The sequence below is a fragment of the Paenibacillus sp. 102 genome (assembly GCF_039549175.1).
Taxonomy (GTDB): domain Bacteria; phylum Bacillota; class Bacilli; order Bacillales; family Bacillaceae_G; genus Bacillus_A.
Genome location: NZ_JBCGHT010000015.1, coordinates 1 through 57,671, shown reverse-complemented (window position 1 = coordinate 57,671; position 57,671 = coordinate 1). Strand labels below are relative to the sequence as shown.

Annotated in this window: 54 protein-coding genes, 12 tRNA genes, 1 rRNA gene and 1 pseudogene; 55 read left to right on the top strand and 13 right to left on the bottom strand. The window is 36.5% G+C overall.

Translation table 11 applies throughout. The features are described from left to right. Nucleotides 1-185 precede the first annotated feature (185 nt). Nucleotides 186-791: a lysophospholipid acyltransferase family protein gene (locus tag AAIE21_RS23025; RefSeq protein ID WP_343268900.1), complete on the top strand. Its 606-nt coding sequence runs from the start codon at nucleotides 186-188 to the stop codon at nucleotides 789-791. Nucleotides 792-862: 71 nt separating this feature from the next. On the opposite strand, the gene AAIE21_RS23020 is transcribed toward AAIE21_RS23025, so the two are convergent. Next, on the bottom strand, nucleotides 863-958 hold the full coding sequence (locus AAIE21_RS23020) for a DUF3948 family protein (RefSeq protein ID WP_018767156.1): 96 nt from the start codon (nucleotides 956-958) through the stop codon (nucleotides 863-865). A gap of 306 nt (nucleotides 959-1,264) precedes the next feature. Here AAIE21_RS23020 and AAIE21_RS23015 point away from each other — a divergent pair, with 306 nt between their 5' ends. The 3 genes from AAIE21_RS23015 to AAIE21_RS23005 all read left to right on the top strand — a co-directional run bounded on the left by AAIE21_RS23015 (nucleotide 1,265) and on the right by AAIE21_RS23005 (nucleotide 3,691). Continuing rightward, nucleotides 1,265-2,242 (top strand): LacI family DNA-binding transcriptional regulator, encoded by a 978-nt coding sequence (locus tag AAIE21_RS23015; protein WP_174102604.1) that lies wholly within the window; start codon nucleotides 1,265-1,267, stop codon nucleotides 2,240-2,242. Between the two features lie 163 nt (nucleotides 2,243-2,405). Then, complete coding sequence (locus AAIE21_RS23010) at nucleotides 2,406-2,735, top strand: PH domain-containing protein (RefSeq protein ID WP_343268899.1); 330 nt, start codon at nucleotides 2,406-2,408, stop codon at nucleotides 2,733-2,735. 119 nt (nucleotides 2,736-2,854) lie between these two features. Then, entirely contained in the window at nucleotides 2,855-3,691 is an 837-nt protein-coding gene (locus AAIE21_RS23005) for a YitT family protein (protein WP_336453762.1), read from the top strand. 30 nt (nucleotides 3,692-3,721) lie between these two features. On the opposite strand, the gene AAIE21_RS23000 is transcribed toward AAIE21_RS23005, so the two are convergent. The 5 genes from AAIE21_RS23000 to nirB are packed head-to-tail and all read right to left on the bottom strand — an operon-like array spanning nucleotide 3,722 to nucleotide 9,090. Continuing rightward, nucleotides 3,722-4,171: a precorrin-2 dehydrogenase gene (locus AAIE21_RS23000; protein WP_343268898.1), complete on the bottom strand. Its 450-nt coding sequence runs from the start codon at nucleotides 4,169-4,171 to the stop codon at nucleotides 3,722-3,724. Beyond that, complete coding sequence (locus tag AAIE21_RS22995) at nucleotides 4,164-4,874, bottom strand: sirohydrochlorin chelatase (protein ID WP_343268897.1); 711 nt, start codon at nucleotides 4,872-4,874, stop codon at nucleotides 4,164-4,166. The genes AAIE21_RS23000 and AAIE21_RS22995 overlap by 8 nt, the downstream gene beginning before the upstream one ends. Further along, a complete protein-coding gene (locus AAIE21_RS22990; protein WP_343268896.1) occupies nucleotides 4,871-6,295 on the bottom strand; it encodes a uroporphyrin-III C-methyltransferase in 1,425 nt (474 codons plus the stop codon). Before AAIE21_RS22990 ends, AAIE21_RS22995 begins: the two co-directional genes overlap by 4 nt. A gap of 59 nt (nucleotides 6,296-6,354) precedes the next feature. Next, nucleotides 6,355-6,672, bottom strand: coding sequence for a nitrite reductase small subunit NirD (gene nirD / locus AAIE21_RS22985; RefSeq protein ID WP_343268895.1), 318 nt, complete (start codon nucleotides 6,670-6,672; stop codon nucleotides 6,355-6,357). A gap of 12 nt (nucleotides 6,673-6,684) precedes the next feature. Then, nucleotides 6,685-9,090 (bottom strand): nitrite reductase large subunit NirB, encoded by a 2,406-nt coding sequence (gene nirB, locus AAIE21_RS22980; RefSeq protein WP_343268894.1) that lies wholly within the window; start codon nucleotides 9,088-9,090, stop codon nucleotides 6,685-6,687. Between the two features lie 271 nt (nucleotides 9,091-9,361). On the opposite strand from nirB, the gene AAIE21_RS22975 reads away from it, so the two are divergent. The 3 genes from AAIE21_RS22975 (at nucleotide 9,362) to AAIE21_RS22965 (ending at nucleotide 13,203) form a co-directional block, all read left to right on the top strand. After that, nucleotides 9,362-9,718 carry a YxeA family protein gene (locus tag AAIE21_RS22975; protein ID WP_343268942.1) on the top strand — a complete coding sequence of 119 codons (357 nt, stop codon included), beginning with the start codon at nucleotides 9,362-9,364 and terminating at the stop codon, nucleotides 9,716-9,718. Nucleotides 9,719-10,723: 1,005 nt separating this feature from the next. Then, on the top strand, nucleotides 10,724-11,488 hold the full coding sequence (locus tag AAIE21_RS22970) for a TatD family hydrolase (RefSeq protein ID WP_343268893.1): 765 nt from the start codon (nucleotides 10,724-10,726) through the stop codon (nucleotides 11,486-11,488). A gap of 206 nt (nucleotides 11,489-11,694) precedes the next feature. Continuing rightward, complete coding sequence (locus AAIE21_RS22965) at nucleotides 11,695-13,203, top strand: DL-endopeptidase inhibitor IseA family protein (protein WP_343268892.1); 1,509 nt, start codon at nucleotides 11,695-11,697, stop codon at nucleotides 13,201-13,203. A gap of 111 nt (nucleotides 13,204-13,314) precedes the next feature. On the opposite strand, the gene AAIE21_RS22960 is transcribed toward AAIE21_RS22965, so the two are convergent. Beyond that, on the bottom strand, nucleotides 13,315-14,967 hold the full coding sequence (locus AAIE21_RS22960) for a DUF2334 domain-containing protein (RefSeq protein WP_343268891.1): 1,653 nt from the start codon (nucleotides 14,965-14,967) through the stop codon (nucleotides 13,315-13,317). 270 nt (nucleotides 14,968-15,237) lie between these two features. On the opposite strand from AAIE21_RS22960, the gene AAIE21_RS22955 reads away from it, so the two are divergent. Further along, nucleotides 15,238-15,771, top strand: coding sequence for a transglycosylase SLT domain-containing protein (locus AAIE21_RS22955; RefSeq protein WP_343268890.1), 534 nt, complete (start codon nucleotides 15,238-15,240; stop codon nucleotides 15,769-15,771). Nucleotides 15,772-15,798: 27 nt separating this feature from the next. On the opposite strand, the gene AAIE21_RS22950 is transcribed toward AAIE21_RS22955, so the two are convergent. Both AAIE21_RS22950 and AAIE21_RS22945 read right to left on the bottom strand, forming a co-directional pair. Next, nucleotides 15,799-16,572, bottom strand: coding sequence for a DUF4931 domain-containing protein (locus tag AAIE21_RS22950; RefSeq protein ID WP_343268889.1), 774 nt, complete (start codon nucleotides 16,570-16,572; stop codon nucleotides 15,799-15,801). Nucleotides 16,573-16,736: 164 nt separating this feature from the next. Further along, nucleotides 16,737-16,865 carry a spore coat protein B gene (locus AAIE21_RS22945; RefSeq protein ID WP_343268888.1) on the bottom strand — a complete coding sequence of 43 codons (129 nt, stop codon included), beginning with the start codon at nucleotides 16,863-16,865 and terminating at the stop codon, nucleotides 16,737-16,739. A gap of 418 nt (nucleotides 16,866-17,283) precedes the next feature. Between AAIE21_RS22945 and AAIE21_RS22940 the strand changes: the two genes are divergently transcribed. The 7 genes from AAIE21_RS22940 (at nucleotide 17,284) to AAIE21_RS22910 (ending at nucleotide 24,885) form a co-directional block, all read left to right on the top strand. Then, on the top strand, nucleotides 17,284-17,418 hold the full coding sequence (locus tag AAIE21_RS22940; RefSeq protein WP_343268887.1) for an RAxF-45 family protein: 135 nt from the start codon (nucleotides 17,284-17,286) through the stop codon (nucleotides 17,416-17,418). A gap of 124 nt (nucleotides 17,419-17,542) precedes the next feature. Then, nucleotides 17,543-19,423 (top strand): ribosomal protection-like ABC-F family protein, encoded by a 1,881-nt coding sequence (abc-f, locus tag AAIE21_RS22935; RefSeq protein WP_343268886.1) that lies wholly within the window; start codon nucleotides 17,543-17,545, stop codon nucleotides 19,421-19,423. A gap of 169 nt (nucleotides 19,424-19,592) precedes the next feature. Next, complete coding sequence (locus AAIE21_RS22930) at nucleotides 19,593-20,786, top strand: sensor histidine kinase (RefSeq protein ID WP_343268885.1); 1,194 nt, start codon at nucleotides 19,593-19,595, stop codon at nucleotides 20,784-20,786. Beyond that, nucleotides 20,783-21,445: a response regulator gene (locus tag AAIE21_RS22925; protein ID WP_343268884.1), complete on the top strand. Its 663-nt coding sequence runs from the start codon at nucleotides 20,783-20,785 to the stop codon at nucleotides 21,443-21,445. The genes AAIE21_RS22930 and AAIE21_RS22925 overlap by 4 nt, the downstream gene beginning before the upstream one ends. 138 nt (nucleotides 21,446-21,583) lie before the next feature. Beyond that, entirely contained in the window at nucleotides 21,584-22,516 is a 933-nt protein-coding gene (locus AAIE21_RS22920; protein ID WP_343268883.1) for an ABC transporter ATP-binding protein, read from the top strand. 15 nt (nucleotides 22,517-22,531) lie between these two features. Further along, on the top strand, nucleotides 22,532-23,728 hold the full coding sequence (locus AAIE21_RS22915; RefSeq protein WP_343268882.1) for an ABC transporter permease: 1,197 nt from the start codon (nucleotides 22,532-22,534) through the stop codon (nucleotides 23,726-23,728). Nucleotides 23,729-23,739: 11 nt separating this feature from the next. Beyond that, nucleotides 23,740-24,885 carry an ABC transporter permease gene (locus AAIE21_RS22910; protein ID WP_343268881.1) on the top strand — a complete coding sequence of 382 codons (1,146 nt, stop codon included), beginning with the start codon at nucleotides 23,740-23,742 and terminating at the stop codon, nucleotides 24,883-24,885. Nucleotides 24,886-24,902: 17 nt separating this feature from the next. Here the strand turns inward: AAIE21_RS22910 and AAIE21_RS22905 are convergent, their stop codons facing one another. Next, nucleotides 24,903-25,100, bottom strand: a complete 198-nt coding sequence (locus AAIE21_RS22905; protein WP_343268880.1) for a hypothetical protein — start codon at nucleotides 25,098-25,100, stop codon at nucleotides 24,903-24,905. 234 nt (nucleotides 25,101-25,334) lie between these two features. Between AAIE21_RS22905 and AAIE21_RS22900 the strand changes: the two genes are divergently transcribed. The 6 genes from AAIE21_RS22900 (at nucleotide 25,335) to AAIE21_RS22875 (ending at nucleotide 32,957) form a co-directional block, all read left to right on the top strand. Then, the gene (locus tag AAIE21_RS22900) at nucleotides 25,335-27,035 is read left to right on the top strand and encodes an ABC transporter substrate-binding protein (protein WP_343268879.1); all 1,701 of its coding nucleotides are present in this window, start codon (nucleotides 25,335-25,337) and stop codon (nucleotides 27,033-27,035) included. A 246-nt stretch (nucleotides 27,036-27,281) separates the two neighbouring features. Next, nucleotides 27,282-29,009 carry an ABC transporter substrate-binding protein gene (locus tag AAIE21_RS22895; protein ID WP_343268878.1) on the top strand — a complete coding sequence of 576 codons (1,728 nt, stop codon included), beginning with the start codon at nucleotides 27,282-27,284 and terminating at the stop codon, nucleotides 29,007-29,009. A 108-nt stretch (nucleotides 29,010-29,117) separates the two neighbouring features. Next, entirely contained in the window at nucleotides 29,118-30,074 is a 957-nt protein-coding gene (locus AAIE21_RS22890) for an ABC transporter permease (RefSeq protein ID WP_343268877.1), read from the top strand. Between the two features lie 12 nt (nucleotides 30,075-30,086). Beyond that, nucleotides 30,087-31,004, top strand: coding sequence for an oligopeptide ABC transporter permease (gene opp4C / locus AAIE21_RS22885; RefSeq protein ID WP_343268876.1), 918 nt, complete (start codon nucleotides 30,087-30,089; stop codon nucleotides 31,002-31,004). Nucleotides 31,005-31,014: 10 nt separating this feature from the next. Next, complete coding sequence (locus AAIE21_RS22880; RefSeq protein ID WP_343268875.1) at nucleotides 31,015-31,995, top strand: ABC transporter ATP-binding protein; 981 nt, start codon at nucleotides 31,015-31,017, stop codon at nucleotides 31,993-31,995. Next, nucleotides 31,992-32,957 carry an ABC transporter ATP-binding protein gene (locus AAIE21_RS22875; protein WP_343268874.1) on the top strand — a complete coding sequence of 322 codons (966 nt, stop codon included), beginning with the start codon at nucleotides 31,992-31,994 and terminating at the stop codon, nucleotides 32,955-32,957. Before AAIE21_RS22880 ends, AAIE21_RS22875 begins: the two co-directional genes overlap by 4 nt. 40 nt (nucleotides 32,958-32,997) lie before the next feature. Here the strand turns inward: AAIE21_RS22875 and AAIE21_RS22870 are convergent, their stop codons facing one another. Further along, nucleotides 32,998-33,870: a Cof-type HAD-IIB family hydrolase gene (locus AAIE21_RS22870; RefSeq protein ID WP_481858707.1), complete on the bottom strand. Its 873-nt coding sequence runs from the start codon at nucleotides 33,868-33,870 to the stop codon at nucleotides 32,998-33,000. Nucleotides 33,871-34,033: 163 nt separating this feature from the next. Between AAIE21_RS22870 and AAIE21_RS22865 the strand changes: the two are divergent. The 14 genes and pseudogenes from AAIE21_RS22865 to uvsE form a co-directional block, all read left to right on the top strand. Next, nucleotides 34,034-34,270: pseudogene (locus AAIE21_RS22865) on the top strand (carbohydrate ABC transporter permease); the annotation flags it as partial. Between the two features lie 386 nt (nucleotides 34,271-34,656). Beyond that, entirely contained in the window at nucleotides 34,657-34,767 is a 111-nt protein-coding gene (locus tag AAIE21_RS22860; RefSeq protein ID WP_343268872.1) for a DUF3948 family protein, read from the top strand. Between the two features lie 77 nt (nucleotides 34,768-34,844). Then, a complete protein-coding gene (locus AAIE21_RS22855; protein ID WP_343268871.1) occupies nucleotides 34,845-34,955 on the top strand; it encodes a DUF3948 family protein in 111 nt (36 codons plus the stop codon). Nucleotides 34,956-35,027: 72 nt separating this feature from the next. Continuing rightward, nucleotides 35,028-35,138, top strand: a complete 111-nt coding sequence (locus AAIE21_RS22850; RefSeq protein ID WP_033797748.1) for a DUF3948 family protein — start codon at nucleotides 35,028-35,030, stop codon at nucleotides 35,136-35,138. A gap of 60 nt (nucleotides 35,139-35,198) precedes the next feature. Then, complete coding sequence (locus AAIE21_RS22845) at nucleotides 35,199-35,312, top strand: DUF3948 family protein (RefSeq protein WP_026049362.1); 114 nt, start codon at nucleotides 35,199-35,201, stop codon at nucleotides 35,310-35,312. A gap of 562 nt (nucleotides 35,313-35,874) precedes the next feature. Next, the gene (hppD, locus tag AAIE21_RS22840; RefSeq protein WP_343268870.1) at nucleotides 35,875-36,993 is read left to right on the top strand and encodes a 4-hydroxyphenylpyruvate dioxygenase; all 1,119 of its coding nucleotides are present in this window, start codon (nucleotides 35,875-35,877) and stop codon (nucleotides 36,991-36,993) included. 82 nt (nucleotides 36,994-37,075) lie between these two features. Continuing rightward, nucleotides 37,076-38,032, top strand: a complete 957-nt coding sequence (locus AAIE21_RS22835; RefSeq protein WP_343268869.1) for a fumarylacetoacetate hydrolase family protein — start codon at nucleotides 37,076-37,078, stop codon at nucleotides 38,030-38,032. Then, a complete protein-coding gene (locus AAIE21_RS22830) occupies nucleotides 37,998-39,170 on the top strand; it encodes a homogentisate 1,2-dioxygenase (protein WP_343268868.1) in 1,173 nt (390 codons plus the stop codon). The genes AAIE21_RS22835 and AAIE21_RS22830 overlap by 35 nt, the downstream gene beginning before the upstream one ends. A 336-nt stretch (nucleotides 39,171-39,506) precedes the next feature. After that, nucleotides 39,507-40,922 carry a branched-chain amino acid transporter BcaP gene (gene bcaP, locus AAIE21_RS22825; RefSeq protein ID WP_343268866.1) on the top strand — a complete coding sequence of 472 codons (1,416 nt, stop codon included), beginning with the start codon at nucleotides 39,507-39,509 and terminating at the stop codon, nucleotides 40,920-40,922. Between the two features lie 108 nt (nucleotides 40,923-41,030). Continuing rightward, complete coding sequence (locus tag AAIE21_RS22820) at nucleotides 41,031-42,305, top strand: MDR family MFS transporter (protein WP_343268865.1); 1,275 nt, start codon at nucleotides 41,031-41,033, stop codon at nucleotides 42,303-42,305. Nucleotides 42,306-42,974: 669 nt separating this feature from the next. Then, on the top strand, nucleotides 42,975-44,063 hold the full coding sequence (locus AAIE21_RS22815) for a D-alanine--D-alanine ligase (RefSeq protein ID WP_343268864.1): 1,089 nt from the start codon (nucleotides 42,975-42,977) through the stop codon (nucleotides 44,061-44,063). Nucleotides 44,064-44,124: 61 nt separating this feature from the next. Next, entirely contained in the window at nucleotides 44,125-45,501 is a 1,377-nt protein-coding gene (locus AAIE21_RS22810) for a UDP-N-acetylmuramoyl-tripeptide--D-alanyl-D-alanine ligase (protein ID WP_343268863.1), read from the top strand. 305 nt (nucleotides 45,502-45,806) lie between these two features. Beyond that, entirely contained in the window at nucleotides 45,807-47,384 is a 1,578-nt protein-coding gene (cshA, locus tag AAIE21_RS22805; protein WP_343268862.1) for a degradosome RNA helicase CshA, read from the top strand. 87 nt (nucleotides 47,385-47,471) lie between these two features. Then, nucleotides 47,472-48,434, top strand: coding sequence for a UV DNA damage repair endonuclease UvsE (gene uvsE, locus AAIE21_RS22800; protein ID WP_343268861.1), 963 nt, complete (start codon nucleotides 47,472-47,474; stop codon nucleotides 48,432-48,434). Nucleotides 48,435-48,437: 3 nt separating this feature from the next. On the opposite strand, the gene AAIE21_RS22795 is transcribed toward uvsE, so the two are convergent. Then, nucleotides 48,438-48,998, bottom strand: coding sequence for a rhomboid family intramembrane serine protease (locus tag AAIE21_RS22795; protein ID WP_343268860.1), 561 nt, complete (start codon nucleotides 48,996-48,998; stop codon nucleotides 48,438-48,440). 92 nt (nucleotides 48,999-49,090) lie between these two features. On the opposite strand from AAIE21_RS22795, the gene acpS reads away from it, so the two are divergent. The 6 genes from acpS to AAIE21_RS22765 all read left to right on the top strand — a co-directional run bounded on the left by acpS (nucleotide 49,091) and on the right by AAIE21_RS22765 (nucleotide 55,048). Next, a complete protein-coding gene (acpS, locus tag AAIE21_RS22790) occupies nucleotides 49,091-49,450 on the top strand; it encodes a holo-ACP synthase (protein WP_343268859.1) in 360 nt (119 codons plus the stop codon). A gap of 156 nt (nucleotides 49,451-49,606) precedes the next feature. Then, nucleotides 49,607-50,557, top strand: a complete 951-nt coding sequence (locus AAIE21_RS22785) for a LolA family protein (RefSeq protein WP_343268941.1) — start codon at nucleotides 49,607-49,609, stop codon at nucleotides 50,555-50,557. Between the two features lie 193 nt (nucleotides 50,558-50,750). Continuing rightward, entirely contained in the window at nucleotides 50,751-51,920 is a 1,170-nt protein-coding gene (gene alr, locus AAIE21_RS22780; protein ID WP_343268858.1) for an alanine racemase, read from the top strand. A 251-nt stretch (nucleotides 51,921-52,171) separates the two neighbouring features. After that, the gene (locus AAIE21_RS22775) at nucleotides 52,172-52,459 is read left to right on the top strand and encodes an antitoxin EndoAI (protein WP_000004571.1); all 288 of its coding nucleotides are present in this window, start codon (nucleotides 52,172-52,174) and stop codon (nucleotides 52,457-52,459) included. Nucleotides 52,460-52,463: 4 nt separating this feature from the next. After that, complete coding sequence (gene ndoA / locus AAIE21_RS22770; RefSeq protein WP_000635965.1) at nucleotides 52,464-52,814, top strand: type II toxin-antitoxin system endoribonuclease NdoA; 351 nt, start codon at nucleotides 52,464-52,466, stop codon at nucleotides 52,812-52,814. Nucleotides 52,815-52,879: 65 nt separating this feature from the next. Beyond that, nucleotides 52,880-55,048 carry a Tex family protein gene (locus AAIE21_RS22765; protein ID WP_343268857.1) on the top strand — a complete coding sequence of 723 codons (2,169 nt, stop codon included), beginning with the start codon at nucleotides 52,880-52,882 and terminating at the stop codon, nucleotides 55,046-55,048. A 110-nt stretch (nucleotides 55,049-55,158) separates the two neighbouring features. Here the strand turns inward: AAIE21_RS22765 and cmpA are convergent, their stop codons facing one another. Beyond that, nucleotides 55,159-55,275 carry a cortex morphogenetic protein CmpA gene (gene cmpA / locus AAIE21_RS22760; protein ID WP_017154227.1) on the bottom strand — a complete coding sequence of 39 codons (117 nt, stop codon included), beginning with the start codon at nucleotides 55,273-55,275 and terminating at the stop codon, nucleotides 55,159-55,161. Between the two features lie 256 nt (nucleotides 55,276-55,531). Here cmpA and AAIE21_RS22755 point away from each other — a divergent pair, with 256 nt between their 5' ends. From AAIE21_RS22755 to AAIE21_RS22690, 14 genes are all read left to right on the top strand, one after another. Next, nucleotides 55,532-56,017: a SprT family protein gene (locus AAIE21_RS22755; protein ID WP_343268856.1), complete on the top strand. Its 486-nt coding sequence runs from the start codon at nucleotides 55,532-55,534 to the stop codon at nucleotides 56,015-56,017. A gap of 83 nt (nucleotides 56,018-56,100) precedes the next feature. Next, nucleotides 56,101-56,175, top strand: a tRNA-Asn gene (locus AAIE21_RS22750). Nucleotides 56,176-56,178: 3 nt separating this feature from the next. Beyond that, a tRNA-Ser gene (locus AAIE21_RS22745) sits at nucleotides 56,179-56,269 on the top strand. Nucleotides 56,270-56,277: 8 nt separating this feature from the next. Next, nucleotides 56,278-56,352, top strand: a tRNA-Glu gene (locus AAIE21_RS22740). 5 nt (nucleotides 56,353-56,357) lie between these two features. Next, nucleotides 56,358-56,433, top strand: a tRNA-Val gene (locus tag AAIE21_RS22735). Between the two features lie 24 nt (nucleotides 56,434-56,457). Then, nucleotides 56,458-56,534 (top strand) — tRNA-Met (locus AAIE21_RS22730). 2 nt (nucleotides 56,535-56,536) lie between these two features. Beyond that, nucleotides 56,537-56,612 (top strand) — tRNA-Asp (locus AAIE21_RS22725). An 84-nt stretch (nucleotides 56,613-56,696) separates the two neighbouring features. Beyond that, nucleotides 56,697-56,771, top strand: a tRNA-Gln gene (locus AAIE21_RS22720). Between the two features lie 5 nt (nucleotides 56,772-56,776). Continuing rightward, nucleotides 56,777-56,849, top strand: a tRNA-Lys gene (locus AAIE21_RS22715). An 18-nt stretch (nucleotides 56,850-56,867) separates the two neighbouring features. After that, nucleotides 56,868-56,953, top strand: a tRNA-Leu gene (locus tag AAIE21_RS22710). A 93-nt stretch (nucleotides 56,954-57,046) separates the two neighbouring features. Beyond that, nucleotides 57,047-57,123: transfer RNA gene (locus tag AAIE21_RS22705), tRNA-Arg, on the top strand. Nucleotides 57,124-57,126: 3 nt separating this feature from the next. Further along, nucleotides 57,127-57,203 (top strand) — tRNA-Pro (locus tag AAIE21_RS22700). A 1-nt stretch (nucleotide 57,204) separates the two neighbouring features. Beyond that, a tRNA-Gly gene (locus AAIE21_RS22695) sits at nucleotides 57,205-57,275 on the top strand. Between the two features lie 77 nt (nucleotides 57,276-57,352). Further along, a 16S ribosomal RNA gene (locus tag AAIE21_RS22690) occupies nucleotides 57,353-57,671 on the top strand; the annotation flags it as partial.

Below are 57,671 nucleotides of genomic sequence, written 5' to 3'. Positions count from 1 at the left end.
CTGACTTAATTGTACGAAATGTAGAGAGAAGTAACTATCGAATTAGCTTACAGTAAGATTACACTTTTGTAAGAATCAAATTTTAAAAATTAATACTTAATTTTATTACCAACTACTAAAAGTTAGTGTTATAATTGTTTTAAAGATATGATTAAACTTTGGATTTTTAGAAGGGAACGAAACGAATGTATAAACTAATTACATTTTTGTTGAAATATATATTTAAGATTTTTGGGAAAGTGGAAGTACAAGGGAAAGAAAATTTACCTGAAGGTGGACCATATGTTGTTGCTTGTACACATACGAGCTTTATGGATGTTTTAATGTTAGCGGCTGGGATGTACCCAACGGAAATTCATTATATGGCGAAAAAAGAACTGTTTGGAAGTAAGTTTACAAATTGGTTCTTTAAGAATGTGAATGCTTTTCCGGTAGATCGTGCAAATCCAGGACCAAGTACACTGAAAATCCCATCTCGTTTATTAAAAGATGGTAAGGTAGTAGGGATTTTTCCAAGTGGGACGAGATCGACAGAGGGTGCTTCTTTGAAAGCAGGAGCTGTTACGATTGCGATGCGTTCTAATGTTCCTTTAATACCAGCAGCTTATGTTGGACCATCGAGTGTAAAAGAATTAATTAAGGGAAAAAGAGCACAATTAATTTTTGGTAATCCGATTCAAGTAGAAGCAGGAGAGACAGTAGATCGAAAAACAGCAATGAAAATGATGACAGATCGATTGAACGAAACATTCGAAGAACTAACAGAAACATTACAAAGAAATAACAAGTAGGAAAAGACGACCGGGCATAGACGGTCGTCTTTTCTAATTACTATTTATATAAAGGGGAAGGGGACACAAAATTATAGAAGCGTAGCAGCATAAATGAAAGCTGTAAGAAGAGCTGAGCCACTAGCTAGTCCAATAAAATCTAATTTGTTAAAAGTAATGTTGTTCATAGTTAATCTTTCCTTACTTGTTTAATGAATGAGCAACTGATTTTGCGTCGACAAGAGCGGATAACACCATGCTCATTGTATTTACGAATTTGTTTGATTTCATTTTGTTCATCATGTGTATCCGCTCCTTTTCGAATGATTGCTTGTTACTTTCTGACTTAATTGTACGAAATGTAGAGAGAAGTAACTATCGAATTAGCTTACAGAAGGATTACACTTTTGTAAGAAAACGATACGGAGCTGTAATGTTAGGTATATTTGACACAGACTCATGGAATTCATTAAGTTAAAGGGAGAGGTGAACATATGGCTAATATTAAAGATATTGCAAAGCTAGCTGGTGTTTCCGTTACGACTGTTTCACGAGTGTTGAATGACCATCCATACGTAAGTGAGAAAAAACGGCAAGCAGTTCTAGAAGTAGTGGAGAAATTGAATTACTCACAAAATGCAAATGCGGTTCATTTATCAAAAGGAAAAACGAATATTGTTGGTGTGATTTTGCCCTATATTGACCATCCGCATTTCGATAGGATTGTTGGAGGAGTTATGGAAGGGGCATTAGCTCATAATTACCGAGTTCTTCTTTGTCAAACAAATTATAACAAGCGAGAAGAAAGAGAAAGTTTACATATGTTGAAAACAAAACAACTAGACGGTATTATAATTTGTTCACGTGCGAATGATTGGGATGTAATTAAGCACTATGCTTCTTATGGAACGATTATTGCCTGTGAAGAGACTGACGTTTTTGGCATATCCAGCGTATATATAAATCATTTTGGGGCTTTTCAATTAGGGATGAATTATTTGATCAAGAAAGGCTACAAAAAAATTGGATATTGCACAGGGAGGAAGCAAGGAGCTAGTAGTAAAAAGCGATTTGAGGCCTATAAGCAAGCCTTACAACTGATAGATGAAGAAATTATCGAAAAGCGAATCTTTACGGAATGCTTTACATTAGAAGATGGTGTGAGGGTCGCACATAAGTTAAAAGAGATGGAGAATTCTCCTGAAGCGTTGTTAGTAGCTGGAGATGAAGTTGCTATTGGAATTATGACAGAAGCTAAAAGGTTAGGCATAAATGTTCCGCAGGATTTGGCGATTATTGGTTTTGATAATCAACCCATTTCCCAAGTGTTACAAATCACCACAATTGATCAACATGTGAAAGAGATTGGTAAAAGTGCCTTTGAACTATTTTATAAACAAATAAGCAATGATGATCGGAAACAAGAAAAAGTGGAAATTCCCTATAAGTTGGTAGAACGCTCTACGGTGTAGTTGAAATCCGTTATGTGTAATGACACATAACGGATTATTTTTTTGAAAAATGTTTTGACTGGGAACGCGTTTCATACTTTATAACTGATTTACACCGGTTATGTAGTAATCCATGGATTCTTTTCAAGTGTTATGACAATGAATTGAATTTGGGGGAATATTCATGAAAAAACTATTATTGAATGTTAAAGAGTATTTAGAATCTGATGAACAAATTTTATCTTTTGTGGTAGGAATATTTGAGAAAGATAACTTCACCATTTCATATCAACAAGGTATATTTGTTGCTACTAATAAGCGAATTCTTTTTTATGGGAAATGCCTGTATTATCCTATAACATATGAAGAATATTCATATTGTTGCATAGATGACATAGAAATGTTTCCGCAGTTAGTGTTTATCTATAATAGTGAGGTTTTGATGGCTAAGTATATTCAGGCAGGGAACGTGAAGAAGTTTGTTGATGCTGTTAGAGCGAACTTGAATAACTAAACAGACGTTTATGTAAACATAATTATATAAATGTTATAAGAAAAAAGAGTGTGGTAAAAACTATTTCTATGCCTCTGTAAGATAGTGATACAATGTCAAATGGAGGGAGGTTACAACTTATGTTTAATCAACGAATGAAAGAAATTGCATTAATTACAATTGGTTCATTATTATTTGCGATTGGTATTAACTATTTTGCGATTCCAAATCGTTTATCGGAAGGTGGAATCATCGGTTTAACAGTCGTCACCTATTATTTATTTGGATGGTCACCAGGGATTATGAACTTTGTATTCAATGCGGTTCTATTAGCTATTGGTTATAAATTTTTTGATAAAAAAACGATGGTTTACACAATCCTTGGTATTGTAGAAACCTCTTTGTTTTTATATGCTACAGAACACATTGGACACAGGGTAAATAGCGATACGTTATTAGCAGCTTTATTTGCTGGGGTGTTTGTTGGTATTGGATTAGGCTGTATGTTCCGAGCGGGAGGTACGTCTGGAGGGTCAGCAATTTTAGCGCAATTAGCGAATCAATATTTAGGGTGGAGCGTTGGAAAAGGTGTTCTTATTATTGATATTGTTGTAATTGTAGGATCGGTATTTATCATTGGACAAGAAAAAGCAATGTATACGCTCGTTGCAGTATTTGTCGGAGCAAAAGTAATCGACTTTATTGTGGAAGGAATTAATACGAAAACAGCAGTTACAATTATATCAAGTCAACCAGATTTAATTCGTGAAACGATTACGAAACATATGACACGCGGTGTGACTGTCTTAGAAGGACGCGGTGGCTATACTGGGAAAAATAAAGAAGTACTATATGTCGTAATTAATAAGCAAGAGCTTGTGAAATTAAAACAAGTAATCAGTAACGTGGATGAAGATGCGTTTGTTGTTATTCATGACGTACGAGATGTACTTGGCGGTGGTTTTAAAGCAAGCTAAAAAGATGAACGAGGGATTCGTTCATCTTTTTTATTTTATAATTTGAGGAAGAATCTTCATTAGTTTTTCTTTTATTCGTTTTGCAAAGGATGGGCTTTTACCCGAAGTGGATATGCTTATAACATATTCATCACTGCGAATAACTGCGGGGGTATGAAAGGATGATTTTTTTCCATCACTTACAACATTCACCCATTGGAAATCGTGCGCAGCTTGTTTGACCATCATATTTATATCGTGATGATTTGTTGCCGCATAGATGAGGTGTGCACCTTTAATATCTTCTTCTGAAAATGGTTTTTGTTTCCACATAATGTAGGAAAGAGACTCCATTTCTTCACAAATATTTGGGCTCACCACAGTGACAAAAGCTCCTGTATTTTTTAATCCAGCCGCCTTTCGATATGCAATTTTTCCACCACCTATAATTACAACCGTTTTGCCCTCAAGATTACACATAATAGGATAGATGTTATGCATGTACATGTTCCTCCATTCGCTCTAATAAAGCGGACTTCATATAGGAATCAAATTGAAGACAGTTACAAGTTGTAGCGTTTGCGTATTTTTCTGCATACCGACTTATTTTTTGAAGTAATAAACCGGTGAAGAGCAGGTAAGGCATGACATATACATGCCTTGCGTGTGCTGCCTTTTCATTGAGTTCATCAGGAAAAGAAGGTGTTCCCTTTGTTAAGAAGGAGCAGGAAACTGGCAAGGAAAGCCTTTGCTCGACAGCTGCTCCAATTTGTTTTAATTCATGTATAGGTTGAGAATCGCTGCTACCACGACCGACAAGTAAGATTTCACTATTTTGCATTGGCATAGCTTCACGTATTCGTTTTACGACAAGTTCAATCATAAGCGGATGCGTACTAAAAGGTGGTACAACTGAAAATGCAATGTGTGGATAGAGCTTTTTTATTTTTTCAATTTCAAAAGGGACATCACATTTATAATGGGCTGCTGCAAATAATAAAACAGGGACAATTAAAACCTCAGTCGCACCGTCTCGGATGGCTTCTACAATTGCGTCTTGTACAGTCGGTGTGGTTAGTTCAAGAAATCCAATTTTTTGGATGCTTTCGCTTCGTTCTTTTATAACGGACCTAACAAAGTGAATGAACTGTTCGTTGCCTTCTTGTAATCGGCTACCATGTCCAATATAAACGATACCTTTCACCCTGCCACCACTTCTTTCTCATCGATGATAGCTTGCAGCTGAGTATCGATATTATGGAATCCGACTTTATTTGCATATTGCAGAGTTGGTTCGTCGGCATATGAGAATGGTAAATGAAGAATATCCATGAACCCGAGGCGATTTACTTCTGTTATAAAAGTATCAATTGCAGCACGTCCTTCGAATACAATACTATCCCATTTGAATTCAGTCAGTGTACGTGTATGAACTTCATCAAAACGATGATCAATTTGATATTCATGCGTCATAATATGAGAACCCGCACCTATTTTTTCTTGAATGATGGCAATGCGGTTAATATTTCGTCCTAAGTAAATAGTTGTTTCGGTAGAGAATCTTGCTGATTCGCTTAATAATCCATACTGCATAAGTGCTTTTTGAGTAGTACGATTCATATGTTGTAGTGTTGCTTGTAAGGAGCGAATATCTTTTTGATGCTGCGCACATGATTGTAATAAGATTGCTACACTTTCAGGTGAACAGAAAACAAGGCGCTCGGCTTTAAATATTTCACAGAGTTGATCGGATGTTAACTGATATTCCTGCTTTTTGAAAGTTGGTATTTGATATATTTCTGCTCCATTTGTTTGTAACTTTCGTGCTAGTATACTTGTTTTGTTTGTTGCAGAGGCAAATAAAACTTTTTTTCCGTGTAGTGATTTGCGTTCTTGCCAAGCAATTTGTTTACGTAAAGATACAACCTCACCAACAATTGTCATCGAAGGATTTGAAATATGTTCTTTCTTTACAGAATCAACGATTGTGGACAATGTACCTGTAACAACTCGTTGTTTTCCCGTTGTACCCCATTCAATGACTGCTACTGGTGTATCTTTTTTTCTTCCTGTTTCCAATAAATTTTCGCAAATTACTGGCAAGTTTTTAATGCCCATGTAAAAGGCAATTGTATCGCTGTTTAAGAGGGCGCTGTAATTGACTTGGTCGCTAATGGCTCCTTTGGTATGACCAGTTAACAAAGTTACACTATTACTATAGGTGCGATGGGTAAGAGGGATGCCGGCATACGCACTAGCGGCAATACTAGATGTAATACCTGGAACGATTTCATATAGAATATTTTCCATTGCTAAAGCTGCAGCTTCTTCACCAACGCGCCCAAAAATAGAGGGATCTCCGCCTTTTAAGCGGACGACAATTTTACCTTCTTTGGCAGACTGAATTAAATGCGCGTTAATCATTTCTTGTCGCATAATATGATTTGTTGGCATTTTCCCGCAGTAAACGAGTTCGCATGTTGGCTTTGTATAGCGAAGTAAATTTTGATTCAATAAGCGGTCATATAAAACAACATCTGCTTTTTTTAGGCAATCTATTGCTTTTTTTGTAATAAGTTCTTCATCACCAGGCCCTGCACCAACTAAATATACGTATCCGTTCATCTCTACACCTCATCTATTTTTACTTGAAAGGAAACCCCAAAAGGGATTTCCTGTACAAGTTACATATATATATAAATATCCCCATCAATAACTTCTACTTCATATGTTTGAATACAACCATCATCAGGTTTTTGAACTTCACCTGTTATTAAGGAAATTTTCCAATCATGTAACGGACAGAAGATAAATTCTCCAGAAACAATTCCTTCAGCCAAAGGCCCATTTTTATGAGGACACCGATTTTCTACAGCACGAATGTCACCATTTGAAAGGTGAAATAAGGCGATGGACAAATCCCTTATTCGCACTTCTTTACCGATTTGTACGGGAAGATCTTCGGCACGCATTATTTTTATTTTCTCTTTCGTTTGTAACATGTAGATCGCTCCTTACTTTACAGTTTCTACTTCATACATGGCTTTTAGTGACTGAGTTTCTAGTGCTTGTCCCCAAGCTTCTTCATATGTGTTACGCGCTTTTTGGAAACGTTCATTTAGCATAGCGACCATTTGCTTATCTTGCAGTATTTCTTTTATGTGATCTAAGCCCATTCGTTCCACCCAAGGAGCTGTTCGTTCACCGTAAATACCAGTTTCGCGGTAATGTTGTACATAAGCTGTGGCAATGCGAAGCACATCTTCTTCCGTAGGGACAATCATGACAAAATCAGCTTCACGAACTTCTGTACCACCGTTACCACCAATATAAAGTTGGAATCCATTTTCAACACAAACGACGCCGAAGTCTTTCGTTAATGCTTCCGCGCAGTTACGTGGACAACCCGTTACACCCATTTTCATTTTGTGAGGTGTATCTACCATTTCTAGCGATTGTTCCAGTAGCATACCAAGCCCTAATGAATCTTTTGTACCAAAGCGGCAGAAGCGAGAGCCGACGCATGATTTTACATTGCGAAGAGATTTCGAATAAGCATAACCTGAAGTCATATCAAGGTCAGCCCAAACTTTTGGTAAGTCTTCTTTTTTAACGCCGTATAAGCCGATTCGACTTGCACCTGTTATTTTTACGAGCGGTACATCGTATTTTTTCGCAACTTCGGCAATTTTCATTAAATCATCTGCAGTAGTAACGCCGCCGTACATACGAGGAATAACAGAGAATGTACCATCATGTTGAATATTACCGTTCATTCTTTCGTTTACGAAGCGGGATGATTTATCATCTGCATATTCTTCTGGGCGTACCATACGTAAATAGTAGTTTAATGCAGGGCGGCATTTTGAACAGCCATCTTCATGTGCAAAACCAAGGACATTTCGTACTTCTTTTGGCGATTTTAAACCTTTCTCGTGAATCGCTGTGACAACTTCGTCGCGCGATAAAGTTGTGCATCCACACATACCTACATTTTGAGCAGATGCATCGAAGCTATCCCCGAGTGTATGAGATAAAATTTGTTCAACAAGTGGACGACATTTCCCACATGATCCAGCAGCTTTTGTGCATCCTTTTACTTCTTCAAAAGTTGTTAAGTCTTGTTCTAGGATGGCATGAACAATTTTTCCTTTTGTAACACCATTACATCCACAAACAGTGTCGTCAGCACTCATACTTGCAACATCAAGTCCGCCTTCTTCACCAGCTTTATGAAGAAGAGAGGCTGGTGTGTATTCTTGTATATCTTCTTCCTTTTTCAACATGCTAAAGAGCCGTGTACCGTCAACGGTATCTCCATATAAAACAACGCCAACGACTTTATTGTCACGAATTAATACCTTTTTATAGGAACGTGTACGCTCATCAAATATGGAAATTGCTTTTGTCTTATCATCTTCATAAATTTGTCCGGCAGAGAATAAATCGCATCCGGCAACTTTAAGTTGTGTACCAACAATACTACCTGCATATCCATTTGTTTGTGAATTCGTTATATGTTTTGCTAATATGGCACCTTGTTCGTATAAAGGAGCGACAAGACCATAGGCAATACCGTCGTGTTCTGCACATTCACCAACTGCATAGATTGATTCATCATCTGTTTGCATATAATCATTTGTAACGATGCCGCGGTTCACAAGTAAACCAGCATCTTTCGCTAACTGTGTATTTGGACGTATCCCAACAGCCATTACAATTAAGTCGCATTCTGCAACACTGCCATCTTCAAATTGAATACCTTCAACATGGTCAGTACCAAGAATTTTCACTGTTTTCTTTTCCATAAGAAACTGCATGCCTTGTGCCTCTAAATCTTCACGCAGTAATGAAGCAGCTTTTGCATCAAGTTGTTGCTCCATTAAGTGAGGCATTAAATGGACAACATGTACGTCCATGCCAAGGTCAATAAGCCCCCTTGCAGCTTCTAAACCAAGTAATCCACCGCCTATTACAACAGCTTTTTTATATTGTTTAGCAGCATCCATCATAAATTGTGTATCTTCAATTGTCCGAAATCCTGTTACACCTGGAAGCTGTGAACCTTCAACAGGTAAGATAAAAGCACTAGACCCTGTTGCGATAATAAGCTTATCGTACATAACAATACGGTTCTTTTCTGTAACAATGACTTGTTCTTCCCGATCAATATTTATTACTTTTTCATTTGTATACAGTGTAATATCATTTTCTTCGTACCAACTGAATTCGTTCATAGTGATATCTTGTATATTTGTTTTTCCTTGTAGGACGTGAGATAACATAATGCGGTTGTAGTTTGGATGAGGTTCATCACCAAAAATAGTAATATCATAAAGCCCTGGATCTTGCTTTAAAGTCTCTTCGATGCAGCGTATACCAGCCATACCATTTCCGATCATGACTAAACGTTTTTTCATATTCATTTCCCCTCTTAAATGTGAAATGTTTAACAAACTTTTATACTTGTATTATAGAATCTTTGGAAAATAGAAGGTGTGATGTTTATCACAGTTTTGGAGGGTTCACAAATTGTTAAAAATAATATAAAATTCCACTTGGATTCTTACAAAAATGTAAGGGAAATGTAATAGGAATCAATAGCAGAATGAAATGATTCTCTTTAAAATAAGCTTATAGAAAGCTACACATAATTGTGTGGAGGAGGAAGTTACCTTGAGGCGGGGAAGAATAAAAAAGAGAGTAATAGCTACTGTAATTGCGGCGGTCGTAGCAATTATACTACTGCTACCAACAAAGCTTGGACCAGTAATTGATAAATATAATCCATTTTATAAAACGAAAGAATATTATACGATTGTAAATGGTATTGGTCAGCATGTTGGTAATGATTGGTACGAATATGAATTTGTCGCTTACGATGAAAAAGGAAGAAAACAAACGATAAAGAAAACTGTAAAACATATGTTAAAGAGAGATGAACCTTTGAAGATTTTCGCAAAAGGACGTTATGGTGAATCATTCGTAGAGATAGATGCTCAAAGTATTCCTGTGCAGGCGAGAAGTAAGCTTTTGTTGATGAGGTAAAGTTATTGTAAAGCACTGTTACATTGAGTATGTTACAGTGTTTTTTATTATATATAAATTTAAAAAACAGAAGTTTACGATTATAGTTAATTTGTTAAAAGTGATATTATTCATGACAATATTGTAAGGTACATGTAAGGTAATTCGATAGTTGGCATTTACGAATTCTATTACAATACAAGTAGAAAGTTTGAACATACAACTTTCTGTCTGAAATGATGATGAATGTTTGAAAACCAACTAATGATTGAATAGGTCTCTTCTCTTTATGAGATGAGGCCATTTTTTTAAACCTTACAACATTGTAAGGTTTACGTAAGTTAATTCGATGGCTTGTTTGTCATATTTTTTGCATAATAAAAAAAGATAAGAAATTAGGGAGATATTGAGAAGGGAGAAGAATGGGATGCGAAAAGAAGAAGTAGTTAAGTTTCAGGCAAAAGATTTCTGTAGCTACTTTACTGTAGCTGCCATATGTATTGGACTTTTTGATATCATTACAAATTTAATTGTTAAATAATATAGATAAATACAAATTGAAAAACTGACATAAAACCATTCTTTATAGGTGGAAGAGAGCGTCCGGCGCTGGATAGAAGCGGTCAGTGCCTTTTTTTGCTCCCATGCCACGTGAGAACAAAAGGAGAAAGCGAGTGAAAATCTTTTTTTGTTTTCATGGACGCGATTTAGGTGCTTGAAAATGAAAATGGATATATATAGATGATAAAAACAAGAAGGAGATCACTTCTTGTTTTTTTATTGTCCTTAATTTGGAGCAGTGCATTAAAATATATAAATAAGAATTGAAAAAACGACATAAAACCATTCTTTTTAGATGGTAGAGAGGATCCGCCGGTGGATAGAAGCGGTCAGTGCCTTTTTTAGCCCTATGCCATGTGAAAACAGAAAGAGGAAATGAGTGGAAGTCTCTTTTTCTTTTTCATAGCCGTAATTTATATGTTGAAAAATCAAATTGGATTTATATAGATAAGAGAGGTGACAGAAATGAAGTGGATTGATAGTCATATCCATTTGGATCAATATAAGCATAAAGAGCAAATGAAACTAATTAATGATGTGAAAAGAAGTACTGAGATTGCTGGCTTGATTGCGGTGTCCATGAACTATCGTTCTTGTCGACAAACACTGTTTTTAGCGGGGCAACATACATTTGTATATCCGGCACTTGGATTTCATCCAGAGCAGGAAATTAACAAAAAAGAATGCGAAGAAATTTATAAATTAATTGAAGCAAATGTAGAACGGCTTGTTGCGATAGGTGAGGTGGGCTTACCGTATTATTTACATCAAGAAAAGAAAGGTATTGTAATAGAGCCTCATATAGAAATATTGGAGAAATTTGTGGATTTAGCAAAAAGGTACGACTTACCAATTGTGTTACATGCAGTTTATGAAGATGCTGACATTGTATGTGATCTACTTGAGCAGTATAAGATTTCACGTGCGCATTTTCATTGGTTTAAGGGAAGTAAAGAAACGATGGAGCGAATGATTCAAAAGGGATACTATATTTCAATTACACCGGATGTTTTACAGAAGGAGAAAATCAGAAAGATTGTATCGTTTTATCCCATAGAGTACATGATGGTCGAAACAGATGGTCCTTGGGAATTTCAAGCAGGTATTATGACACATCCGTTTATGATTAGAGATGTGTTAAAAGAAATTAGCTTGATAAAAAATATTTCTATAGATAAGGTTGCAGAGCAAATATATCAAAATACAGTTCAGTTTTATAGGAAAAGGTAGAGGCAAAGAAAAATCTCTATCCTTTTTTATCCCGCATCAACTGCCCATAAAAGCCCGATTGGTTCAACTAATAATCGGTGGGGGATGAAGAAAACCCCCGCCGATTAAAGTTTCACTTTATCTGAAGTATATGGATATTATTTCTATTATTTTCTATAATTTATAATATACATTGAAGTTTTAATAAAAGGAAATGGGGAAAAAGAGTGGGGAGAGTATATAAAAAAATGGCTGTTACTATTATGACAGCAGCTATGTCAATTTCTGTATTGGGATGTGGAACAGAGAAGAAAACTTCGACTACAAGTATGGTGCAAGAAACAAAAGAAGAACAAGTTGATTCAGTAGTAAAGGAACAAATGAAAGAAGATGAAAAAAGAGGAAATGCAGTTGGAAATATCTCTAATAAAGGGAAAATGGCTGAGAGTGATGATTGGATCTACTATGCGGTTAATGGTGATAAAGATACAGGGGGCATTTATCGTACGAAAGATAAATTTCAAACATCAGATCTTGTCATAAAAGGAGTAAACGCTTCTTATATAAATATAAAAAATAAAGCTTTATATTTTATCCATTGGGATCAGGACAAAAATACAAATGTAATGCCTTCTTTAATGAAATATGATATCTCTACAAAAAAATTAGATACGCTGAAAACAAATACAAATTATGTTTACATAAAGGATCAATCGTTATTCTACCAGAAAAAGTATTCTGAACACGGTGGATTTGATATTGTAGGGATTGTGAAATTGGATTTGAAAACAGGACAAGAAGAGGAGTCACCGATTCAAACATCTGGTTGGGCTGAAACGATTGATGATAATATTGTGCACTGGAATAAATTTCGTGGCACACAAGTAAGTAAAGGTGACCAAACTTGGTCAAAGGAAGGTTTTGCAGAAATATCTAGTGGTACATACAATAAAGACAAACTATATGCAATTGTAGATTTTTCGGTAAGTTTAGATGATCAAAAACGAGATAATGGTATTTATGAGTTAGATCTTAAACAAAATAAAGAGACACTGGAAATAAAAGATGCGTTAAAGATGAATATAAAAGGAGATTCCTTTTATTACTTAAAAAAAGATGGTGTTTATAAAAGAAAGATTAATGGTGGGAATGAGAAACAAATTTATGATGGGGCGGTGGAACCATCTAAATCTTATTTATACTTTATAGCCGGTGATATGTATTTGTATACAGATAATGGTCTAATTCTAAATCTTGATACAAAAAAATCAAATGAAAAGCAAGAGAAAAAGCCATCTGATGATGTACTACTACAAAAGGTAGTTAACGCTCAACAAGAGATTATTAAAATTTCAGTTTCAGCATTACCAGAGAATACGAAACCAGTAGACCGTTTTTCATATGGAGAATTAAAACCTCCTGCATATAATACGAAGACAGCATTAGAGACATCATTAGCTATTTATTTCTCAAAGGATTTCATTACGGAGTATATGAAAAGTGAATACGTAAAAGAAATAGGTGGAAAGATGCACTATGTTGTTGGAGATTTAGGATCAGGAGCGGGGACTAAATATACAAAAATTATTTCCGCTAAGCTAAAAGACGGAAAAATCTTGGCGACGGCAGAAACGTATAATGACTATGAAGGTGCGAAAAAAGAAGTAGAAATAGAATTCATCTACGAGAATAAGCAATGGATAGTAAATAAAATGCCTCGTTTTGATTTGGAATAAAAAATACCAAGCACAAATCTGTGCTTGGTATTTTTTATCCCGTAAAAGCCCGATTGGTGAGGGTTAATAATCAGCAGAGGATGAAGACCCCCCACTGATTAAAATTTCACTTTATGATTCAAGTCGCTTTGCCCGTCGTACTAATAAAAGAAATACAATCATGATGATGCCAAGTATGAGGAAAAAACCATACTTTTTCAGAGGTTCAATCGTGTCACTTAAGGAAAAAGGTTTATCAATATGGATACCATCTTTATTAGAGGTAATATGGATATCTTTCATCTTCACTTCATTTGATTCTCTTTGTAAATCGATCCATTCTATATTTGGAATTGTTTCTAGCTCATTTAATAAATCTTTTAAAGGTTTGATACCTAAGTATGGATGATAAAAAGCTCCAATGATACCATCTGATAGTTTTGTGACCGATAGGGCATGTTCTTTCATCTTAGAAGCTGCATGGGGCTGATTAGGTTCTATGAATCCGACAGTTTCAGGGAGTAGATTCATTCCGTGTAAAAAGGATGGCTTACTTGGAAAGGCTGGGGCGTGCATAGCCTTCCATGTTGTATCCTCTAACTGTAATTGCCCTACATAAGTTGAAAAGTAACGTGATAATATTTCATACCCCTTTTGTGATATCGCATAGTGCGGTGCTTCAAAAGCGAGTGGGTATAATTTAGCTAATGTAAGCTCTTCAATTCCTTTTTCGATTCGTTCTGTTATATAAGCTTCTTCGAAATTTTTAGCATTTTTCATGTATTTGTCATAAGCTTCCTCTGACTTGAAATCCCGTCTTGTTTTTGGCGTTTCATGATTCGGATAACGGATAGGTTGATCCGTTTTTATATCCCAAAATTCAAATCCTTCTCCGGTTTCACTATCATAAAATTGGTGAGTATAACCATGCATAATAATAGAACCACCGTTACTCTGCATAAAACGTAACACATCTACTAACTCTGGTTTATCTTGGAAATGTATTGTTTTCCCTGTGTTTGGATCTTTATATACTGGGATGACAGCAATCATATAAGGTATATTCTTTTCCTTCAATAATTTAGCGATTGTTTGTAATTGTTTCGGATCAGCTGCTGGGTGTACATCTTCTAAGCGTAAATAAGCACGATGTTTACTAGTTACTGGCTGTTGGCCAAAGTAAGAAAAGAGCATTTCACCAACATAATGAGATGTCCAATCAAAAAGCTGGGATGTTGCTACGTAGTATGATTGATTTTGTTTGACGATAAAGGGATACATACCGTTTGAACCAATTGCATATGCAATTGGAGGTTCTCCTGTTGTATCAAATTGTTGAATCAAACGCTCTTCGTGCAAGCTGCTTTTGAGATGACGTGTAGGGTATTGCAAGCTCCGGATCTGTACTTCCTCTTCCTTAAGTGTAATAAAGGAAAAACGATTTGGTAATTGTTCTATATTTTTCCCGAGAAATAATAAGGAACCGGAAAAGTTTTCTAAAAATTGGTTTGCTTCATCGGGCAAGTGTTCCTTTTTATCTCCTATGTAAATGACATGTGTATAAGAGGAATTCGCGATGTGTTCCATTGATTGATCTACATTTTTCAGTGTCACATTATCTGTAAAGTGTCCGAGTAGCGTATTTAAAATTTGAATGTTATTTGTAACTTGTCCGTCTTCTGTGCTATATAAAACTAGTACTTTTGGCTCTTTTGTTATTTGAGCAGAAGTATGGATAGGAACGAGTAGTAAAATGGTGAGAAAGAGTAATAACTTTCTTTTCATATGGTCAGTCTCCTATTCTGTAAATAGAATTCAATTAATTATATATAACGGGACAGATGGAATCCATTTGAAATAGGGATTGGAAGAAATTACACATGAAAGAATGTTACATTCCTTATTATGTTTCACGGTTTATTTCTTAGAAAATCAGTCTCAAGAATGATGTGAAGGTAGATGGTTGTCTGGTATGATTGAAGAGTAATAGAATGCAGGTAATTGTAAGGAAGGGCTGAAAGGGGACAAATTTCAGCAGAGAAAGAGGTAGAGGTAGTGAAAAAATTCTTTGTAGGATTTTTAGTTGTTCTTGGGATGTATTTGTATTTCCAAGGAGAGTCTGAAGGAATGGAAAAATCGATGAATCAAGCAAGGTATGTTGATTCAGAGGAAGCAAAACAAATGAAACAAATTATTACTGAAGAAGCAAAGAAAGTAAATCTTCCAGAATGGATACCTCTTACAATTGCCGAGCATGAAAGTCGTTTGAACCCACGAAGTATTGGAGACAATGGTACTTCTTTTGGATTGTTTCAGTTACATCGAGGCGGGGGACTTGCTCCTGATAACTTAACGGACGAGCAATTGAAAGATCCGCGGACAAATGCCCAAATTGCCATGCCTTATTTAATGAAAGGGTATAAAAGAGGTGTGGAAAAAGGTTTGACGGATTTCCAATTACTAAAATATATAGCAAATACATCTGGATGGCCAGGTAATTTAGGACCTGAGTGGACCGATAAAAATATGAAGTATAACGTTGGGCTAGAGGACGTGTACTATCGAAATAAAGGAATAATGAAAGAGTAGGTGCTAGGCACCTACTCTATTTTTCTATTAGAAAAAGCTCCTTTGTATAAAATATTGTGCGAGTTGCTGCTTCACATCTTCTAGCTTTGTAGAAACTTGTGGGATTTTATACCCGACATATAACGGTGAAACAACAAAACGTGGAACCACTTTACAAATGATTTTTTCATTAAGGTGATAGAAAAATAAATTATAGCTGCTACACCCTTTATGAAAATCTGTTAGTATGTAACGCACCGTTTGTTGAATATAATGTGCCATCATATCGACCGATTGCATGTCTTCAATGACAATATTAAACTCGGTGAAGCCTATAATTGGCCGTGTAGAAATATTAAGTTCGATCTGTTCGTCTTTTTTTACGGTTACGCCCTGAAAGTTTTCAGGTGCTATGTTTTCTAGGTAGTCTACATATTTCATTCCGATAATTTGCATATGCGCATGGTGCAAACTTCCGCCTGAAAATGGACCATGATTTTTATATAAAATAACAGAAGTAAATTCATTGCTCTTTTCTAAAGCGAGCCAATGTTTAATTGAGAAGCGAATTAATTTTTGCATATGTTCTTGTGTATAGGTTGCGATATGATTATCACAATTATCCGTTTCGATAAGAACTGTTTGAAACGTATCTTTCAATGTTGGAAATTTATTTTTTAACCAGATGATAGAGTCTTCTGTTTCTAAAATGTCAGTGAGGTTTTCTGTATCACAAAAAGGACAAGCGGTGCTTTTGTTGCGAATACTTTCTGGTTTTTGTTTTCCAATATCATTTAAAAAATAAAGTTGTTGTGTATCCATTCGTATATGCCCCTTTGAAAATATATATATGTGTGAAATTCCCGTCTATTATATTCGTGAAAGGGGCAGGGAAATCCTGTATGGTGGGAAGGATAGAAGGAACAGCAATTTTTAATAAAAAACAAAAGACAAGATATCCTAATTGCATAAGGGTATCTTGTCTTTTATTTTTTCTGTAATAATGTGTATGGATAATATAAGGTGTTTTCATTTTGTTTCTTTTTTCTATTTTTCAGTGCATGTAGTGCAAGGATTGTACTTATGAGTGTAAAAATGGCTTTCTTCATATTCATTTGCCCCTTTTTATTGTTGGTTTAATTCTTGGCTCACTGCTTTTGCGTCAATTAAAGCGTGGAGAATCATTTTTACCATGTTCATCATTCTTATTCCTCCTTGTTTATAGTTGGTTTAATTCTTTTACAACTGCTTGTCCGTTTACTAATACTTCGAAAATTGCTTTTACGATTTCTTTCATCATGATTGTTTCCTCCTTGTATTTATCTCTTGTTTACATCTTTATTGTATAAGGAGGCGCCATTTCGTACTATCGCTTTCCATTACGTGAACATAACAGTTTTGTAAGATTGGATGTAATTTGTTGAAATGTTTAGTCTATCTTCATTATTTTCAGAAAAATGACTATTCAAACATAAAATGGGGCAGTATAATAAAGAAGTAAGTATTAAATTTCGTACGAAAGGAGTGAATGAGATGAAACGTTCTTTAGCTGCGCGCGCAAAATTTTTAGATTTTATCTATTTTTGTCGTGCGATTTTTCATGATGTGGTTGCTAACGGGATACGTATGCCTTTTTTTAGCAATTGCATAGCAGTTATTGAACGATAGAAATCTCTTCACCCATTTTATAAAACGTGTGAAAAGGGAGCTATTTAGCTTCCTTTTTCTATGACAAAAACCATGGGGAAAGTTTCTTTCCGCATGGTTTTTTACGTTGGAAGGAGTACGGAAAATGACAATTTGTAGTGTAAATAATATAACGAAATCTTTTGGTGGAAACATCATATTTGAAAATATATCGCTTGAAATTAAGACAGGTGAACGCATTGGATTAGTTGGGCGAAATGGTAGTGGGAAGACCACAATTTTTCAATTGTTGACAGGAATAGAGAATGTAGATGTTGGTGCCATTCATATGAAGAAAGGGACACGTGTTGGTCATGTAGCACAAATCCCAAAGTTTGCTGATGAAATGACTGTATATGATGTATTAAGCGCTGCGTTTGTAAAAGAGAAAGAATTAGAAACAGAAATGCGGAGTTTAGAGACACGTATGGCAGAGGAACAAGATTCAATTGGCTTAGAAAGGTTGATGGAAAAATACGGTGCAGTGCAAGAGGAATTTGCATTTTTAGGTGGTTATGAAATAGAAGCAAATATCATGAAGGTGGCAAATGGTTTGCAAGTAACGGAGCTGTTTTCACGTGATTTTACAGAATTAAGTGGTGGAGAACAAACAAAGGTGAGTCTAGCTTATATGCTATTGCAGAAACCAGATTTACTTCTGTTAGATGAACCGACGAATCATTTAGATTTATTTGCGGTGGAGTGGCTTGAACAATTTTTAAAAGAGTATATAGGGACAGTTGTAGTTATTTCGCATGATCGTTATTTTTTAGATGAAGTTGTTACGAAAATTTTAGATTTAGAAGACGGAGAACTTCATGTCTATCATACGAATTACTCGCAGTTTGTGAAAGAGAAGGAAGAAAGACTGCTGCAAGAGTTTCAATCTTATCAAGAACAGCAAAAGAAAATAAAGAAAATGAAGGAAGCAATTAAACGTTTAAGAGAGTGGGCGAATCAAGCGAATCCTCCGAATGAAGGGTTGCATAAGAGAGCAAGAAATATGGAACGTGCATTAGAAAGAATGGAAAAGTTAAAAAAGCCGATTTTAGAAAGAAGGCAGATGGGGCTCCAATTTGAAGGACAAGAGAGAAGTGGGAAAGATGTTGTTGTAATGAAGGAAGTTAGCAAAGGTTTTGCTGATCGTACTTTATTCCAAAAAGTAAATTTACATGTTCGTTTTCAAGAGCGCGCTGCTATTGTTGGACGTAACGGTACAGGAAAAACAACATTATTAAAGCTATTGTTAGAGGAAATGAAACCGGATGCTGGCGAGATTCGAATTGGTAGTGGTGTGAAAGTTGGTTATTTATCGCAGCACACTTATGGAAACATAAAGGCTAATGTATTGGAGGCTTTTCGTGAGTTTGTACCTGTAACAGAGGGAGAAGCGAGACACATATTAGCACGCTTCTTATTTTACGGACCGGCTGTTTTTAAGAAGGTGAATCAACTTAGCGGTGGAGAACGGATGAGGCTAAGATTAGCACAACTTATGTATCAAGATATAAATTTCCTTGTGTTAGACGAACCTACAAATCACCTTGATATCGAATCAAGGGAAGTGCTAGAAGAAGCAATCGAACAATATAATGGAACAATCCTTGCTGTTTCGCATGACCGTTATTTTTTAAATAAGTTATTTGAGAAAACCTATTGGGTTGATGAACATAGATTATTTGAATTTGCGGGGAATTATGCTTGGGCACGTCAGAAATGGGAAGAAAGAATAGTGAAAGAAGAAGTGAAGCAACAAGAGACCCCAAAAATTAAAGGAATGAATGTAAGAGTAAAAGAGAAAAAATTTAGTGGTATAGACGAACTTGAAGATAAGCTTATGCATATAGAAGAAGAGATATATGGGCTGGAGTGTACAATGGAAGAAACAAGTGAGGTTGAAGAATTGGAACAGTTATACAAAGAGAAGACAGAAAAAGAACGATTACGGGCGGAATTCTATAATCGATTAGATAGTATGATGGAATAGATGAAAAAAACGAGTCATCCTCTTAACATATGTGGGGATGACTTGTTTTTTTCATGTCCATTAAATCGAGGTATAGATGGTATAATTTTCTTGTTGTTATATTATGAGAACAGTTTATAAAAAAGTTGGTGTAATTGAAAATAATATTTCAAAATGCGAGGAGAATTGTATGTTAGGGTATGCGCGTATCATTACGATTGTTATTATTTGCATTGTATATATGATTTATGTTTCACGTGAAACAGTAGATTTGAAAATTTTTGTTGGTTTTTCATTATTTGTTTACATTGTAAATCACATTTTACTTATGCAACCACATCAAGGAAAGCAGCGTGATATATATATATTACTTTCAAATGGAGTAATTACAGCTCTGTTAGGATTTTTATTTCCAGAGACATCTTTATATTTAATTATATTTGGAATTGATGCAGTAGGATTATTTATAAATGCACAGCGGAAAATAGTTGTATATTTTTTTGTGAGTTTTTTCTTTGTATGTTGGTTTGCTATTTTACTATATACATATTGGTATATTGGAGAGATAAGGGTTTGGGAAAATGCTATTAATTTTATGTTCATTGTCTTCAGTGCTTTAGCGGGAAACTTAATTAAAAAACTTACAGTAGCTCGCCAAACTGTTGATGATCAATATGAAAAATTGGCATTATCACATACAGCTCTAAAAGAAGCGCATGAACAGTTGCAACTCTATGCGAAGGAAGTGGAAGAGTTAACTACAGTCCGAGAGAGAAACGATATTGCCCGAGAAATTCATGATACAGTTGGTCACAATATGACGGCTTTACTTATTCAATTACAGCTAGCGGAGGCCCTATGGAAGCAAAAGGCAGATGTTACGGAGGATGTTTTACATACATGTTATGAGTTAGCAAGAAAATCTCTCCAAGAAGTAAGGGCTTCAGTTCGTGCGTTGAAGGAAGAAAAAGATTTAGGAAATATAATAGAAAGTATGAAAGAAATGATACAGGATTTTTCAAAAGTAACGAAAGTACAAGTGACCTTTCAGTTACAAGGGGATCCAATTATCATTCCGTTGTCATTACAACCTACCTTATTGCGTATTATGCAAGAGTCATTAACAAATGCAAAACGCCATGGAAAAGCTAGTTTATGTGAAATTAGCTTGTTGTGCTTGGATGAGAAGGTTATGTTATCAATTTCGGATAATGGCATTGGCGTAAATGAAGTGAGTCCTGGTTTTGGTTTAATAAATATGAAAGAACGTGTAGAGGAACATGGCGGGATAATCCGATTTGAGAGTGAAAAGGAGAATGGGTTTCGATTACAGATTGAGTTCCCACTTAAGGAGAAGACCTGGGTAATAGGAGGAACAGTATGATTCGTATTATGATTGTTGATGATCAATCACTTATTCGAGATGGTTTAGCGATGCTATTAAATCTACGCTCAGAACTTGAAGTGGTAGGAACAGCGAATGATGGGGATGAAGTAGTTCAAAGGGCAGAACAATTACAACCTGAAATTATTTTAATGGATATTCGTATGCCTCGTATCAATGGCGTTGAAGGAACTCGTCTCATAAGGGAAAGGTTTCCCAATATGAAAGTTCTTATGCTGACGACATTTAATGATAGCGAACTTATTTTTGAAGCTTTGGAACAAGGAGCAAGCGGTTATTTATTAAAAGATATGGAGACAGATGCAATTGTTCAGGCAATATTAACAGTCCATGGAGGCGGGGCTGTTCTTCCGCAAGATATAACAGCTCAAATTGTGAAGGAATTAAAAAGAACAAAAGTAATGGATATATCAGAGCAGAATCCGCCAAAGCAAATGGAACAACTAACAGAGCGCGAGGTAGATGTATTAAGGGAGCTTGGGTTTGGATTAAACAATAAAGAAATTGCAGAAAAGTTGTTTATTACAGAAGGAACTGTAAAAAACCATGTGTCTAATTTAATTAGTAAGCTGGAACTAAGGGATCGGACACAAGCAGCTATATACGCGGTGAGATATGGTATTACAACATACACATGACTTTTGGCATAGAGAAGAACGAAAAAGTAGCAAATTATGCTGCTTTTTTATTTTGTATTTCTATCTTAAGGGTGATGGAAGAAAGAGGATGTTTTTCTACAATGAGATTGTAGATTAATGCAAAGGGGCTGAATCGACATGTTAGTCGTAGACCATATTACAAAGTCGTTTGGGAAGAAGGAAGTTGTAAAGAATGTGTCTTTTGAAGTGAAGAAAGGAGAAACATTTGGTTTGCTTGGTCCAAATGGTGCAGGAAAATCGACAACGATATCAATGATTTGTGGACTTATTCCATATGATGGCGGTGATATAAAAGTTGAAGGTAAATCTGTAAAAGAATCCCCGTTAGATGCGAAAAGGAAAATCGGTATTGTCCCGCAAGATATCGCGTTATATCCAACGCTTTCCGCCAAAGAGAATTTAATCTTCTGGGGAAAAATGTATGGTTTAAGCGGAACTATTGCAAAGAAACGAGCAGATGAGGTATTAGCATATGTTGGTTTACAAGATCGCGCAAAAGATAAAATTGAAACATTTTCAGGTGGGATGAAACGCCGAATTAACATTGGTGCAGCACTTATGCACGAACCAGAGTTATTAATTATGGATGAGCCGACAGTTGGGATTGATCCGCAATCAAGGAATCACATTTTAGAAACGGTAAAAGGATTAAATGAGAAAGGTATGACGGTCATTTATACGAGCCATTACATGGAAGAAGTAGAGTATTTATGTGAACGAATTGCCATTGTTGATCATGGAAAGGTAATTGCATCAGGAACGAAAACAGAGTTATGCAATCGTCTTGCGGACGGCTTTATGGTGAAGTTACAGCTAAATCGTTATAACAAGGAGTTACTGCAGAAAGTAAAAGAAATCCCCACTGTAGAACGGATTATTGTCGATGAGGATACAAATACACTTGATATTGGATTGAAGAATGGAGAAGCTGTCGGTACGGTTGTTTCGGTAGTTGTAGGAAATCAGGTGCAAATTTTAAAGCTTGAAGTACAAGAACCAAATTTAGAAGCTCTCTTTTTACAGTTAACAGGGCGTTCACTTCGTGATTAAGGAGGTTAGGAACTCATGAAAAGTTTTATTATTGCATGGAAAGATTTAAAAATTCGTTTAATAGATCGGCGTGGATTTATGATGATGTTACTTATGCCACTTCTATTAACAGCTATTTTAGGATCAGCATTAAGTAACTTATTTGATAATGAGGGATTACCTAAAACGATAATTGGCTACTATCAGGAGGGGAGCGATGATTTTGCTGATGTCTTTCAAAAAGATGTATTACATTCAAAAGAGATCAAGGATGATGTGAAGATAGAAATCGTAGCTTCACAAAAAGAATTGGAGGATCTGCTACGAAAACAGAAAATTGATGTTGGGATCATTATTCCAAACGGTTGGAGTGAAAATATAAAGGATGGAAAATTACAAGAACCAAAATTAATCACGGATCCATCTAAAGATATACAAGCAAAAATCGCTGAATCGATCATTCGTTCCTTTTCAGAACGTGCTCAAACAGTGGCTGTCTCTACTAAAAGTGTGGTAACAGACTTAGCAAAATCGCAGCCAGAAAACATGGAACAGGTTGCAAAAGAGGTAAGTGTTAATTTACAAACAGTAGCAACTTCAAATACAGATGGAATTGAAAAAGGAACAGTCGGCAAAAAAACAGTGGGCGCGATGCAATATTATGCTGCGGCAATGTTAGTCATGTTTTTATTATTTAACATAACAGTAGGAGCAAAATCTATTGTGACAGAGCAACGAACTGAAACATTAGCAAGGTTATTAAGTACACCGACAAGCTCCTTTACCATTTTATTAGGTAAATTCTTTGGCACATTATTATTTGCTTGTATGCAATTTAGCGTATTTGTAGTTGCTACTCACTATGCTTTTCATGTGAACTGGGGCGGGGATATTTCGCAAATTGCAGTAGTAGGAATTGCTTATGCAATTTGTGTTGCTGGTTTATCTATGCTCATTGCAGCATTTATTCGTGAGGAAAGAACGGCGGATTTAATGGGAGGAATCGGAATTCAGTTGCTAGCCATATTAGGAGGGTCTATGTTACCAATCTATGCATTTCCAGATACCCTGCAAACAATCGCTAACATTGCTCCGAATAAATGGGCACTTACAAGTTTTTTAAACATTATGTCGGGTACTTCTTGGTATGAGATACTTCCAGTTATCTTAAGTTTATCTAGTGCTGGGATTGTTTCCGTTATTATCGGAACCTTCCGTTTGCATGCGAGATAGGAGGAGAAATTATGAAGAAAATTTGGGCGCTTTGCTGGTTAGAATTAAAACAAATTTTAATTAAGCCACAGAGCTATATACTCATGTTCGGAATGCCGCTTATTTTTACGCTTATTTTTGGTGGGCTTTTAGGTGGGAGTGGAAACGAGAAAGTAAATATTAGTTTAGTAGATCAAGATGGATCTACATTATCCGATTCCTATTATAAAGAGATAAAGAAAAGTGATTTAATTTCTATAGAAAAGGTAACATATGAAGAAGCGAAACAGAAAATCAAAAATAAGAAATCCTCAGGTATTGTGATAATTCCAAAAGACTTTCAAAAGAGTATAGTAGACGGGAAGATAGAGAAGGTTAAATTCCAATTAAGTGCTGATTTTACTGGGGGAACATCTGTAGAACAAGTATTGCAAAGTGCAACGAAAAAGATGGAAATAGAAGTAGCGGCAGCAAGGGATTCAGAGCAAAAAGGAGCAGCGTCTTGGGAGAAGATATATGAAACGATTCATACAAAAGCAGAACCATTCTCACTTCAAAAGGAATCCATTATATCAGGAGAGGAAAATCTGAATAACGTAACAGGGCGAGCGGCAGGATTTTCTATTCTTTTTGTAATGATTGTAATGCTAAGTGCGACAGGAACAATTTTAAATACAAGACAACTTGGTATTTGGTATCGTTTATTAGGAACGCCTACTGCAAAGGCACAAATCCTCGGGGGATATATACTTTCTTTCTTTTTAATTGGATGGATTCAATTCGGAACTTTAATGTTACTAACGAATATTTTATTCGGTATACAGTGGGGAAATCTATTAGGAATCATCATTCTTGTTTCCGTATTATTGTTGGCAGTGATTGGTTTGGCATTATTATTAGCGAGTATTGTGAAGACAACAGAGCAGCAATCAGCATTAGGGAATATCGTTGTCGTTTCAACGTGTATGATCAGTGGTCTGTACTGGCCAATTGAAATAGAACCTGAATGGATGCAAACTGTAGCGAACTTTGTTCCTCAAACTTGGGCAATGCGCGGGTTTACCGAATTAATTGTTAGAGGCGGAACATTGGCAGATATAGCAGGATATGTTGGCATACTTACTTTATTTGCCGGTGCATTCTTTATAGTCGGTTTAACGAGAATACGTTATGATTGAAAAAAAGAAAGCAGAGTTTACAGCTTAACACGCTGAACTCTGCTTTTTTCTTGTGTATCGTCTTCCCTTATAGAAATAGTAATAGCAAGTCCGAGCATAACGAAGAATGCTAAAAAGAGGACGAACTTTGGGAAGAACGGGAATAGTAGCAATGCCCCGACGATCATGAGTGTCAATGCAACATAGTGCAGGACATATTGGAATAGTTTGTCCATATTTTCGCCCCCTTTTTGATAAGTTGTTATTATCCTATGCCTGTCCACCAGATAATAGAATTCCTTTATATTATTTCTTTATTGTAAAAATAATAAGGAATGATTGACACAGTAGAAAGAAAGGAATAATCTTGAAGTTAATTCATACTATTTTTATAGGTAAAGTAAAGAAAGTTACAGAAAGGGGTGGAGTTTCGTTATACGAGTAAAAAATATGAACTAAGGGTGAGGAATGTGAAAAAGGTATTTACAGGCTTGCTTGCTACTTTCTTGAGTACTTCTGTACTACTTGCAGGATGTGGTCAAGAAGAAGCAAGTACAAATGGAAAAGCGGATGTACCAAAAGTAAAAGATGAATTTATTCAAGCAAGTGACAAAGTAAAAAGTCCGGCAAAAGCAAAAGAAAGAAAAGATACCTTTGTAATTGGAATGCCGAGTCCAGGAGGAATTTTTCTTCCACACTTTATGGAAAATGGCTGGGATGGTAATATAACGCAAGCTATTTTTGCACCACTAGTAGGATTAGATAAAGAAGGGAAGCCAATCCCAATCCTTGCAAAGAAATGGGATATTTCTGCTGATCAGCTTACATATACGTTTCATTTGAAAGATGATTTGAAATTTAGCGATGGATCTCCACTAACAGCAGATGATGTGGCATTTACATTAACTCTTTTACATGACCCAACTTATAGCGGGGCAACTGATATAAGCCAGACAGCTATTAAAGGTGGACAAGCATATAAGGAAGGAAAAGCAAATACAATTGAAGGCATTCAAGTCGTTAATCCAAAAACGATTACAATTACGACAGAAAAAGTAAATGCGCAAACATTATCTCTTATAGGTGGAGAAGTGATATCAAAGGCTTATTACGGAAAAGAGTATAAGCAAGGGCATTTAGAATATTTAAAAGAACTATATGGAAAACCGATGGGAGCCGGGGCGTATAAATTAGATAAATATATTCCGGGGCAGGAAGTTCGCTTTGTTGCAAACGAAAATTATTTTGAAGGAAAACCAAAGATTGAGCATTTCATTTATAAAATTACAAAAGGTGATACGAAGCTTCAGCAGTTTCAAACAGGTGAAGTAGATTATGATGGCTTTGCAACAAATGAAGAAACGGTTGAGCAGTTAAAATGGTTAGGTTTTGCGAACATCAATGTGTATACGGGAAGTTCCTACGGCTATATTAAAATGAATTATAAGAAACCGTACTTTAAAGATAAACGTGTTCGTCAGGCATTTATTTATGGATTAGAGCGCCAAAAGGTAATTGATACGTATTTCCAAGGGTATGCTTCACTTGTTAACGTACCGATTACTCCTGTTTCTTGGGCGTATACAGAAGAGGGGATTAATAAGTATGAGTATAGCTTAGATAAGGCGAAGAAATTACTTGATGAGGCTGGATGGAAAGAAGGAGCGGATGGAATCCGTGAAAAAGATGGTCAAAAATTGAAAGTAAGTTACTTTGCTTCATCAGCAAGTAAAATCAATGATGTTATGATTCCGGTTATGAAAGAAGACTATAAAAAGCTTGGTGTAGACTTTAACCCTGAATATATGGACTTTAATACGATGATTTCCAAAGTAATCAAAGGGGATTACGATTTGGCGATGGTATCTACACCAATGATTGATGACCCGAGTGGAACAATTGAGGAGTTTGTTTCAACAAGTAAACGAAATTATGATGGATATCATAATCCAAAAGTAGATGAATTAGCAACACAAGCATTGCAAACATTGGATATTGAGAAAAGAAAAGAAATTTATAAGAAGCTATACCAAGAGCTTAGCGAAGATCCGCCAGTTATTTTCTTAAATAACAGTAAAGTTGTATCTGCGCACAATGCGAGAATACAAGGATTACAGGAAGATAATTATAACGGAATATTATTAAGCTTACCTAAATTACAGATTCAATAATAGTTTTATAAAAATTCTTGAAATATTTATATAGAAAGAATTGACAAAATATAGTGAACGATATAAGCTAATAACCATAAAGTCTACCGGAAAAGTCGGAATAAGATTGTTACCCCTCATAAAACATCTATTTTTTGTATTTAAAACCGACTTTTCCGATGGATTATAAAAATGTTGCTGTGGGAGGCATACATAAGGCAAGCAGTTCATAAGGTGTAATTATTAAAAAAAGTTAGGGTGGGGACAATGAAGAAAAAGACAAAAAAATGGGCTGGTGTATTTTCAGTATTACTGAGTAGTTCGCTTGTGTTATCGGCTTGTGGGGGACAAGAGGATAAGGCTTCGACAGAGCCGGCAAAACAGCAGGATGTGAAAGATTTAAAGATAGAGAAGGTTGCAGCGACAGATAAGTCGAAAAATCCTGAGAAAGCGAAACAAAGAAAAGATACCCTTATTGTAGGGATTTCAAAACCTGGTGGTGTGTTCTTACCTTATTTCCAAGAGAATGGTTGGGACGGTAACGTAACATCAGTTATATTTGCTTCTCTTGTATCAACAGATAAGCAAGGGAAACCAGTTCCAGAGCTTGCAGAGAAATGGGATGTATCTTCTGACCAATTGAAGTACACGTTCCACTTACGCAAAGATTTAAAATTTAGTGATGGTTCACCGTTAACAGCGGACGATGTAGCATTTACATTAACATTGCTGCACGATAAAGCTTATGAGGGTGGATCAGATATTTCACAATATGCAATTAAGGGTGGCAAAGATTATAAAGAAGGCAAAGCTACATCTATTGAAGGAATTAAAGTGGTTGACTCACAAACAATTGAAATTACGACGGAGAAGGTAAATTCTCAGGCTCTAACTGCTTTAGGCGGACCAGTATTATCTAAAGCTTATTATGGTAAAGATTATAAGCAAAATACAAGTTTAGATTATTTAAAAGACCTATACGGCAAGCCGATTGCAGCAGGTCCTTATAAATTTGAAAAGTATGTTCCAGGCCAAGAAGTACGATTTGTAGCAAATGAACATTACTATGCTGGTAAGCCAAAAGTGAAAAACTTTATTTATAAAATTACATCACCGGACACAAGCTTCCAGTTATTCCAAACAGGAGAAACGGACTATGATGGATTTGCTGCTAATAATGATAATATTGAACAATTAAAAAGCTTAGGCTTTGCTAATTTCAATATTGAAACAGTAAGTTCATATTCATTTGTTTACATGAATAATAAAAAGCCATATTTAAAAGATAAAAAAGTACGCCAAGCACTTATTTATGGATTAGATCGTAAAAAATATGTAGATACAAACTTCCAAGGGAACGCTTCTGTTGCTAATATACCGATTTCACCGACTTCATGGGCTTATGATGATAAGGGTATCAATCAATACGAATACAATTTAGAGAAAGCGAAAAAATTGTTAGATGAAGCTGGTTGGAAAGTGGGATCCGACGGTATTCGTGAAAAAGATGGCCAGAAATTAAAGTTAAGCTATTATGCAGCAAGTGGTAGAAAGCAAGAGGAAGTATTTATTCCAATTGCAAAAGAAAACTATAAAGCATTAGGCGTAGAGTTCAATGCGGAAATTATGGACTTTAATACTCTTGTATCAAAGCTAGGGAAATTTGATTATGATTTAGCTGCTGTTGCAACGCCAATTCTTTCTGATCCAAATGATGCAATAGCTGAACTTGCATCTACACATCCAGATAACTCTGCTGGTTATAGTAACCCAAAAGTGGATGAATTAATTCAAAAAGGTATTGAAACAGTTGATATTGAAAAAAGAAAACCTATTTATAAAGAATTATATAAGGAATTAAGCGATGATCCACCTGTGATTCTATTAAATTATCGCAAAAGTATTTCAGCGCACAATGCACGTGTAAAAGGAATTGACCCAGAAAAATACGATAGCATTAGCTCAAATTTACCTGTTTTATCTATTGAACAATAAGGATAGTAAGGAGAAATAGAAGACATTTTTTCATACAGCTATAAGAGTGTGCTGTTTTGAAAAAATGTTCTTCTATTTTTAAGTCACTATGATTGGGGAGACAAAAAGGTGAAAACATATATCATTCGTAGGTTTCTGCAAATGATTCCTACACTGTTTGGTACATCTATTATTATCTTTTTCTTATTCGCTCTCTTGCCGGGGGATTATGTGGATTCAAATCCAAAGTTAACGCCAGAAAGAGCGCAAGAGTTAAGAGAACTGTATGGATTAAATAAGCCTGTTATTGAAAGATACTTTCATTGGTTAGGTAATGCGTTACATGGAGATTTTGGTTTCTCATTGCAATATCAAGAGCCTGTAACAACATTGCTTAATAAATTTATTTGGAATACTTTTATTGTTGCGGTTGCCGCTTTATTTTTTACTTGGTTAATTGCTCTTATTATTGGTGTTGTTTCGGCGACAAGGCAGCATTCATGGTTTGATGGACTTGTTACAATTGGTGTCTTTGCAGCGATGTCATTTCCATCATTTTTTATTGGTTTGTTTTTAATTAAGGTATTTGCTGTTGATCTTCATTTATTACCGATTGGTGGCATGATTGATATAGGAAGTAATTCGACAGGTCTTACGTACATACTAGAAGTGCTAAGGCACATGATTTTACCGGTATTTATTTTAACACTTCTTGGTGTTGGATCATTAACTCGTTATTTTAGAACAAGCATGCTTGAGGTTGTAAGACAAGATTATATTCGAACAGCTCGTGCTAAAGGGTTGAAGGAAAGAGTTGTCATTTATAAACATGCATTGAAAAATGCGATTTTACCAGCGATTACATTACTTGCATTTGAATTACCAGGGTTGTTCTCCGGTGCAATTATTATTGAGCAAATCTTTAACTGGCCAGGTATTGGGAGTATTCAATTAGAAGCGTTGAGTTTTCGTGATTATACATTGTTAATGGCATTCACAATGTTTCTCTCTTGCCTAACAATTATCGCAAACTTTTTGGCAGATATCGTGTATGCGATTGTCGATCCACGTATTCGATTAAAGTAAGGGGGGAGAAAGATGGAGACTATTGTAACAGTAAAGAAGAAAAAAAGGGAAAAACAAAATGTGACTTCACCATGGCGTCAAGCATTTACTAGAATTAAGAAAAATAAATTAGCATTGTTTGGTTTTTATATCCTAATTTTTATGTTTGTATTTTGTTTTATTGGGCCATTTTTTTCACCGTATGCTTCTGGAACAATTCAAGTCACACAAATTAATAAGCCACCAAGTTTTTCTCATTGGCTTGGTACAGATCAGCTTGGAAGAGATATTTTAACACGATTAATGCAAGCGGGACGAATTTCGTTAACGATTGGTTTAGCTTCGATGATATTATCTGTCATACTCGGTGCATTATTAGGAGCTATCTCTGGTTTCTATCGCGGTATTGTAGATCATATTATTATGCGTATTGCAGACGTGTTAATGTCTATTCCAGGATTACCATTACTTATCATTATGGGCGCTATTTTATCAGAATGGAAACTTCCATCTGAATATCGACTTTATGTTGTTATGATCATGTTAAGTTTGATTGGATGGCCGGGACTTGCACGTCTGGTACGAGGACAGATCTTGTCGCTTCGAGAACAATCATTTATGCAAGCTGCTGATGTATTAGGATTAAAGGATTACCGAAAGATCGTACATCATTTAATTCCGAATGTATTCCCTTTATTAATTGTTGTAGCAACGTTAGGTGTAGCAGGAGCTATTTTAAGTGAATCAGCATTAAGTTATCTAGGTCTTGGAGTTGTACCTCCTACGCCATCATGGGGGAATATGATTAGTGCAGCGAACTCATTAATTGATTTCCAAAAGCGTCCATGGTTATGGATTCCGCCTGGTTTTGCGATTTTTATAACAGTTGTATCAATTAACTTACTTGGTGATGCACTTCGTGATGCATTAGATCCAAAGATGAAGCGGTAGGTGAGGAAGCATGAGTAAAGCAGTAGTAGAGCTAAAAGATTTACAAACACACTTTCAGACAGAAGAAGGTACAGTAAAGGCAGTCAATCATGTTAGCTTTTCCGTACGAGAAGGTGAAACAGTTTGTGTAGTAGGAGAATCAGGTTGCGGGAAAAGTGTAACAGCTTTATCTATTATGGGACTTATTGCTGAATCTGGCGGCATTGTTGGCGGTGATATTCTTTATGAAGGGCAAAGTCTTTTAGGAATGAAAGAGAAGGAACTTCGTAGTTTAAGAGGAAATGAAATTGCGATGATTTTCCAAGAGCCAATGACATCCCTTAACCCAGTATTTACTGTTGGAGAACAAATTGTGGAAACGCTAAGAGAACATGAACTCCTTAGTAAAAATGAGGCATATAAAAAAGCGATTGAACTCATTCGTAAGGTGGGTATTGCGCGTGCGGATGAAATTGTACATTCCTATCCACATGAGCTAAGCGGTGGGATGTTACAACGAATTATGATTGCTATTGCGCTTAGTTGTAATCCGAAATTGTTAATTGCTGACGAACCAACAACAGCTCTTGATGTTACTATTCAAGCACAAATATTAGATTTATTAAGACAAGTAAAAGAAGAATTTAAAACATCTATTTTATTAATTACACATGATTTAGGTGTTGTAGCAGAAATGGCAGATTACGTTGTTGTGATGTATGGCGGTAAAGTCATTGAAGAAGCACCTGTACTAGAGTTATTCCAAAATCCGAAACACCCATATACAAAAGGGTTGCTAAAGTCAAAACCGGTAATGGGAAAACGAACAGATAAATTGTATTCCATTCCAGGGCAAGTTCCAAACTTAGTTGGCTTAGGAGAGTTTTGCTACTTTAGTGGTCGTTGTGAACATTGCATGGATATATGCAAGAATGAAGCACCAGAGCTTAAGGTGCATGAAGAGAATCATAAAGTAGCTTGCTGGTTATATGAGGAGCGTGCTGAGCAATGAGTGAACCGTTATTAGAAGTAAAGAATTTAAAAACGCATTTTCCAATTAAGGGCGGCGTATTTGGTAGAACGATCGGACATGTAAAGGCGGTAGATGGAGTAAGTTTTACAATTAATAAAGGCGAAGTATTTGGCCTTGTCGGTGAATCCGGAAGCGGAAAAACAACAATCGGAAAAACGATCCTTCGCCTTGTTCAGAAAACAGAAGGTGAAGTGAAATTTAAAGGGCAAGATGTTCACACGTTATCGAAAGAAGAACTGCGAAAACATCGTCCTAATATGCAACTTGTATTCCAAGATCCATTTAGTTCATTGAATCCACGGATGCGAATTGGTGAAGCACTTGGTGAACCAATGTTGGCGCATGGGCTAGCGACGAAAGAAAACGTTCGTGAAAAAGTATTAGAAGTGCTAGAGTTATGTGGATTAGCACCATATCATATCGATCGTTATCCGCATGAATTTTCTGGAGGACAACGTCAGCGCATTGTTATTGCAAGGGCGATGGTATTAAATCCAGAGTTTATTGTTGCTGATGAACCCGTTGCAGCATTAGATGTATCAATCCAAGCGCAAATTATAAACTTGTTTAGTGAATTACAAGAGAAAAAAGGTTTATCCTATTTATTCATTTCACATGATTTAAGTGTTGTCGAACATTTATGTACCAAAATTGGAATTATGTATTTAGGGACAATCGTGGAAACTGCACCTCGTGATGAATTGTTTGCAAATCCACTTCATCCGTATACGAAGGCGTTGTTATCAGCTGTACCAATTCCAGATCCCACTGTTAAGCGAGAACGAATTATTTTGCAAGGTGATATTCCAAGTCCAGCAAATCCACCCTCAGGCTGCCGCTTTCATACACGTTGCCCGTTTGCAACAGATATTTGCAAGCAGACTGTACCGGAATTTCGTGATGTTGGAGAAGGACATCTTGTTGCTTGTCATCATGTGTAAAAGAAAAGGACTCTTTCAAATTATGAAAGAGTCCTTTATTTTATTTATTTGATGATGGTTGCTTTAATACATACTGCTCAATGGCGTGCGCAACACCATGCTCATCATTTGTTAACGTAACAACATCACATAATTTCTTTACATCTTCTTCAGCATTTCCCATTGCAACAGATAAGCCAGCTACTTCTAGCATTGGTACATCATTAAAGTTATCACCGATTGCAATTGTATCCTGAATTGGAATGTTGAAATAAGATGCCATTTCTTGCAACCCATTTCCTTTATGGCCATGCTTGTCCATAATTTCTAAATTTGTTGGAGCTGATGCTGTGACCATAATTTCTTTATCTTCTTGTAAAGAATGCAGTAGTTGTGAACGATGTTCTGCATTAAACGTTAAAATAAAGAATTTCGAGATTTCTAACTCTGGATTATTTACAACATCCTCTATTTTTTGGAAATCAGTAATTAAGTTCGATTTTTTTTGCTTCTCTGTAATTCTTTCCAGTTCTTCAATTGTAACATCAAGCGCATGCTTATTTTTTTCAAATGCATGCATGACTTTTTCATTCCAATTGTATGGAGAATAAACTCCTTTATTTGTGTACAGCTTATATGGAAATCCTTCAGATTCTAGTAATTTTGCAAGCGTGTATACTTTATCATTTTGTAAACAACGCGCGTTAATTACTTTCCCATCAACATAAACAATTGCCCCATTGCTTGCTCCAACTGGAAGTGATAATTGATACTCTTCCAATAGTTTTAAAGCATCTTCTTTCGCGCGACCAGAACAAATCATTACCACATGACCGGCTGCTTTGGCATCCTGAATAGCTTGTAAATTTTCTTTGGAGATTTCAAGATTAGATGATAGTAGTGTACCATCCATATCTAGTGCGACTAATTTCAAACTGACCACCTCTTTGCTTTTATTATACATAGTTATCTTTAGGAAACATATAAACTTATCTTGGACTTTCTGGAAATGTTAGTGTAAGGAATAAAAAAAACTGCGTACAGTCTATTTTAGAGAGAGGTGTGTGCCTGTATGATCTTGTTCAGTAATAATTGTTCTTGTTTCTATTAGCTATCAATGGAGTAACTTTTTATGGCCGCTGATTGTTACAAATTCTATTGAAAACCGCCCATTAACAGCTGGATTAGCAATTTTTGCTCAATCTTTTGAAACAGGGACACAACGGGTAGAAGTAACAACAGCTACAAGTATGGTTATTTTTCCATTGTTATTAGCATTTCTACTATTTCAACGCCAATTTATTAATAGTTTTGTTCAATCAGGGATTATGTAAAATAAACCTTCTATTGGATGAGATTAAAAATAATGAAAAAAGGGAGCATAAGAATCATATTTATGTAACAAAAAGTAGTAGAAGAGCTATTTATGGCTCTTCTACTACTTTTTATTTCGGTTTGTAACTGTAATGTTACATTAATATTACAAATATGTATGTGTTGAAAAGTGCTATATAAAGGGGTTTATGGATGTTCGTAAATAATGTCGTAAAAAAAATGTAATAAATTTTATGTATTTATATTGCGGTATGAAAAAACTTATGTTACATTAATGTTACAAACGTTACACAAGTTAATTCAATGTAACGTTAAGATAAAAACTATGAATTAATCATTTCTTAAAAATTACATATAAATATCTATTAATAAGGAGAGAGTAAATATGAAAAACGAACAAGTATTACAAGTAACAAAAATGGATTTCTTAGGATCAGCGGGCGGAGCAGCAGTATTAACAGCATTAATCGTACTTCTTTCTAACGTTTTAGTATAATAGAAACTTTGTACAAGCAGTAAAACGGATCGTATCAAATAAAAAGAAAGTTATGAATCGAAGGGAGCATCAGAGATATGGAAAACAAAGAAGTATTACAAGTAACAAAAATGGATTTTGTAGGATCAGCGAGTGGAGCAGCAGTGTTAACAGCATTCATCGTATTTCTAGCTAACGTTTTAGTATAATAGAAATTTTGTAAAAGAAGTGGATAGGTATTACAACATAAAAAGATAGTTAATTGAAGGGAGAATGGAGATATGGAAAACAAAGAAGTATTACAACTAACAAAAATGGACTTATTAGGATCAGCGGGAGCAGCAACAGCGTTAACAGCATTCATCGTATTTCTTTCAAGTGTATTAGTATAATAGAAGTTTTGTACAAGTAATAGACCAGTAGGAAGAGTTTAAAATAAAACTGAAAGGAGAATGAGGAGTATGGAACAAGTATTACAAGTAACAAAAATGGATTTCTTAGGGGCAGCAGGTGGAGCAGCAGTATTAACAGCGCTTATTGTATTCCTTGCAAATGTATTAGTATGATAAGTATAGATAAGCGGAATTTCTCATATGTTATTCATACCATTATTCAAAAAAAATAAAGACTCTAGCATATTATAGATAGTTAATATGTTAGGGTCTTTTTTGTATTCTATTAGTTTTTTCAGTTGTTCTATATAAGTACAAATTGAAAAAAACGACATAAAACCATTCCCTTTAGTTGGGAGAGAGGATCCGCTCATGGGTAGAAGCGGTCAGATCCTTTTTTAGCCCCATGCCATGTGAAAACAAAGAGAAAAAACAAGTGCAGGTTACCTTTTATTCTTCGGAGCGGTGACTTATATGTTGTAAAAGTCAAAATGGATTTATATATCCACCTTATTCAATCATATCCTTCCATGTATGAGTTCCTTGTTATTTTAAAGAGAAAAAAGTCGAATTTTATATGGAAGAAAAAAAGAGGAATTTGACAGAAAAGATAGAAAATTTTAAGAGTCAGAAATTTGTTAGCTTGCTAACTAATTTTTTTAGTGATAGCTGGAAGCGTTTTCGATTGGTTTAAATTATGTAATATCTAATTTATTTACAGGGGGATGAGGAGTTTATGAAACAAAAATCTATGGATACGTTAGCTGCACAAATGGAGGATTTCTTTCCGGTACGTGATGTTGATCATTTAGAATTTTATGTAGGAAATGCAAAGCAATCAAGTTATTACCTTGCGAGAGCGTTTGGATTTAAAATTGTTGCCTATTCTGGATTAGAAACAGGAAACCGTGAAAAGGTATCTTATGTTCTTGTGCAAAAAAACATGCGTTTTGTTGTGTCTGGGACTTTAAATAGTGAGAGCCGTATTGCAGAATTTGTAAAGACTCATGGTGATGGAGTAAAAGACGTAGCTTTACTTGTTGATGATGTTGAAAAGGCCTATTCAGAGGCTGTAAAACGAGGTGCTGTTGCGATTACTCCACCAGAAGAATTAACAGATGAGCATGGAACATTAAAAAAGGCGGTTATCGGTACGTATGGTGATACAATCCATACTCTTGTGGAGCGTAAAAATTATAAAGGTAAATTTATGCCTGGTTATGAAGAAGTTGAATTCAATATTCCGAGTGAAGAATCAGGATTAATCGCTGTGGATCATGTTGTTGGTAACGTTGAAAAAATGGAAGAATGGGTTAGCTATTATGAAAACGTTATGGGCTTTAAACAAATGATTCATTTTGATGATGATGATATTAGTACGGAATATTCCGCTTTAATGTCAAAAGTTATGACAAATGGAAGTCGTATTAAGTTTCCAATTAATGAACCGGCAGATGGAAAGCGCAAATCACAAATCCAAGAATACTTAGAGTTTTATAATGGTGCAGGTGTACAGCATTTAGCATTATTGACAAATGATATTGTGAAAACAGTTAAAGCGCTTCGTGCCAATGGAGTTGAGTTTTTAGATACACCAGACACGTATTATGATGAGTTAACAGCGCGCGTCGGTGAAATCGATGAAGAAGTTGATAAGTTAAAAGAACTTAAGATTCTTGTGGATCGTGATGAAGAAGGTTACTTGCTACAAATCTTTACGAAGCCAATCGTGGATCGTCCAACATTATTTATTGAAATTATTCAGCGTAAAGGTTCTCGTGGATTCGGAGAAGGAAACTTTAAGGCTTTATTTGAATCCATTGAAAGAGAACAAGAGCGCCGCGGAAATCTATAAAATTGTTATCTGTCAGTGGGGGATGGAGAAAACCCCCACTGATTAAAGTTTCACTTTATATAAACGGTGAGGAGGAATAGTGATGAAATTTATTACATTTCGTCTTCCTTCAGGAGAAATGCGTGCAGGTTGGCTGGAAGGTGACAAAGTCATCGATATGAATCTAGTAAGTAATGGAACTCTTCCTTCATCTATGCTCGCTTTTTTAGAGAAAGCGGATGAATATATAGAAATCGTACGTGGTATTCGAAAACCAACAAGTGGCGTGTATGCTTTGGAAGATGTGCAGCTTTGTGCAGCCCTTCCCAATCCAGGTAGTATTCGTGATTTTTATGCGTTTGAGCAACATGTCAAAACGGCTCGTGGGCGGCGTGGTTTAGATGTTGTTCCGGAGTGGTATGATATTCCAGTTTTTTATTTTACAAATCACCGTGCTGTGATTGGACCAGACGTTACAGTTTCTTGCCCGAAACAATCTCAAAAGCTTGACTATGAATTAGAAATTGCTTGTGTCATTGGGAAAGAGGGAAGAAATATTTCGCGTGAACAAGCAGAAGAATATATTTTCGGTTACTGTATTATGAATGATTGGAGTGCAAGGGATTTGCAAGCTAAGGAAATGAAAGTGGGGCTTGGTCCTGCAAAAGGAAAAGACTTTGCGACTTCATTAGGAGCTTATCTTGTTACGAAAGAGGAGTTAGAAGCTTATCGCACAGGTGAACAGTATAACTTAGAAATGACTACTCACGTCAACGGAGAACTTTTGTCTAAAGGGAATTTTCAGGATATTTACTATACGTTTGCAGAAATGATAGAACGTGCTTCAGCGGATGTGACGTTATATCCAGGAGATGTAATTGGTTCTGGAACGGTTGGTACTGGCTGTATTTTAGAACTTGGTACAGAAAAGTGGTTGCAAGATGGTGACGTTGTAGAACTTACAATCACTGGGCTTGGTGCATTACGTAATACAGTGAAAAAAGAAATGAAAGCGGGTGATGGGCATGTATTATCGTCACATGGGGGAGCTTCCTCATAAACGACATGTGCAATTTCGTAAAGAAGATGGATCACTTTATCGTGAACAGGTGATGGGAACGAAAGGTTTCTCTGGTACACAATCTATTTTATATCATCATTATATGCCAACTGAAGTAGGACACGCCGCGCTAGCGCATTCCTGTCAGTTGCAGTATGAAGAAGATGTAGCGCTTGCTCATCGTCATTTTCGTACGAAGGAAAATAGAAAAACTGGTGATGCAGTAAGTGGAAGGAATTTTATATTAGGGAATGAGGATTTATTAATCGGTGTTGTTAATCCGACAGAAAAAATGGATTATTTTTATCGCAATGGTGATGGAGATGAAATGTTATTTGTTCATTATGGAACTGGGAAAATTGAGACAATGTTTGGAACGATTCATTACCGTAAAGGTGATTATGTAACGATTCCGATCGGAACAATTTATCGTGTTATTCCAGATGAGGGAGAGTCTAAGTTTCTTGTTGTAGAAGCGAATAGCCAAATTACAACACCACGTCGTTATCGTAATGAATATGGCCAATTGTTAGAACATAGTCCTTTCTGTGAAAGGGATATCAGGGGACCAGAGAAGTTAGAGACATATGATGAAAAAGGCGAGTTTGTCGTTATGACAAAGTCGAGAGGTTATATGCATAAGTATGTTATGCAGCATCACCCATTAGATGTTGTTGGATGGGATGGATATTTATATCCTTGGGTCTTTAATGTGGAGGATTTTGAACCAATTACAGGCCGTATTCATCAGCCACCGCCAGTCCATCAAACTTTTGAAGGTCATAACTTTGTTATTTGTTCTTTTGTACCACGTTTATATGATTATCATCCAGACGCAATTCCAGCGCCGTATTATCATAGTAACGTAAATAGTGATGAAGTTCTTTATTATGTGGAAGGGAACTTTATGAGTAGAAAAGGTGTAGAAGAAGGTTCAATTACACTTCATCCAAGTGGTATCCCGCATGGGCCGCATCCTGGAAAAACAGAAGCGAGCTTAGGGAAAAAAGAAACAATTGAATTAGCAGTGATGATCGATACATTCCGTCCGCTTCGCATTGTGAAACAAGCGCATGAAACGGAAGATGAGAAGTATATGTATAGTTGGATTGAAGAAGGTTCATATACTACGAAATAAAAGAAAGAGGCATACTCATTTTCTGAGCATGCCTCTTTTTTAGTTGGAATCGACAATGTATAGAATATCAAAAATAATTATAAAAAGATATAGGGATATAACTATATACATTATTTGTATATTATCTATCTTTTTATGTCGAATGATGAAATTATTTAATGTGGTAAACAAATGCGATAATGAAAGATACTATATAGGGGTTATGGTATATTCTTTTTGTTGATTAGATATTTTTCTGTTTATTTCGACAAAAGTATTGACTAAAAAACATGTTATGAGTAAAATAAAAACACGAATTAAAAATTTTCTGAAAATTATAAATTAGAGGTGCATGCTATGAAACAAATTTTTCAAAAAAAGCCGATTGCGAAACTAATGCAAGAAAGTAAACAGAAAACATTAGCGAGAACATTGGGAGCACTGGATTTAACAATGCTTGGGATTGGGGCTATTGTTGGGACAGGGATTTTTGTTCTGACTGGTGTTGTGGCAGCGAAACATTCTGGACCAGCTATCATTTTATCATTTGCTATAGCTGCATTAGCTTGTGCTTTTGCTGCATTCTGTTATGCGGAATTTGCATCTTCTGTTCCAGTTTCAGGAAGTGTTTACACGTATACATACGCAACGATGGGAGAGGTATTTGCATTTTTAATTGGATGGGATTTAATGTTGGAATATTTATTAGCGACATCTGCGGTAGCAAATGGATGGTCTGCTTATTTTCAATCTTTATTAAAAGGCTTTGGAATTCATATTCCGACCATTATATCTTCTGCTCCTGGAACGGGAAAGGGTGGTCTTATTGATTTACCAGCTGTCATTATCATTTTAATTATGACTGCTCTTTTATCTAGAGGTGTACGGGAAAGTGCTCGCGTAAATAATATTATGGTTTTTATTAAGATAGCGGTTGTAATACTTTTTATCTTTGCTGGTTTTAATTATGTAAAGCCGGAAAACTGGACACCGTTCATGCCGTTTGGTCTTGATGGCGTAATGGCTGGAGCTGCAACAGTATTCTTTGCATTCATTGGATTTGATGCTGTATCGACAGCAGCGGAGGAGGTAAAACGTCCGCAACGTGATTTACCAATTGGTATTATAGCATCATTACTCATTTGTACAATTCTTTATATCATTGTTTCACTTATTTTGACAGGGATTGTACCTTATGGTCAACTGAATATTTCTGATCCAGTAGCTTTCGCACTTCAGTTTATTGGACAAGGTGGTTTAGCTGGTGTTATCTCGGTAGGAGCAATTACAGGAATTACAACTGTAATGTTAGTTATGATGTATGGACAGGTTCGTGTTTCATATGCAATGAGTCGTGATGGGTTATTACCGAAGCGTCTTGCAAAAGTTCATCCGAAATTTAAAACACCGTTTTTGAATACATGGACAACAGGGATTATTGCAGCACTTATTTCGGGGCTTATCGATTTAAATGTATTAGCACACCTTGTAAATATGGGAACATTATCTGCTTTTGCACTTGTGGCAGTTGCGGTTATCGTAATGAGAAAAACCCACCCAGATCTACCACGTGCTTTTAAAGCGCCGCTTGTACCATTTTTACCTGCATTAACAGTTATCTTTTGTATATATTTAATGCTTCAATTATCAGGAACCGCATGGATGAGTTTTGGTATTTGGATGGTGATTGGTGTAGCCGTTTACTTCCTATATAGTCGAAAGCATAGTGTTTTAAACAATAAAAAAGATGAAGAAGATGTAGCGAATTTATAGAGAAAAGATCCGTTCTAAATAGAATAGAACGGATCTTTTGTTTTGAAAATTTACATTTTTCTAAAATTAATATAAGATAAGGAGTGGTTGATTAAAGGGGTGTTGTAAATGAAACAGACATGGCGTGAGTTACAAGCGATGGACCGTAACGTGTGGATTCGTTTTATAGGAGAAACATTGAACGGGATTGCAATGATGATGTTAATGCCATTTTTTGCATTATATTTAAAAGATAAAGTAGATTCTTTATTGCAAGTAGGGATTATTATGGCACTTTCTCCGATTGCAGCAAGTTTTGGTTCTCTGATAGGAGGCAGGATTGCTGATATATATGGTAGAAAGCCGATTATGATCGTTTCGATGGCGAGTAATGCGGTGTTGATGCTTGGCTTTTTATTTATAGAAGGATTTATTCCTTATGCTATCTTGTCTATTCTTTTAGGATTAAGTAATTCGCTATTTCATCCAGCGGCATCGGCGATGGTAGCGGATGTGACAGCGCCTGAAAAGAGGACGGAGGCGTACGGTTTATTACGAATGGGACATAATATTGGGGCAGCAATCGGACCCATTATGGGGGCTTCGGTAGTTGTTCTTTCAAAAAACCTAGTGTTTATTATTGCTTCATCTACAATGCTGTTTTATGCACTGCTTGTGTTAATACTTATTCAAGAAACCATGCCGAAAACTGTATCGAAAGAACAAAGGGATAAGGAAAAGAGATCAGAATCTGTTTGGAAAGTTGTCTTGCGAGATAAGGTACTAATGATTTATTTGTTGGCCGGTATTATTATTTCCATGGGTTTTTCGCAAACAGAAGGTATGCTTCCCCTTCATTTTGATAATGAAATGAAAGAAATCTTTGGTAAAAACAACCCGTATCCATATGTAATGGCTTTAAATGGCTTGCTAGTTGTCTTATTCCAGTTCCAAATTTCAAAATGGGCAACAGATAAACCAGTTGGAAAGACAATGCTATATGGGGCGTGGTTATTTGGAATTGGGTTATTTTTCATCGGTTGGCTTCCAAAGTGGTTTGGTGGATTTGGAACAAATGCTACAGTTGTTTTAATAACATTACTAGTTGTCTATGCGGTATATACGCTAGGTGAAATGATTATGTCGCCTGTACAAATGACATTTGTAGCCAATTTGGCACCGGAACATTTACGCGGGACATATATGGGTGCAGCAAGCTTGCAGTGGATTACAGGAAATGCATTTGGACCGCTCCTTGGAGGCTTTTTACTTGATCGATTGTTAGGGCACGTATTGTTTACAATATTAGGGGCGGGCTGTTTAGTAGCAGGTCTTGTATATATTTCTTTAGATCGCCTTGTAGAACAAAGACAAAAGGGAACTGTGGCGAAACAGTCTTCTTAATCAATAGGTGACATACACAAAAGGTGGTATTTCTTCATATATATTAGGTACATAACTATATAAATACAAATTGAAAACCGACATAAAACCTTTTAGGTGGGAGAGAGTATTCAGCTATATATGAGGATTAAAAAAGCGATATAAAACCATTCTCTTTAGATGGTAGAGAGGATCCGCCGGTGGATAGAAGCGGTCAGTTCCTTTTTTAGTCCCATGCCATGTGAAAACAGAAAGAGGAAATGAGTGGAAGTCTCTTTTTATTTTTCATAGCCGTAATTTATATGTTGAAAAATCAAATTGAATTTATATAGAAGTGGTCAGGTCCTCTTCCTGCCCCATGCCAAGTTAAAACAAAGAGAGAAGAATGAGGTCAGGTCACCTTTTCTTCTTTATAGCCACGACTTATATGCCTGCAAATCAAAATGGGTTTATATAGAATGGGTCATAACACGGTTTTGCTATAAGAAAAAGCTATGGATTTAGGATAACTGTTCATAAAAATGCGATGGATGAAATCGCAATGTAATTTATGGGAATTTTGTTTTGTTTTCTTACCCGCAGGCAGTAAGACTAGTGGGGAAAGTTTCACTTTATTTCAAATAGGAACTACCTATTTCTATAAAAAGTGCTAAAATAGAAAAATGAAAACAATTGGTTAGGGTGATTTCATTGACGAAAATTAAATTAGGTTTATTATATGGTGGAAAATCAGCGGAGCATCAAGTTTCATTACAAACAGCTCTTGCTGCTATTAAAGCATTAAATCAAGAAAAATTCGAGATTCATCCAATTTATATTACAGAGCAAGGTCAGTGGATGCGTGGTGAACGTATCGAAGGTGAAGTAACAACTGTTGAAGCATTACAAATGAGTGGGGAAGAAAATACAATCTCTCCTGTTTCATTAAGTACAGAAATTATCCCAGCTGCAAATTCTAAACAAGAAGATGCAATTGATGTTATTTTCCCGTTATTACATGGACCAAATGGTGAAGATGGAACGGTACAAGGATTATTAGAATTACTGAACATTCCATACGTAGGTAACGGTGTATTAGCATCAGCTGCCGGTATGGATAAAGTTGTTATGAAAAATATCTTTGCAGAAGCTGGATTGAAACAAGCGAAATATGCATCTTTCATTCGTAGCACATGGGAAAAAGATCGTGAAATAGCATATGAAAAGGTAGAAGAAGTATTAGGCTATCCTTGCTTCGTAAAACCAGCAAACCTTGGTTCAAGTGTTGGTATTAATAAGTGTAAAGATCGTGAAGAGCTTGACAATGCATTTGAAGAGGCATTCCAATTTGACCGCAAAATTATTGTAGAAGAAAACATCGTAGGGCGTGAAGTAGAAGTTGGTGTATTAGGTAATGATGAACCGAAATGTTCAGTTGTAGGTGAAATTGTACCGAAAAAAGACTTCTATGATTACAAGTCGAAATATATCGATGGTGATACAGCATTAATTATCCCAGCTGAAATGACAGAAGAAGAGTCTGATGTAATTAAGCGAGATGCAATTATTGCATTCCAATCTTTAGATAGTGCTGGATTAACAAGAGCGGATTTCTTCTTAACGAAAGATGGAGAAGTATACATTAATGAAGTAAATACAATGCCAGGATTTACGCCATTTAGTATGTTCCCGCTGCTATGGCAACATACAGACTTACCGTATCCAGAGTTAATTGAAGAGTTAATTCGTTTGGCGATTGAGCGTCACGAAGAAAAGCAAAAAATTAAATATACAATCTAACAAACAAAGGAGGAAGCACTATTCAAGAGAATAGTGCTTCCTCTATGTAAGGAGTGTTTTTATGATAAAGCGAACGTTAAAACAAGTAGAGCAAATGGTACTTGGTACAGGTTTGGTGGAAAAATATTTTAATGAAACTGTACAAGGTGTATCAATCGATACACGGAAAATTGAAAAAGGTAATTTATATGTTCCGATTCAAGGTGATCGCTTTGATGGTCATTCTTTTGTAGATAAAGCAATTGAAAATGGTGCTGTAGCTACTCTTTGGAAAAAGGATGTACAAAATCCCCCTACGAATATACCGGTGATTTTTGTAGAAGATACACTTGAAGCGCTGCAAACATTAGCGAAAAGCTATCGTGATCAGTTAGATGTAAAAGTTATAGGTGTAACAGGAAGTAACGGTAAAACGTCTACGAAGGATATTGTTACAAGCCTCCTTGCAACCAAATTTAAGGTTCAAAAAACAGAAGGGAACTTTAATAACCATATCGGTTTGCCGCTCACTATTTTAAGTCTAGAAGAAAATACAGAAATGGCTGTATTAGAGATGGGAATGTCTAGCCTGGGTGAAATTGAATTTTTATCTAAGTTAGCTCGTCCGAACGCTGCAATCATTACAAATATTGGGGAAGCACATTTAATGGATTTAGGATCCCGCGATGCGATTGCTGAGGCGAAACTTGAAATTGTTACAGGGTTACAAGATGGTGGAGTCTTTGTATACAATGGGGATGAGCCTCTATTAACAAATCGTGTTCCAAAGATGAATTTAGCAGCAGAAACTGTTACGTTTGGTGATGCGAGAGCAAATGATTATTATCCGACTTCTGTAACATTACAGGCGACTGGCACTCATTTTAAGATGAATCAGGAAGAAAATGTTATATTTTCTCTGCCGGTCCTTGGAAAACATAATGTATATAATACATTGGCATCAATGGCGATTGCGAAATATTTTGGTGTAACGTGGGAAGAGATGAAGCGAGGTCTACTAACGCTTAAAATGACAGGTATGCGTATGGAAATTGTAAAAACAGATAGTGGATTAACGATTATTAATGACGCATATAATGCAAGTCCAACAGCAATGGAAGCGGCGTTCCATTTAATGAATGGTTTAGATGGATTTTCGAAAAAAATTGTTGTTCTTGGGGATATGTTAGAACTGGGTGACCAAGAAGTGCAATTTCACTATGAAGTGGGTAAATTAATCGATCCAGCTCGAATCTCTTATGTGTTTACTTATGGTAAATTAGGAGCGCAAATTGCTGAGGGGGCAAAGATTAACTTTTCTAATGAACGTGTAAAAGCATACGACAATAAAGAAGAACTTGTGAAAGAATTGCAATCAGTTGTTGATGTGAAAGATGTGGTATTAGTAAAAGCATCTCGTGGAATGAAATTAGAAGAAGTTATTACGATGTTGAAATAATTGGTGTATATAAATAGGGATGATAGATAAAAAATAGCGAAAACTTATAATAAGCGCTTACAGTAAATGATTTGAAAATAAAAGTAAAGAAAAAAGCTCTTTATATGAAATAAGGTAACAGTTGGGTTTGCTTTTTGCACATACAAAACTTATAATTGATAAAGTGTAATAACGTTTAGAAGTATTTTCGCGAAGAATATACGCCCGTTTATATACGTGAGCATTCAGGAAAAGGGCTTTTCCGCAAACACGGAAAATGCCTTTTTTTAAATGATAAAGTATAGGATAGAAAAGGAGAAGTAACATTGACAACATTTCGAGAATTAGGATTAAGTGATTCTTTACTGCAATCTGTTGAAAGTATGGGCTTTGAAGAGGCTACGCCAATTCAAGCTGAAACAATTCCACATGCATTGCAAGGTAAAGACATTATTGGGCAAGCGCAAACAGGTACAGGGAAAACAGCGGCATTCGGATTACCACTATTAGACAAAGTGGCTACAAATAAAGAATCAGTTCAAGGTATTGTTATCGCTCCAACACGTGAATTAGCGATTCAAGTTGGGGAAGAGCTTTACAAAATTGGTAAACATAAGCGTGTTCGTATTTTACCGATTTATGGTGGGCAAGATATTAATCGTCAAATTCGTGCTCTAAAAAAACACCCACACATTATTGTTGGTACGCCGGGACGTATTTTAGATCACATCAACCGTAAAACACTTCGTCTACAAAACGTAGAAACAGTTGTTCTTGATGAAGCGGATGAAATGTTAAACATGGGCTTCATTGAAGATATTGAAGCAATTTTAACAGATGTGCCAGAAACGCATCAAACATTATTATTCTCAGCAACAATGCCAGATCCAATCCGTCGTATTGCTGAGCGTTTCATGACTGAGCCTCAACACATTAAAGTAAAAGCAAAAGAAGTAACAATGCCAAACATTCAGCAATTCTATTTAGAAGTGCAAGAAAAGAAAAAGTTTGATGTGTTAACGCGCTTATTAGATATTCAATCTCCAGAGCTTGCAATCGTATTCGGTCGCACAAAGCGTCGTGTTGATGAATTATCAGAAGCATTAAATTTACGTGGTTATGCAGCAGAAGGTATTCACGGTGATTTAACACAAGCGAAGCGTATGTCTGTATTACGTAAATTTAAAGAAGGTTCTATTGAAGTGCTTGTTGCAACAGACGTTGCAGCGCGTGGTCTTGATATTTCAGGTGTAACACACGTATACAACTTCGATATTCCACAAGATCCAGAATCATATGTTCACCGTATTGGTCGTACTGGTCGTGCTGGTAAAAAAGGTATTGCAATGTTATTTGTAACACCACGTGAATCAGGACAATTAAAAAATATCGAGCGTACAACAAAACGTAAAATAGACCGCATGGATGCACCGACACTTGACGAAGCATTAGAAGGTCAACAACGTTTAATCGCAGAAAAACTTCAAAGCACAATTGAAAATGATAACTTATCATACTACAAACGTATTGCAGAAGAAATGTTAGAAGAAAATGATTCTGTAACTGTTGTAGCAGCTGCTTTAAAAATGATGACAAAAGAGCCAGATACAACACCAATTGCTTTAACATCAGAACCGCCAGTTGTTTCAAGAGGTTCTAAAAAACGTGGCGGTAACGGAAATGGATACCGTGATGGTAACCGTAACCGTAGTCGCGATGGACGCGGTGGTGGTGATGGCCGTAATCGTGATCGCAACCGTGATGGTCGTAATCGTGATGGTAATCGCGATGGTAACCGTGATGGTAACCGCAACCGTGGTCGTAAAGGTGAAGGTCAAGGTCGCCCAGGATCTTCAAATGGACGCGGCGAAAGAAAACATCATAGTCGTAAACCACAAGCTTAATAAAAAAGGATGTCCAAAAGGACATCCTTTTTTTATATAATTGTGCATACTACATAATGGGGTATATGTATAGAAAAGAGGGGTTTTATGCTTGTAAGACTCGGTTATGTAGCGATGAGCATGCACTTAAAAAATGCATCTCCGTCTCAGACGATGACCTATGCACAATTTCAACGTATTAAAGATCGAGAGGCGGCGATTCATAAGCTTGAAAGAATTGCGAGTTCTAACTTGGACAATTGTTTGCGGTTATTAAAGCATAATAAAGGGCATGACATATCTTTTTTTCGATTTAGTTCAAAATTGGTGCCGTTAGCTAACCATGAAGATTTATTAGATTGGAATTACATTCGTCCTTTAAAAGAGAAATTGAAAGAAGTGGGTGATTACGCGACTCGGATGAAGATGAGAATCGATTTTCATCCAGATCACTTTGTGGTGCTAAATTCACCTCAAGAACATATTTTGAAACAATCAATAAAGACGCTTCAAATGCATCGGAAGCTATTAAAGGGAATGGGAATGCAGAAGGGACCTCGTTGTGTGTTACATGTTGGTGGAGGTTATGATGATAAAGAACTTGCCTTAGAACGCTTTATAGAAAATTGGTCGAATATTCCTGTAAGTATCCAAGAGATGATTATGTTAGAAAATGATGATACGACTTTTTCATTACAAGAAACATTATATTTAGGTGAAAAACTGGCAGTTCCAGTTGTATTTGATCTGCATCATCATATGATGAATAACAATAAAGCAGGTTGGTATGAACATTGGGACCGTGTAGTGAATGTATGGAAAACTGCTTTATTGCCAATTAAAATGCATATTTCTAGTCCGCGAGAAGGGAATGACCCTAGAGCTCATGCGGATTTTATTGATGCAGATACATTTTTATCCTTTTTACAGAAAATCAAAGGTAGTGTTCCACAGATTGATTGTATGATTGAAGCGAAGAAAAAGGATGAAGCTTTATTTCAATTAATACGAGATCTTGGTGCGAAACCGGAGGTGGAAATAATCGATGGTGGGAGCTTTTATGTGAAATAAGCTCTACACCATCGTTTTTTTTGTTAAAAATGGAGTGCAAATACCGCCGATCAGTAGTCCGGCTAAATGGCTAATAGGGTTAGCGGAAGGATTAAAGAAGGTAAAAAGAAGTAATAGAAATATAATTGCAGAAAAGAAAACTAACTCTTTTGGGTTAGAAGAGCGATAGCGACTATATAAAAGAAACAGTTGTGCGCCAAGTAAACCAAAAATCCCACCTGATGCGCCGGCATGAATATACCCGATAGGCATAATCATATAAGAAAAAATATTGCCGCTAATGCCGGCGGTGAAAAATAAAATAGGAAAGCGGACGCTACCTAGTTGTTTTTCGATAGATTGACCGAGCAGAAATAGACAAATGCTATTGGAAAAAAAGTGCTGAAAGTCTACATGTATAAATAGAGAGGTTATAAGTCGCCACCATTCCCCTTCAGAAATATATTCATTGTAAGCAGCTAAATTAGAAAAGAAAAAATCTCCTGGTATCATCATGAGGAGTTGCAAGCAAAGTAAAAAAAGAACGATGGGTTGTAAGGTGGTCCGCATATGTGATATTGGCATTTTATATTTTCACTCCTTTTGCATCAGAAAGATTCTCTGTTATTCTTACAATATGAATGAAGGAATACAAATAGAAGAAGGAGACTTTTGAAATGATTATAGGGATTGGAATTGATATTATCGAACTGAATCGAATTGAAAAAATGCTAGATGGAAAGCTTAAATTTATGAATCGTATTTTAACTGAGGGGGAACGTAGTGTTGCTTCTGAATTAAAAGGAAATCGTCTTGTAGAATTTGTAGCAGGAAGGTTTGCGGCGAAAGAAGCGTATTCTAAAGCTGTTGGAACTGGTATCGGAAAAGAAGTGAGCTTTTTAGATATTGAAATAAAAAATGATGATAGAGGCAAGCCGATTCTCACTGCAAATACGGAACATATCGTTCATTTATCAATTAGTCATAGTAGAGAATTTGCAGTGGCACAGGTTGTTTTAGAAAGCTCGTCACGCTAGTCTGCATATTTTATATCTTTGTCTCATATATTTGAGTTAGCGATAAGGAAGAAATATCTTCCATTCATTTATAGGGGCAAAGGGGCTGAAATAATGAAAAGGCAGCTATTTTTAGTTATTGTCGGTTTATTGACCGTTTTCGTGTTAGCCGGTTGTATGGAAAAGAAACAAGAAGATGTCGTGCGAGATTTAGAAGCGAAGGTTAAGGGGATGAAGAGTTATCAAGCTGAAGCGAAATTATCTATTAAAACGGGGAATGAACCACAAGAATATAACGTGGAAGTTTGGCATAAAGAACCTTCTTATTATCGTGTGAATTTAAAAAATACAAAGAAAGATCAGAGCCAAATTATTTTAAGAAATAATGAAGGTGTATTTGTATTAACACCGGCTCTTAATAAAAGTTTTCGATTTCAAAGTGACTGGCCGCAAAATAGTAGTCAGGCTTACTTATATGAATCGCTTGTAAGAGACATTTTAAAGGATAAGAAGAATCTTTCATTTGAGAAAACAGATAAATATTATGTGTTTAAGACAAAAACGAATTACCACCATCAAAATATGCTGCCGAAGCAAGAAATTAAATTTAATAAAAGTGATTTAGCGCCTGTTTCAGTAAAACTGATGGATAATGATCAAAATGTTCTTGTGAAAGTAGATTTTTCAAAAGTGAAGTTTGACACGAAATTTGATAAGGGTGCATTTGATACGAAGCAAAATATGTCTAGGGCGCAAGTAGATGTACAAACAACAGTGAAAGAAGACAAACCATTTGCTATTCTATATCCGCGTGATACTCCGCAAGGGATGGTTTTAAATGAAGAGAAAGAGCTAAAGACAGACAGTGGCAAACGCGCAATACTCACATACACTGGGAATAAGAAATCCTTTACATTAATACAAGAAAAGGCGAAGGTTGCTGAAGCTTCAGCGTCAATAAGTGTAAGTGGAGAGTTAGTCGATCTTGGTTTTACAATTGGTGCTCTAACAAAAGATTCGTTAACATGGTCGTATAACGGGGTGGAATATATGCTCGTGTCTAAAGGTTTAGAACCGGATGAATTATTAATGGTAGCTCGTTCTGTCTCGGAAAAACAAGTGAAATAAAGTGAAACGGGCTTTTACGAGCGGTTATCCCTCCCACGTACTGGAGGCCTTACTGCCCGTGAATAGCGGGATAAACTTCTTGGGCGTGGTGATGTATATGCACCACGTTTTTTCTTGTTTTGAAGAACGGATTTCCTAAAAAGACGAATATAAAAGAATAAGCTTCGCATATCGTATATAAGGAAGTGTTTTTATGGAAGAATCATCATTTTACCGTGATACGTGGGTAGAAGTGAATTTGGACGCCATTTATAACAATGTAACGCACATTAAAGAAATTATCCCGGAAAGTGTTGAGGTTTTTGCTGTAGTAAAAGGGAATGCATATGGACATGACTATGTTCCGGTGGCTAAAACTGCGTTAGAGGCTGGAGCAACAAGGTTAGCTGTTGCTTTTTTAGATGAAGCATTAGTGCTTCGCCGAGCAGGTATCACTGCACCGATTTTAGTATTAGGTCCATCATCACCGCGTGTTGTGAATGTAGCTGCTGAAAATAATGTGGCATTAACTGTTTTCCAAAAAGAGTGGGTCAAGGAAGCGGTAGAAATCTGGGATAGCTCGGTACCATTACGTTTTCATATTAATTTCGATAGCGGTATGGGAAGAATCGGAATTCGAGAACGCAAAGAATTAAAAGGTTTTTTGCATAGCTTAGAAGATGCTCCGTTTTTCGAATTAGAAGGAGTGTATACGCATTTTTCAACAGCAGATGAAGTGGAAACCTCTTATTTTGATAAGCAATATAATACTTTTTTGGAACAGTTAAGTTGGCTTGAGGAATTTGGAGTAGACCCAGAGTTTATTCATGCAGCTAATAGTGCAGCTACTATGAGGTTCCATGGTATTACATTCAATGCTGTTAGACTGGGAATTGTAATGTACGGGTTAACTCCTTCTGTAGAAATACGTCCGTTCTTACCGATTAAATTAGAGCCTGCTCTTTCACTTCATACGACGGTTGCTCATATTAAAAAAGTTATTAAAGGTGATGGAATTAGTTATAGTGTCACTTATCGAACGAAGACAGAAGAGTGGATAGCGACGGTGCCAATTGGATATGCAGATGGTTGGCTTAGAAGATTGCAAGGATTTAAAGTACTTGTGAATGGGAAAAGAGTTCCGATTGTAGGCCGGATTACAATGGATCAATTTATGATCCATCTTCCTTGTAAGGTTCCTCTTGGAACAAAGGTAACGCTTATTGGAAGGCAGGATGACCAATATATTAGTGCCACTGAGGTTGCAGAGTATTCAGGGACCATTAACTATGAAATTATTACAACAATAAGCTTTCGAGTTCCACGTATCTTTATTCGAGGTGGTAAAGTTGTCGAGGTCATCAATTATTTGAATGACATATAAGAAAGAGGCTTTACGATAGTTATTACCTTGTTAGTTATCAATAGTGAGGGAAGCTCCCGCGTATGGGAATTTCGCTTCATTTCTTATTAGAAAGAGATAAAAAGTAAAAGAGAGTGAATGTTTTGTTTGTGAATTGGAAAACATAAACAAGGAATAAGGAAGTCTTTGCAACAGACCCCATACAATGGTATTATTACAATAGGTGTCATATATATATTTGGGTGTGTAGTTGACGGTGGAGGTGTATTTTTGTGTCCGAATCAAGTGTAACTACTGAAATCGTGGTTCGGTTGCCGAAGCAAGTGGTAACGGAATTGGACGGAATTGGAAAACAAGAGAATAAGAATCGCCATGAACTAATTTGCCAGGCAACACAACTGTTATTGCGTCAACATAAGACGAAGAAACGCTACCAACATGAATCTATGCGACGTGGGTATATTGAAATGGGAAAAATTAATCTTGGTATTGCATCTGAAGCTTTCTTAGCAGAGTATGAAGCAGCTCATACAGTAGAACGCTTAGTTAGCGGGGGGTAATATTTTGATTGTAAAACGCGGCGACGTGTATTTTGCAGACCTTTCCCCAGTTGTTGGTTCTGAGCAAGGAGGCGTTCGTCCGGTTCTTGTCATTCAAAATGACATCGGAAATCGTTTTAGTCCGACTGTGATTGTGGCGGCTATTACTGCACAGATTCAGAAAGCAAAATTGCCCACACATGTGGAAATTGATGCGAAAAAGTACGGGTTTGAGAGGGATTCGGTTATCTTGCTTGAGCAAATCCGAACAATCGATAAACAGCGCTTAACGGACAAAATCACTCATTTAGATGAAGTGATGATGAGTCGTGTAGATGAAGCTCTGCAAATTAGTTTAGGACTAATAGATTTTTAAATCGGCAGTTTAAGTTGCTCTCTTTAAGGGGCAACTTTTTTTATTAGAGGAGGTTTCGGTTGTATATGGAAACGGTAGATAATCGACAAGCGTTAATGAAAATGTTAGTGAAAGAATTAGGCTTTACAGAAAAGCAAGTTCGTCATGTTATTCAATTAACAGAAGAAGGTAACACAGTTCCATTTATTGCTCGTTACCGAAAAGAATGGACAGGTTCTTTAGATGAAGTGCAAATTCGTACTGTCTTAGAAAGATGGCAATATATGATGCAACTTGAAGATCGAAAAGAAGAGGTTCTTCGTCTGATTCATGAAAAGGGAAAATTAACAGAAGAGTTGCGCCATCATATTATATCTGCAGTAAAGCTACAAGAAGTAGAAGACTTGTACCGTCCTTATAAAGAAAAAAGAAGAACGAAAGCGACAATCGCGAAAGATAAGGGATTAGAGCCATTAGCTGAGTGGCTACTTCTGTTTACAAAAGAAGACCCGGAAGATAAAGTGAAGGAATTTGTTAATGCCGAGAAAGAAGTACAATCTATCCAAGAAGCACTGCAAGGTGCACAAGATATTATTGCAGAAATTGTATCGGATGATGCGGCATACCGCAGTTGGATTCGAAATATCACTTTTAAAAAAGGGATGATTGTGTCCTCTGTAAAAGATGAAGAAAAAGATGAAAAAAATATATATGAGATGTATTACGGTTATGAAGAGCCACTGCAAAAAGTTGTACCACATCGTGTATTAGCTATGAATCGTGGTGAGAAGGAAGAAATGTTGAAAGTTTCGGTTCTTCCGCCAACAGAAGAAATTATTCGATTTTTACATAAAAAAGTGATTCATGATGAATCTTCTAAAAGTGCACTATATGTACAATTAGCGATTGAAGATGGATATAAGCGATTAATTCAGCCGTCAATCGAAAGGGAGATTCGTAAAGAATTAACTGAAACGGCAGAAGAACAAGCAATTCACATTTTCTCTGAGAATTTACGTAATTTATTATTACAGCCACCGATGAAAGGGAAAGTAGTATTGGCGGTGGATCCTGCGTATCGAACAGGGTGTAAGTTAGCGGTAGTAGATGATACAGGGAAAGTGCTGCATATTGATGTCGTTTATCCGCACCCACCTGTTCGGAAATATGAAGATGCAAAAACAAAAGTTATTTCTATTATAGAGAAATATCAGGTTCAGATGATTGCGATTGGAAATGGTACAGCTTCTAGGGAGACAGAAGAGTTTATAGTAGATGTTTTACAATTCGTACAGCAAGATGTATTTTATATTATTGTCAATGAGGCCGGTGCTAGTGTCTATTCAGCTTCTGATTTGGCTCGTGAAGAATTTCCGGATCTTCAAGTTGAAGAAAGAAGTGCTGTTTCTATTGGACGCCGCTTACAAGATCCCCTTGCTGAACTTGTGAAAATTGATCCGAAATCAGTTGGAGTAGGACAATATCAGCATGATGTATCACAGAAGAGATTAAATGAATCATTAACATTTGTTGTGGAAACAGCTGTTAACCAAGTAGGAGTGAATGTGAATACAGCTTCTGTAGCGCTATTGCAATACGTTTCGGGATTATCAAAAACTGTTGCGAAAAATATTGTTGCGAAGCGTGAGGGAGATGGGAAATTTACAAAACGCACAGAATTAAAAAAAATACCACGGCTAGGTGCTAAAACGTATGAACAATGTATTGGTTTCTTACGTATACTAGAAGGTAAAAACCCACTTGATAGAACAGGTATTCATCCCGAGCAGTATAAAAGTGTTGAATTGCTATTAAAAAGTTTAGGATTAGCGATTGATGATGTAGGACAACCGCATTTACAAAAATGTTTAGAAGAAGTGGAGGTTTCTAAATTATCTCAAGAGACGAATATTGGTGAGCCGACATTAATTGATATTATAGATGCCCTAATTAGTCCGGAAAGAGATATGCGTGATGAATTGCCAAAACCACTTTTGAAAAAGGGGATTCTCAAATTAGAAGATTTAAAGCGTGGTATGGAGTTGGAAGGAACTGTTCGAAATGTTGTTGATTTTGGTGCTTTTGTCGATATTGGTGTGAAACAAGATGGTTTAGTACATATTTCTAAACTGAGCAAACAGTTTGTGAAGCATCCGTTAGATGTGGTGTCTGTCGGACAAATTGTAAAGGTATGGGTAGATGATGTTGATATGAAAAAAGGACGCGTTGCCTTATCAATGTTACCTATTGAATAAGAATGGGAAGAGGGCAGGTGTAGCGCTGCTCTTTTTTCTTGAATGGATGTTAGTGGAATTTTAATCGGTGGGGGGAAGCTTCAGCCCCCACTGATTAAACGTTCACTTTATCAGGAATTTTGATGTGTTTTGCTATAATAAAACCAGCATTCATTTAGTAACTTAATTTGATACCGGTTTTTTTCAAAATATGCACGCTGCATTTGCTTTCGGAGCCACGTAGGCATAAGAATCCCTCCTTGTTTAATCCGGCTCTAACAAGTAGCCCCTATGGACTGAGATGAAGATTCAAAGTAAGTGAAAAACTCAATCTTGGGAACTGCTTATAAGAGTTTGGTCAGCGAAGTTCTATGAACAGATGAGGGAGAAGATGGTTTATAGAAGTTGCGCTTTTTGAATGAGGATGGGTATATGTACTATTTAATATATGTATAAGAAAGAAGAAAAGTGTAAGTTTATTTTTAGTTTTTTGGGGGAATCAAAATGAATGAAAAAGAAATCCAAAGATTTGTAGAAGAGATATCATTGCAATATTTCGGGAGGGCTTTTTTACATAAAGCAATGTTCAATAAACGACTGCGTACAACTGGTGGGAGGTATTTGCTCAGAAGTCATAATATAGAATTAAACTATCATTATTATGAAGTGTATGGAAAAGAAGAACTAATTGGTATTATTAAGCATGAGCTATGTCATTATCATCTGCATATTATGGGGAGGGGATATCAACATCGGGATCGAGATTTTCGTCAGTTATTGAAAGAGGTTGGAGCTCCTAGATTTTGTAAGCGGATAGCGGGAGTGAGAAAAGAGCCTAAAACATATTTGTATGAATGCATAGAATGTACTCTTCAATATGTAAGAAGACGTCAAATCAATACAAAAAGATATGTTTGCGGAAAGTGTAAAGGTAGATTAAAAGAGATAAAAAACACCTTGACAGTTAAAAATCAATCCAGTATATTATAAACATGTCACGTTTGTACAAAATGTTGTATAAACGACTTGACTTATAATATGAATTTATATAAGATGTAAATTGTCTTTCTTATTCCGCAGTAGCTCAGTGGTAGAGCTATCGGCTGTTAACCGATCGGTCGTAGGTTCGAGTCCTACCTGCGGAGCCATACAGAGAAGTACCCAAGTGGCTCAAGGGGCTCCCCTGCTAAGGGAGTAGATCGCTAACGCGGTGCGAGGGTTCGAATCCCTTCTTCTCTGCCATTCATATTGGCCCGTTGGTCAAGTGGTTAAGACACCGCCCTTTCACGGCGGTAACACGGGTTCGAATCCCGTACGGGTCACCACTTTCGGAGGATTAGCTCAGCTGGGAGAGCACCTGCCTTACAAGCAGGGGGTCGGCGGTTCGATCCCGTCATCCTCCACCATATATAATTTGTAAATAGTGTCGTCGCGGGGTGGAGCAGTCCGGTAGCTCGTCGGGCTCATAACCCGAAGGTCGCAGGTTCAAATCCTGTCCCCGCAACCAATGGTCCCGTGGTGTAGTGGTTAACATGCCTGCCTGTCACGCAGGAGATCGCCGGTTCGACCCCGGTCGGGACCGCCATTTATAACTTCTGCTAATAAGCAGTTGTTTTTTATTTCTTATCGTGATATAATGATTTTCGTCACAAAAAAAGAATGACTTCGATGGGCTATAGCCAAGCGGTAAGGCAACGGACTTTGACTCCGTCATGCGCTGGTTCGAATCCAGCTAGCCCAGCCATTTACGAGCCATTAGCTCAGTTGGTAGAGCATCTGACTTTTAATCAGAGGGTCGAAGGTTCGAATCCTTCATGGCTCACTTTTTCTTAATTTCCGCGCGGTCGTGGCGGAATGGCAGACGCGCTAGGTTGAGGGCCTAGTGGGGGAAACCCCGTGGAGGTTCAAGTCCTCTCGGCCGCACCAAAGAAAAAATAAAAAAGCACTTGCATTTGAAAACGCGGTGTGATAAGATAATTGAGTCGCTGAAATGAGACGGCGATACAACATCATGAATAAGCGCCCGTAGCTCAATTGGATAGAGCGTTTGACTACGGATCAAGAGGTTAGGGGTTCGACTCCTCTCGGGCGCGCCATAACGGGAAGTGGCTCAGCTTGGTAGAGCACCTGGTTTGGGACCAGGGGGTCGCAGGTTCAAATCCTGTCTTCCCGACCACGCGGGTGTAGTTTAGTGGTAAAACAAGAGCCTTCCAAGCTCTGGTCGAGAGTTCGATTCTCTTCACCCGCTTTTAGTTCTTTGAAAACTGAACGAAACAAACAACGTGCAACGTCAATTTTTATTTTATGATGCTAGACAAACTAACTTTATTGGAGAGTTTGATCCTGGCTCAGGATGAACGCTGGCGGCGTGCCTAATACATGCAAGTCGAGCGAATTTCTTAAGAGCTTGCTCTTAAGAAATTAGCGGCGGACGGGTGAGTAACACGTGGGTAACCTGCCCATAAGACTGGGATAACTCCGGGAAACCGGGGCTAATACCGGATAACATTTTGCACCGCATGGTGCGAAATTGAAAGGCGGCTTCGGCTGTCACTTATGGATGGACCCGCGTCGCATTAGCTAGTTGGTGAGGTAACGGCTCACCAAGGCAACGATGCGTAGCCGACCTGAGAGGGTGATCGGC

Coding starts and splice junctions, on each gene's coding strand:
- AAIE21_RS22820 (WP_343268865.1), top strand. CDS start 41,031: ATGAAACAGACATGGCGTGAGTTACAAGCGATGGACCGTAACGTGTGG.
- AAIE21_RS22950 (WP_343268889.1), bottom strand. CDS start 16,572: ATGGATACACAACAACTTTATTTTTTAAATGATATTGGAAAACAAAAA.
- cmpA (WP_017154227.1), bottom strand. CDS start 55,275: ATGCCTACGTGGCTCCGAAAGCAAATGCAGCGTGCATATTTTGAAAAA.
- AAIE21_RS22930 (WP_343268885.1), top strand. CDS start 19,593: ATGTTAGGGTATGCGCGTATCATTACGATTGTTATTATTTGCATTGTA.
- AAIE21_RS22810 (WP_343268863.1), top strand. CDS start 44,125: ATGATAAAGCGAACGTTAAAACAAGTAGAGCAAATGGTACTTGGTACA.
- AAIE21_RS23000 (WP_343268898.1), bottom strand. CDS start 4,171: ATGCATAACATCTATCCTATTATGTGTAATCTTGAGGGCAAAACGGTT.
- AAIE21_RS22785 (WP_343268941.1), top strand. CDS start 49,607: ATGGAAAAGAAACAAGAAGATGTCGTGCGAGATTTAGAAGCGAAGGTT.
- AAIE21_RS22960 (WP_343268891.1), bottom strand. CDS start 14,967: ATGAAAAGAAAGTTATTACTCTTTCTCACCATTTTACTACTCGTTCCT.
- opp4C (WP_343268876.1), top strand. CDS start 30,087: ATGGAGACTATTGTAACAGTAAAGAAGAAAAAAAGGGAAAAACAAAAT.
- AAIE21_RS22835 (WP_343268869.1), top strand. CDS start 37,076: ATGAAATTTATTACATTTCGTCTTCCTTCAGGAGAAATGCGTGCAGGT.
- AAIE21_RS22925 (WP_343268884.1), top strand. CDS start 20,783: ATGATTCGTATTATGATTGTTGATGATCAATCACTTATTCGAGATGGT.
- nirB (WP_343268894.1), bottom strand. CDS start 9,090: ATGAAAAAACGTTTAGTCATGATCGGAAATGGTATGGCTGGTATACGC.
- AAIE21_RS22850 (WP_033797748.1), top strand. CDS start 35,028: ATGGAAAACAAAGAAGTATTACAACTAACAAAAATGGACTTATTAGGA.
- AAIE21_RS23020 (WP_018767156.1), bottom strand. CDS start 958: ATGAACAACATTACTTTTAACAAATTAGATTTTATTGGACTAGCTAGT.
- AAIE21_RS23025 (WP_343268900.1), top strand. CDS start 186: ATGTATAAACTAATTACATTTTTGTTGAAATATATATTTAAGATTTTT.
- AAIE21_RS22970 (WP_343268893.1), top strand. CDS start 10,724: ATGAAGTGGATTGATAGTCATATCCATTTGGATCAATATAAGCATAAA.
- AAIE21_RS23005 (WP_336453762.1), top strand. CDS start 2,855: ATGTTTAATCAACGAATGAAAGAAATTGCATTAATTACAATTGGTTCA.
- AAIE21_RS22990 (WP_343268896.1), bottom strand. CDS start 6,295: ATGAACGGATACGTATATTTAGTTGGTGCAGGGCCTGGTGATGAAGAA.
- AAIE21_RS23015 (WP_174102604.1), top strand. CDS start 1,265: ATGGCTAATATTAAAGATATTGCAAAGCTAGCTGGTGTTTCCGTTACG.
- AAIE21_RS23010 (WP_343268899.1), top strand. CDS start 2,406: ATGAAAAAACTATTATTGAATGTTAAAGAGTATTTAGAATCTGATGAA.
- AAIE21_RS22910 (WP_343268881.1), top strand. CDS start 23,740: ATGAAGAAAATTTGGGCGCTTTGCTGGTTAGAATTAAAACAAATTTTA.
- AAIE21_RS22895 (WP_343268878.1), top strand. CDS start 27,282: ATGAAGAAAAAGACAAAAAAATGGGCTGGTGTATTTTCAGTATTACTG.
- AAIE21_RS22880 (WP_343268875.1), top strand. CDS start 31,015: ATGAGTAAAGCAGTAGTAGAGCTAAAAGATTTACAAACACACTTTCAG.
- AAIE21_RS22940 (WP_343268887.1), top strand. CDS start 17,284: ATGAAACGTTCTTTAGCTGCGCGCGCAAAATTTTTAGATTTTATCTAT.
- AAIE21_RS22765 (WP_343268857.1), top strand. CDS start 52,880: ATGGAAACGGTAGATAATCGACAAGCGTTAATGAAAATGTTAGTGAAA.
- hppD (WP_343268870.1), top strand. CDS start 35,875: ATGAAACAAAAATCTATGGATACGTTAGCTGCACAAATGGAGGATTTC.
- AAIE21_RS22875 (WP_343268874.1), top strand. CDS start 31,992: ATGAGTGAACCGTTATTAGAAGTAAAGAATTTAAAAACGCATTTTCCA.
- AAIE21_RS22920 (WP_343268883.1), top strand. CDS start 21,584: ATGTTAGTCGTAGACCATATTACAAAGTCGTTTGGGAAGAAGGAAGTT.
- alr (WP_343268858.1), top strand. CDS start 50,751: ATGGAAGAATCATCATTTTACCGTGATACGTGGGTAGAAGTGAATTTG.
- AAIE21_RS22795 (WP_343268860.1), bottom strand. CDS start 48,998: ATGCCAATATCACATATGCGGACCACCTTACAACCCATCGTTCTTTTT.
- nirD (WP_343268895.1), bottom strand. CDS start 6,672: ATGTTACAAACGAAAGAGAAAATAAAAATAATGCGTGCCGAAGATCTT.
- AAIE21_RS22845 (WP_026049362.1), top strand. CDS start 35,199: ATGAGGAGTATGGAACAAGTATTACAAGTAACAAAAATGGATTTCTTA.
- AAIE21_RS22755 (WP_343268856.1), top strand. CDS start 55,532: ATGAATGAAAAAGAAATCCAAAGATTTGTAGAAGAGATATCATTGCAA.
- AAIE21_RS22830 (WP_343268868.1), top strand. CDS start 37,998: ATGTATTATCGTCACATGGGGGAGCTTCCTCATAAACGACATGTGCAA.
- AAIE21_RS22855 (WP_343268871.1), top strand. CDS start 34,845: ATGGAAAACAAAGAAGTATTACAAGTAACAAAAATGGATTTTGTAGGA.
- abc-f (WP_343268886.1), top strand. CDS start 17,543: ATGACAATTTGTAGTGTAAATAATATAACGAAATCTTTTGGTGGAAAC.
- AAIE21_RS22905 (WP_343268880.1), bottom strand. CDS start 25,100: ATGGACAAACTATTCCAATATGTCCTGCACTATGTTGCATTGACACTC.
- AAIE21_RS22945 (WP_343268888.1), bottom strand. CDS start 16,865: ATGAATATGAAGAAAGCCATTTTTACACTCATAAGTACAATCCTTGCA.
- uvsE (WP_343268861.1), top strand. CDS start 47,472: ATGCTTGTAAGACTCGGTTATGTAGCGATGAGCATGCACTTAAAAAAT.
- AAIE21_RS22915 (WP_343268882.1), top strand. CDS start 22,532: ATGAAAAGTTTTATTATTGCATGGAAAGATTTAAAAATTCGTTTAATA.
- bcaP (WP_343268866.1), top strand. CDS start 39,507: ATGAAACAAATTTTTCAAAAAAAGCCGATTGCGAAACTAATGCAAGAA.
- acpS (WP_343268859.1), top strand. CDS start 49,091: ATGATTATAGGGATTGGAATTGATATTATCGAACTGAATCGAATTGAA.
- AAIE21_RS22860 (WP_343268872.1), top strand. CDS start 34,657: ATGAAAAACGAACAAGTATTACAAGTAACAAAAATGGATTTCTTAGGA.